This is a genomic window from Comamonas terrae, assembly GCF_001544075.1.
GTDB classification, from domain to species: domain Bacteria; phylum Pseudomonadota; class Gammaproteobacteria; order Burkholderiales; family Burkholderiaceae_C; genus Comamonas; species Comamonas terrae.
In genome coordinates, this window is record NZ_BCNT01000009.1 from 1 (window position 1) to 56,475 (window position 56,475).

At 66.0% G+C, this 56,475-nt stretch carries 47 protein-coding genes and 1 pseudogene (1 of these 48 only partly in view); 29 read left to right on the plus strand and 19 right to left on the minus strand.

The annotated features are described in order from the left end of the window. A pseudogene (locus Cte04_RS13890) lies at positions 1–246 on the minus strand (hypothetical protein); the annotation flags it as partial. Positions 247–915: 669 nt separating this feature from the next. Then, positions 916–1,707: an MHYT domain-containing protein gene (locus Cte04_RS13895; protein ID WP_066478835.1), complete on the minus strand. Its 792-nt coding sequence runs from the start codon at positions 1,705–1,707 to the stop codon at positions 916–918. 511 nt (positions 1,708–2,218) lie between these two features. On the opposite strand from Cte04_RS13895, the gene Cte04_RS13900 reads away from it, so the two are divergent. Continuing rightward, entirely contained in the window at positions 2,219–4,051 is a 1,833-nt protein-coding gene (locus Cte04_RS13900; protein ID WP_066478838.1) for a methyl-accepting chemotaxis protein, read from the plus strand. 76 nt (positions 4,052–4,127) lie between these two features. Here the strand turns inward: Cte04_RS13900 and Cte04_RS13905 are convergent, their stop codons facing one another. Beyond that, entirely contained in the window at positions 4,128–5,060 is a 933-nt protein-coding gene (locus Cte04_RS13905; RefSeq protein ID WP_066478841.1) for a LysR family transcriptional regulator, read from the minus strand. Between the two features lie 174 nt (positions 5,061–5,234). Here Cte04_RS13905 and Cte04_RS13910 point away from each other — a divergent pair, with 174 nt between their 5' ends. The 4 genes from Cte04_RS13910 to Cte04_RS13925 all read left to right on the plus strand — a co-directional run bounded on the left by Cte04_RS13910 (position 5,235) and on the right by Cte04_RS13925 (position 12,198). Next, positions 5,235–6,059 carry an alpha/beta hydrolase gene (locus Cte04_RS13910; protein ID WP_066478847.1) on the plus strand — a complete coding sequence of 275 codons (825 nt, stop codon included), beginning with the start codon at positions 5,235–5,237 and terminating at the stop codon, positions 6,057–6,059. A 180-nt stretch (positions 6,060–6,239) separates the two neighbouring features. Beyond that, positions 6,240–7,472 (plus strand): efflux RND transporter periplasmic adaptor subunit, encoded by a 1,233-nt coding sequence (locus Cte04_RS13915; RefSeq protein ID WP_066478850.1) that lies wholly within the window; start codon positions 6,240–6,242, stop codon positions 7,470–7,472. A gap of 21 nt (positions 7,473–7,493) precedes the next feature. Further along, positions 7,494–10,724, plus strand: a complete 3,231-nt coding sequence (locus tag Cte04_RS13920) for an efflux RND transporter permease subunit (RefSeq protein ID WP_066478852.1) — start codon at positions 7,494–7,496, stop codon at positions 10,722–10,724. A gap of 13 nt (positions 10,725–10,737) precedes the next feature. Continuing rightward, positions 10,738–12,198 carry an efflux transporter outer membrane subunit gene (locus tag Cte04_RS13925; RefSeq protein ID WP_066478860.1) on the plus strand — a complete coding sequence of 487 codons (1,461 nt, stop codon included), beginning with the start codon at positions 10,738–10,740 and terminating at the stop codon, positions 12,196–12,198. A gap of 36 nt (positions 12,199–12,234) precedes the next feature. Here Cte04_RS13925 and Cte04_RS13930 read toward each other — a convergent pair whose 3' ends face one another. Together Cte04_RS13930 and Cte04_RS13935 are read right to left on the minus strand one after the other, a co-directional pair. Beyond that, positions 12,235–15,597 (minus strand): mechanosensitive ion channel domain-containing protein, encoded by a 3,363-nt coding sequence (locus Cte04_RS13930; protein ID WP_245633378.1) that lies wholly within the window; start codon positions 15,595–15,597, stop codon positions 12,235–12,237. A 137-nt stretch (positions 15,598–15,734) separates the two neighbouring features. Next, positions 15,735–16,208, minus strand: coding sequence for an Lrp/AsnC family transcriptional regulator (locus Cte04_RS13935; RefSeq protein WP_066478862.1), 474 nt, complete (start codon positions 16,206–16,208; stop codon positions 15,735–15,737). Between the two features lie 92 nt (positions 16,209–16,300). Between Cte04_RS13935 and Cte04_RS13940 the strand changes: the two genes are divergently transcribed. From Cte04_RS13940 to Cte04_RS13955, 4 genes are all read left to right on the plus strand, one after another. Then, positions 16,301–17,218 (plus strand): EamA family transporter, encoded by a 918-nt coding sequence (locus Cte04_RS13940; protein WP_066478870.1) that lies wholly within the window; start codon positions 16,301–16,303, stop codon positions 17,216–17,218. 352 nt (positions 17,219–17,570) lie between these two features. Next, on the plus strand, positions 17,571–19,493 hold the full coding sequence (locus Cte04_RS13945; protein WP_066478876.1) for a PrkA family serine protein kinase: 1,923 nt from the start codon (positions 17,571–17,573) through the stop codon (positions 19,491–19,493). A gap of 66 nt (positions 19,494–19,559) precedes the next feature. Further along, a complete protein-coding gene (locus tag Cte04_RS13950; RefSeq protein WP_066478881.1) occupies positions 19,560–20,831 on the plus strand; it encodes a YeaH/YhbH family protein in 1,272 nt (423 codons plus the stop codon). Next, the gene (locus Cte04_RS13955) at positions 20,828–22,456 is read left to right on the plus strand and encodes a SpoVR family protein (protein WP_066478884.1); all 1,629 of its coding nucleotides are present in this window, start codon (positions 20,828–20,830) and stop codon (positions 22,454–22,456) included. Before Cte04_RS13950 ends, Cte04_RS13955 begins: the two co-directional genes overlap by 4 nt. A 128-nt stretch (positions 22,457–22,584) precedes the next feature. Here the strand turns inward: Cte04_RS13955 and Cte04_RS13960 are convergent, their stop codons facing one another. Continuing rightward, positions 22,585–23,370 (minus strand): MetQ/NlpA family ABC transporter substrate-binding protein, encoded by a 786-nt coding sequence (locus tag Cte04_RS13960; protein WP_066478886.1) that lies wholly within the window; start codon positions 23,368–23,370, stop codon positions 22,585–22,587. 198 nt (positions 23,371–23,568) lie between these two features. Between Cte04_RS13960 and Cte04_RS13965 the strand changes: the two genes are divergently transcribed. After that, positions 23,569–23,805 carry a DUF3820 family protein gene (locus tag Cte04_RS13965; protein WP_066479316.1) on the plus strand — a complete coding sequence of 79 codons (237 nt, stop codon included), beginning with the start codon at positions 23,569–23,571 and terminating at the stop codon, positions 23,803–23,805. Between the two features lie 73 nt (positions 23,806–23,878). On the opposite strand, the gene Cte04_RS13970 is transcribed toward Cte04_RS13965, so the two are convergent. The 6 genes from Cte04_RS13970 to mfd all read right to left on the minus strand — a co-directional run bounded on the left by Cte04_RS13970 (position 23,879) and on the right by mfd (position 31,968). Next, on the minus strand, positions 23,879–25,294 hold the full coding sequence (locus Cte04_RS13970) for an amidohydrolase (RefSeq protein ID WP_169798052.1): 1,416 nt from the start codon (positions 25,292–25,294) through the stop codon (positions 23,879–23,881). Between the two features lie 183 nt (positions 25,295–25,477). Beyond that, positions 25,478–25,972, minus strand: a complete 495-nt coding sequence (locus Cte04_RS13975; RefSeq protein WP_066479321.1) for an ABC transporter substrate-binding protein — start codon at positions 25,970–25,972, stop codon at positions 25,478–25,480. Positions 25,973–26,343: 371 nt separating this feature from the next. Beyond that, positions 26,344–26,901 (minus strand): NADPH-dependent FMN reductase, encoded by a 558-nt coding sequence (locus tag Cte04_RS13980; RefSeq protein WP_066478894.1) that lies wholly within the window; start codon positions 26,899–26,901, stop codon positions 26,344–26,346. A gap of 113 nt (positions 26,902–27,014) precedes the next feature. Beyond that, a complete protein-coding gene (serB, locus tag Cte04_RS13985) occupies positions 27,015–27,728 on the minus strand; it encodes a phosphoserine phosphatase SerB (protein WP_066478897.1) in 714 nt (237 codons plus the stop codon). A 66-nt stretch (positions 27,729–27,794) separates the two neighbouring features. Next, positions 27,795–28,460: a hypothetical protein gene (locus Cte04_RS13990; RefSeq protein WP_066478903.1), complete on the minus strand. Its 666-nt coding sequence runs from the start codon at positions 28,458–28,460 to the stop codon at positions 27,795–27,797. A 4-nt stretch (positions 28,461–28,464) separates the two neighbouring features. Continuing rightward, positions 28,465–31,968 (minus strand): transcription-repair coupling factor, encoded by a 3,504-nt coding sequence (gene mfd, locus Cte04_RS13995; protein ID WP_066478913.1) that lies wholly within the window; start codon positions 31,966–31,968, stop codon positions 28,465–28,467. Positions 31,969–32,082: 114 nt separating this feature from the next. Here mfd and ispD point away from each other — a divergent pair, with 114 nt between their 5' ends. After that, positions 32,083–32,892, plus strand: a complete 810-nt coding sequence (gene ispD / locus Cte04_RS14000) for a 2-C-methyl-D-erythritol 4-phosphate cytidylyltransferase (protein ID WP_066478915.1) — start codon at positions 32,083–32,085, stop codon at positions 32,890–32,892. Between the two features lie 123 nt (positions 32,893–33,015). Beyond that, the gene (gene ispF, locus Cte04_RS14005) at positions 33,016–33,495 is read left to right on the plus strand and encodes a 2-C-methyl-D-erythritol 2,4-cyclodiphosphate synthase (RefSeq protein ID WP_066478927.1); all 480 of its coding nucleotides are present in this window, start codon (positions 33,016–33,018) and stop codon (positions 33,493–33,495) included. A 304-nt stretch (positions 33,496–33,799) separates the two neighbouring features. Here ispF and Cte04_RS14010 read toward each other — a convergent pair whose 3' ends face one another. Both Cte04_RS14010 and Cte04_RS14015 read right to left on the minus strand, forming a co-directional pair. Then, positions 33,800–34,747 carry a class I SAM-dependent methyltransferase gene (locus Cte04_RS14010; RefSeq protein WP_066479323.1) on the minus strand — a complete coding sequence of 316 codons (948 nt, stop codon included), beginning with the start codon at positions 34,745–34,747 and terminating at the stop codon, positions 33,800–33,802. A 175-nt stretch (positions 34,748–34,922) separates the two neighbouring features. Beyond that, a complete protein-coding gene (locus Cte04_RS14015) occupies positions 34,923–35,228 on the minus strand; it encodes a hypothetical protein (protein ID WP_066478933.1) in 306 nt (101 codons plus the stop codon). A 206-nt stretch (positions 35,229–35,434) separates the two neighbouring features. Here Cte04_RS14015 and Cte04_RS14020 point away from each other — a divergent pair, with 206 nt between their 5' ends. The 5 genes from Cte04_RS14020 (at position 35,435) to Cte04_RS14040 (ending at position 39,876) form a co-directional block, all read left to right on the plus strand. Then, entirely contained in the window at positions 35,435–36,163 is a 729-nt protein-coding gene (locus Cte04_RS14020) for a methylated-DNA--[protein]-cysteine S-methyltransferase (RefSeq protein WP_066479326.1), read from the plus strand. 101 nt (positions 36,164–36,264) lie between these two features. Beyond that, positions 36,265–37,056, plus strand: a complete 792-nt coding sequence (locus tag Cte04_RS14025; protein WP_066478935.1) for an SDR family oxidoreductase — start codon at positions 36,265–36,267, stop codon at positions 37,054–37,056. Positions 37,057–37,189: 133 nt separating this feature from the next. After that, positions 37,190–37,621, plus strand: a complete 432-nt coding sequence (locus Cte04_RS14030) for a PaaI family thioesterase (RefSeq protein WP_066478937.1) — start codon at positions 37,190–37,192, stop codon at positions 37,619–37,621. Between the two features lie 184 nt (positions 37,622–37,805). Next, positions 37,806–38,825, plus strand: a complete 1,020-nt coding sequence (locus tag Cte04_RS14035) for an NADP-dependent oxidoreductase (protein ID WP_066478944.1) — start codon at positions 37,806–37,808, stop codon at positions 38,823–38,825. 136 nt (positions 38,826–38,961) lie between these two features. Further along, positions 38,962–39,876 carry an SDR family oxidoreductase gene (locus tag Cte04_RS14040; protein ID WP_066479341.1) on the plus strand — a complete coding sequence of 305 codons (915 nt, stop codon included), beginning with the start codon at positions 38,962–38,964 and terminating at the stop codon, positions 39,874–39,876. A gap of 149 nt (positions 39,877–40,025) precedes the next feature. On the opposite strand, the gene Cte04_RS14045 is transcribed toward Cte04_RS14040, so the two are convergent. After that, complete coding sequence (locus Cte04_RS14045; protein ID WP_157082012.1) at positions 40,026–40,688, minus strand: Lcl C-terminal domain-containing protein; 663 nt, start codon at positions 40,686–40,688, stop codon at positions 40,026–40,028. Between the two features lie 276 nt (positions 40,689–40,964). Between Cte04_RS14045 and Cte04_RS14050 the strand changes: the two genes are divergently transcribed. The 3 genes from Cte04_RS14050 (at position 40,965) to Cte04_RS14060 (ending at position 44,930) form a co-directional block, all read left to right on the plus strand. Next, a complete protein-coding gene (locus Cte04_RS14050) occupies positions 40,965–42,206 on the plus strand; it encodes a multidrug effflux MFS transporter (protein WP_066478946.1) in 1,242 nt (413 codons plus the stop codon). Beyond that, positions 42,203–43,663: an MFS transporter gene (locus Cte04_RS14055; protein WP_245633379.1), complete on the plus strand. Its 1,461-nt coding sequence runs from the start codon at positions 42,203–42,205 to the stop codon at positions 43,661–43,663. Before Cte04_RS14050 ends, Cte04_RS14055 begins: the two co-directional genes overlap by 4 nt. A 163-nt stretch (positions 43,664–43,826) precedes the next feature. Further along, the gene (locus Cte04_RS14060) at positions 43,827–44,930 is read left to right on the plus strand and encodes an enoyl-CoA hydratase/isomerase family protein (protein ID WP_066478949.1); all 1,104 of its coding nucleotides are present in this window, start codon (positions 43,827–43,829) and stop codon (positions 44,928–44,930) included. Positions 44,931–44,996: 66 nt separating this feature from the next. Here the strand turns inward: Cte04_RS14060 and Cte04_RS14065 are convergent, their stop codons facing one another. Continuing rightward, positions 44,997–45,407: a DUF4259 domain-containing protein gene (locus tag Cte04_RS14065; RefSeq protein ID WP_066478952.1), complete on the minus strand. Its 411-nt coding sequence runs from the start codon at positions 45,405–45,407 to the stop codon at positions 44,997–44,999. A 209-nt stretch (positions 45,408–45,616) separates the two neighbouring features. On the opposite strand from Cte04_RS14065, the gene Cte04_RS14070 reads away from it, so the two are divergent. Beyond that, positions 45,617–47,596, plus strand: coding sequence for an oleate hydratase (locus tag Cte04_RS14070; RefSeq protein WP_066479354.1), 1,980 nt, complete (start codon positions 45,617–45,619; stop codon positions 47,594–47,596). Between the two features lie 163 nt (positions 47,597–47,759). On the opposite strand, the gene smpB is transcribed toward Cte04_RS14070, so the two are convergent. Continuing rightward, on the minus strand, positions 47,760–48,233 hold the full coding sequence (smpB, locus tag Cte04_RS14075) for an SsrA-binding protein SmpB (protein WP_066478963.1): 474 nt from the start codon (positions 48,231–48,233) through the stop codon (positions 47,760–47,762). 159 nt (positions 48,234–48,392) lie between these two features. Here smpB and Cte04_RS14080 point away from each other — a divergent pair, with 159 nt between their 5' ends. Together Cte04_RS14080 and Cte04_RS14085 are read left to right on the plus strand one after the other, a co-directional pair. Next, on the plus strand, positions 48,393–48,845 hold the full coding sequence (locus tag Cte04_RS14080; RefSeq protein ID WP_066478965.1) for a type II toxin-antitoxin system RatA family toxin: 453 nt from the start codon (positions 48,393–48,395) through the stop codon (positions 48,843–48,845). Next, a complete protein-coding gene (locus Cte04_RS14085; RefSeq protein ID WP_066478968.1) occupies positions 48,838–49,191 on the plus strand; it encodes an RnfH family protein in 354 nt (117 codons plus the stop codon). The genes Cte04_RS14080 and Cte04_RS14085 overlap by 8 nt, the downstream gene beginning before the upstream one ends. An 80-nt stretch (positions 49,192–49,271) precedes the next feature. Here the strand turns inward: Cte04_RS14085 and Cte04_RS14090 are convergent, their stop codons facing one another. Then, complete coding sequence (locus Cte04_RS14090) at positions 49,272–49,829, minus strand: DUF4124 domain-containing protein (protein ID WP_066478974.1); 558 nt, start codon at positions 49,827–49,829, stop codon at positions 49,272–49,274. A gap of 88 nt (positions 49,830–49,917) precedes the next feature. On the opposite strand from Cte04_RS14090, the gene guaB reads away from it, so the two are divergent. The 4 genes from guaB to guaA all read left to right on the plus strand — a co-directional run bounded on the left by guaB (position 49,918) and on the right by guaA (position 53,834). After that, a complete protein-coding gene (gene guaB, locus Cte04_RS14095; protein WP_066478982.1) occupies positions 49,918–51,393 on the plus strand; it encodes an IMP dehydrogenase in 1,476 nt (491 codons plus the stop codon). Between the two features lie 94 nt (positions 51,394–51,487). Beyond that, the gene (locus Cte04_RS14100) at positions 51,488–51,748 is read left to right on the plus strand and encodes a type II toxin-antitoxin system Phd/YefM family antitoxin (protein ID WP_066478983.1); all 261 of its coding nucleotides are present in this window, start codon (positions 51,488–51,490) and stop codon (positions 51,746–51,748) included. Further along, positions 51,745–52,185, plus strand: a complete 441-nt coding sequence (locus tag Cte04_RS14105) for a type II toxin-antitoxin system VapC family toxin (protein ID WP_066478984.1) — start codon at positions 51,745–51,747, stop codon at positions 52,183–52,185. The genes Cte04_RS14100 and Cte04_RS14105 overlap by 4 nt, the downstream gene beginning before the upstream one ends. Positions 52,186–52,217: 32 nt before the next feature. Continuing rightward, positions 52,218–53,834: a glutamine-hydrolyzing GMP synthase gene (gene guaA, locus Cte04_RS14110; RefSeq protein WP_066479358.1), complete on the plus strand. Its 1,617-nt coding sequence runs from the start codon at positions 52,218–52,220 to the stop codon at positions 53,832–53,834. A gap of 86 nt (positions 53,835–53,920) precedes the next feature. Here guaA and Cte04_RS14115 read toward each other — a convergent pair whose 3' ends face one another. Beyond that, positions 53,921–54,316 (minus strand): hypothetical protein, encoded by a 396-nt coding sequence (locus tag Cte04_RS14115; protein ID WP_245633380.1) that lies wholly within the window; start codon positions 54,314–54,316, stop codon positions 53,921–53,923. Between the two features lie 678 nt (positions 54,317–54,994). Between Cte04_RS14115 and Cte04_RS14120 the strand changes: the two genes are divergently transcribed. After that, complete coding sequence (locus Cte04_RS14120; RefSeq protein ID WP_083526670.1) at positions 54,995–55,726, plus strand: PIG-L family deacetylase; 732 nt, start codon at positions 54,995–54,997, stop codon at positions 55,724–55,726. Next, positions 55,726–56,475, plus strand: partial view of a glycosyltransferase family 2 protein gene (locus tag Cte04_RS14125; protein ID WP_066478991.1) — the 5' portion only. Its footprint extends 129 nt past the window's final position; the window shows 750 of its 879 coding nt (coding positions 1–750); its start codon is at positions 55,726–55,728; its stop codon lies off the right edge, out of view. The genes Cte04_RS14120 and Cte04_RS14125 overlap by 1 nt, the downstream gene beginning before the upstream one ends.

Sequence of the window (56,475 nt, forward strand, 5' to 3'; positions counted from 1 at the left end):
GGAACCATCGGCACCGCCAACGATGCCCCCGATCAGGCCACCGCCGTCAACGCCCCCGACCACACCGCCCAGCAGGCCGCCGGCATTGATGCCGCCAACCACGCTTTTGATTACTCCATGTTCACCAGCAACGGTGTTGATGACGCCGTTGACCAAGCCTCCAATGTTGACGCCAATCTCGACACTGCCCGAGAAGGAGCCGCCTGCACCACTGGAATAACCGTTTTTTCCTTTATCTGCATTCATATGACTGTTCTTTCTGTCTTCGTTGCTACGTAGATATTGCGTATCTGCAATACGCTGCCCGTGATTCAACTGTTTCTGATCGCTGCTCCGATGAACCCTTTCTTCTTACGGAGACCGCTATGCGGTCTCCTGCTATGCATCGGCAAGGCCGTTACTGTGAACAATCGGTCGAGATCAATCCTTGTCTCTCTATAACTGAGTAGAGAAATATTTCTGCTCATTCAAAATGGCGGGTCCATGGTGAGGAGCATTAATAGAAGTAATCTATGCAGATCTGTCGTTGAAATGCTCCTTTCCGTGAGCAATGCAATGGGTAGGAACTACCCAAAAATCGGCGCGTTTTTCTTGAATGCAACAAACATGCCATGACATGCCAAGAAGCCTGGAGCTTCTAAGCTGTTGAAGTTTCAGGAGTTATGCATGCGTGCCATGTACCCGGTCGTGGAAACGTTACGGGGTACGTTACGTAACCGTGGTTCCTGTGAGGGCCGAAGTGCAGATCCGGTAAAACGATGCATCCGGCTTTTTGAAGTCAGCTCCGAAATATAAAAAGCGCTCCATGGGAGCGCTTTGTTCAGATATCCGGATACCGGTAGATCTATGGCCACTGAATAATGGCCTGAATCCTGTTCAGACCTTTGGTTTCAGGGTTATGGCATTGCGTCGCAATCAGGGCAGCTGCGATACGGCAAAGTCCTTGCGGCGCGTGCCTTGGGCATGGCTTTGGAAGGACGTCAGTGCCAAGTCCAGCAGCAGAGCCAGGGACATGCCGAGGGCCAGCGTGATCACGACCATGGGCAGGCCCAATGTGCTCACGATATCGGGGCCTGAAGGGATGGCTCGGCGATTTTCGGTGGTGCAGATGAATTCGGCGGCACTCATGCCGGTGTAATGCATGGCGCAAACAGCAATCGCCATGATGGCGGCTGCCAGCAAGCGCACGCTCAGCTGACTGGTATGGAAAGCCAGCCACAGCGCTGCCGTCGCCGCTACCAGAGCAATCAGTACCGAGAGGCCGATGCGCCCGTAATCCCATTGGAAATAACCGCCAAAGCGCATGCCATACATGCCAAGGTAATGCATGACGACTGCGCCCATGCCAAGCATCATGCCTGCGGTGAGCAGGCGCCTGATGTTGTGCGGATCGCGGGCAACGATGTGGAAGGCAAAAGCCGAAATGCAAATAGCGGCAATCAGCGAGATGCACGTCTCCCATAAGGAATAACCCAGGCCCATATCCATTCGCACTGCCAGCATGGCAATGAAATGCATGGACCACACCCCAATGCCGCCTAGCGCAATGCCTGCGCTGCCGAGATTTATCAAATAGGACTGGCGGTCTCGGGTGTCGGCAGTGAGCCGCTGAGCCGAAACCAGTGCGATGAAGGCGCCGATCATGGAGATCGCATAGGACAGCACGACAAGTTCCATGTTGTAACTGGTTTTGATCACTACATCCATTTGGCTCTCCTCCCTGGAAAACAGAAGATGAAAATGTGGCTCGGGAATTTTTAACAAGATGATTCAAAAATCACAAATATAAGTTTTGCAAAGCTGTGTTCAACCCGATAGCGCTTTCCATGCCTGGGAAACTTGCAGGTTCATGGTGTATTGGGTTGACCTGGAAAAATCTGCCAAGGCGCTTGCAATGAATTGACGGTTGATATGTAAACAATTCAGAAGCAGTGCTTTCTTGCGACAGCTATTCTTTTTTCATGATGTCCGGAAAAGGCGGTGGAACTCCTGCTTGCCATTCAGGTGGCTGCAACCGGTGACGCGGTTTGTGGGTGAGTCCGTGCTGTGAAAGGCTATGTACGGAAAGGTCAGATGAAAGCAGGAATTTGCACATTTTTGTCAACACAGTTGTTTTCAATGATGTCTACAGTTTCGCTGGGGCGTGACGAAATGCTTGCAGCAAGAGGGCCAGACGCACCTCTTTTCTTCAGCGGTTCTTTCGATCACAGGAGTTCCCATGCTTTCAACCCTCCGAGCACGCATGCTCGTGTCCTGCACCGCCATCGTGGCGGTGGCTCTGGCTCTTACAGGCGGGGCGACCTACTACATCGTTCGCGGCAGCAGTCTCGATGCGGTGGAGCAGAACCTTGCGGCCGTGGCAAATGGCCATGCGCTCGCAGTCGATGAATGGGTGGCATCGCGCTCGGCCATGGTGGAGGCGGCGGTCCAGGCGTTGGGGCAGGGCGATGCCGGCACGGTGGTGCGGCAGCTCGAGCAATCGGGAGGGTTCCGTATCGTGACTGCAGGCTGGCAGGACAGGACGGCGGTTTCCAGCAAACCCACTCCGCCGGGCTTCGATCCCACGAGCCGCCCCTGGTACAAGGAAGCCGTGGCGGCCGGCAAGCTGCTGGTAACCAAGCCATATGCCGACGCGAACACCGGCAAGGCCATGGTGTCCTTTGCCGCCCCGCTGCTCAAGGAAGGCAGGCCGGCAGGTGCCGTATCGGCTGCCGTGTTTCTGGACGGCGTGCGCGAGGTCGTGGCCGCAGTCCATCCCACGCCATCGAGCTTCGGCTTTGTGGTCGATGGCAGCGGCCAGTTGCTGGCACATCCCAATGCCGAACTGATGCGCAAGCCTGCCAGCACGTTGTCCGACCAACTGACTCCGCAGACCATGGCTGCGCTGGCCAAGGCGCAGGCATCGATCGAACTGGTGTTCGATGGGGTGCCCAAACTGCTGCGTGCCAAGCCTGTGCGTGGCACCGACTGGTCGTTGGTGGTGGCTCTGGATCGCGCGGAAGCAACCGAGGGCCTGGCCCATGTATTCCAGACCTCGGTTGCCGCCATTGTGCTGGTAGCCTTTGGCGCTGCAGTGGCGGTCGGCTTGCTGACCGCGCGTGCATTCCGGCGGCTTTCGGAGGTTCGTGATGCCATGAACGAGATCGGTTCGGGCGATGGCGATCTGAGCCGGCGCCTGCCGGTGCATGGCCAGGACGAAGTGGCACAGATCGCCGCGGCCTTCAACCGGTTTGTCGAGAAGATTGCCGCCGTCCTGCACGAGATCCGCGAAGGCAGCGAGTCGTTGCAGCAGGCCACGGTGGAAATCGAGGCGGGCAACCAGGATCTTTCGCGGCGCACCGAAGTTGCCGCAGGCCAGCTTCAGCAGACTGCCTCGGCCATGGAACAACTGGTGGGAAATGTCAGGCAGAGCGCAGAAGCCGCCCAGCAAGCCCGGCGGCTTGCCGGCGATGCTTCCGAAGTCGCTGCCCAGGGCGGTGCAGTGGTCGGCCAGGTGGTAGCGACCATGGAGGAAATCAGCAACGGCTCCCGGCAGATTGCGGAAATCACGGGCGTGATCGACAGCCTGGCTTTCCAGACCAATATCCTGGCGCTCAATGCAGCGGTCGAGGCCGCACGTGCCGGCGAACAGGGCCGGGGCTTTGCGGTGGTGGCCGGCGAGGTGCGGCAACTGGCCCAGCGCAGTGCCCAGGCGGCCAAGGACATCCGCGGCCTGATCGGCAGCAGCGTGGAAAAGGTCGAGATGGGAGCGAGCCTGGTGAACAATGCCGGCAAGACCATGAACGATATCGTCCGGCAGGTCGAACGGGTGAGCAGCCTGATCGGCGAGATCACGCGCGCCAGCACCGAGCAGCGCGAGGGCATGGTTTCGGTCGGCGAGGCCGTGCGCCAGCTGGACGATGTCACCCAGCAAAATGCTGCGCTGGTCGAGCAAAGTGCGGCTGCCGCCGAAAGCCTGCGCCAGCAGACGGGCAGGCTGGCACGTACCGTTGGCGTGTTCAAGCTTGGCGGCGGCCAGCCGCAGTCAATTCAGGCATTGGTGCAGGCATGAGGCTGGCGCAAAGGCGGGCCGCAGCCGTGCACGAGGGTGTGGCTGCCATGGCAGGCGTACCGCATGTCGCTGGCGCCTAGTGGCGCCTGGCTGCCTCGCCGCCCTGCAGCAGGGGATTCTTGGCAAACAGATCCACCACCCAGTCCACGAAGGCGCGCACCTTGGCGCTGAGGTGGGAGTTGGGCGGGTAGACCACATAGACCGGCAGCAGAGGATGCTTCCAGTCGTCCAGAATTCTCTGCAGGCGGCCGGCCTCCAGATGCTCGTGGACCTGGAAACGGCTGGCCTGCCCGATGCCCTGGCCTGCGAGAAGCGCACTGATGTAGGCATTGCCTTCGTTCACGCAGAGATGGGCGGGGCTGGCGATCTCGATCACTTCGCCATTCTTGTGGAACTCCAGCGGATAGCGCCGTGCCGAAACCGGCGAGAAATAGATCACATTGCGGTGGCCGGACTCCAGCTCGCCGGGGTGGCAGGGAACACCGTGGCGCGCCAGATAGTCGGGGGCGGCGACGGTGATGAACTCCAGATTGCCGATGCGCCGCGCCACCAGGGACTGGTCGGCCAGCTCGCCGCCGCGGATCACGCAGTCCACGTTGTCGCTGATGAGGTCCACGGTGCGGTCGCTCACGCCCAGGTCGATCTGTATCTCGGGGTAGCGCGTCTGGAACTCGGCCAGGTGGGGGATGATGAGCAGGCGCGCCACGGTGGTGCCCACGTCCACGCGCAGCCGGCCGCGCGGCGTGGTGCGGGCCTGGCTCACGCTGGCTTCCAGATCGTCGAAATCGGCCAGCAGGCGCACGGCGCGGTCATAGTAGGCCGCGCCGTCGGCGGTCACCGTGACGCGGCGCGTGGTGCGGTTGAGCAGCTTCACGCGCAGGCGCTCCTCGAGTGCCTGGATGTTCTTGGTCACACTGGCTTTGGGCATCTGCAGCGAATCGGCTGCACGTGTGAATGTTCCTGCTTCCACAACACGCGCGAAAATACGCATCGCCTGAATCTGATCCATCAGATCTCCTTGTCCTCGCGAAATCCCGGGCTCGCCGAGGATGCGGATTCTCACACACGGGTCGGGCCATCATTATTCAGAGTTTGGAAACAGTGTGGCTGCGTTTGCGGGGTTTATGCCGCCAATGCGCACCGCTACATTGCCATCACATCAACCGGTCAGTCCGGAAGCTCCATGCCGAATACCAAAGCACCTGCATCGCCGACCTTCTCCCATACCGACACCACCATCGACGTGGCGGACGGCATGCAGGCCAGCGTGCGCATGTACGGCAGCAAGAAGCGGGGCGAGGTGTCCCCGCTGGTGGTGCACTTCCATGGCGGAGCCTTCGTGGCCGGGGATCTGGACAATGGCTGCACGGTGGGCAGTGCTCTGGCTACTGCCGGCGCCTGCGTGGTGTCGGTGGCCTACCCGCTCGCGCCGGAGCATCCGTTTCCCCGTCCGCTGGAGCTGGGCTATGCAGTGCTGCAGTGGGCCTACCGGCAGCGCACTAGGCTGGCAGGCAAGGGCGCGCCGCTCTATCTGGCGGGCGAGGAGGCCGGCGCCAACCTGGCCGCCGGCGTGTGCCTGATGGCGCGCGACCAGCTGCATCCGCCGCTGGCCGGGCAGATCCTGATCTCGCCGATGCTGGACCCCTGCGCAGCCACGCCTTCGCAGCGTGCCGCGCAGGGCGAATCCGTCGAGTGCAAATGGGCTTCGGGCTGGTGCCAGTACCTGAGCAGCCCGCACGATGCCGAACATCCCTATGCCGTCCCGGCGCGCGCGCGCCGCCTGGCAGGCCTGCCGCCCACGCTGATCCTGGCAGGGCAGGAAGATCCCATGCGCGATGAAGCGCAGAACTACGCTGCACGCCTGCAAGCTGCCGGATTGACAGTCTTTCTGCATGTGTTTCCCGAAGTGGGGCAGTGGCCACAGGCGCTCATGGAGCCCCCCCCCGAGACCTGTCCCTGCGAGGGGCAGCTGCGCAAGTTTTTCGAGACGACGCGATGTCGGCTCTGACCTGACCCCATCCTGCTGAGACTGCCGACCTGATCCGGCCCCCGGGCCGGACTGGGCACAGCTGCGCCTTTTTCCTGCTTCTTCCCTTCGATTCCTGGCCCGGGTGCCGGAAGGGAGGAGGCTTGCCCGCCGCAGGAAGCGCTCTTCCTGCCTCCACCCATTGAATCTGAAGACCTTGCCATGAACGACCATTCCAAACTTTCTAACCGTTGCCGGTGGGCTGCAGCCGGCGTTGCTGCGGCCGTGATAGCCACGACTGCGGCCATGCTGGGCCTGCAGGCATCGCATGCCGAGGCGCCCGCGCAGCAGGTGGCCCCGTCGGCCGTGCCGGTCTCCGTAGCGCAGGTCATGCAGCAGGATGTGACGCTGTGGAACGAGTTCTCCGGCCGGCTGGAGGCCGTGCAGCGCGTGGATGTGCGACCGCGGGTGTCGGGTGCCGTGCAGGCGGTGCACTTCAAGGAGGGCGCGCTGGTGAAGGCCGGCGATCTGCTGTTCACCGTGGACCCTGCTCCCTATGCGGCTGAGGTCGACCGCGCCGAGGCGCAGGTCGTTGCCGCGAGGGCGCGCATGGCTTACACGCAGAGCGAGTCCGAGCGCGCTGCGCGCCTGTGGGACGAGCGCGCGATCGCGCAGAAGGAATACGACGAACGCGTGAATGCCCAGCGCGAGGCCGACGCGAACCTGCGCGCTGCCCAGGCGGCGCTGCAGACCGCCCGGCTGAACCTGGGCTACACGCAGGTGAAGGCTCCGGTCAACGGGCGCGTGGGGCGTATCGAGGTCACCGCCGGCAACCTGGTGGGCTCGGGCGCCGGTGCCCCGGTGCTGACCACCCTGGTGTCGGTGGACCCGATGTATGCCAGCTTCGACGTGGACGAGCAGGTGGTGGCCAGCGCCCTGCAGGGCACGCGCGAGGGCCGCAGTACGCGTGCGCTGATCGAGAGCATTCCCGTGCAGATGGGGGTGGGCACGGGTGACGGAACGCCCTATGCCGGCCACCTGCAGCTCATCGACAACCAGGTCGATGCGAAAAGCGGCACGGTGCGCGTGCGCGCGGTGTTCGGCAATGCCGACGGCACGCTCATGGCGGGGCAGTTCGCGCGCATCCGCATGGGCCAGCCACAGAGCACGCAGGCCGTGCTCATCAACGAGCGCGCCGTGGGCACGGACCAGAGCAAGAAGTTCGTGCTGGTGATCGGCGACGGCAACAAGGCCGAGTACCGCGAGGTGCAGCTGGGCGCGCCGGTCAACGGTCTGCGCGTGGTCACCTCGGGCCTCAAGGCGGGCGAGCGCATCGTCGTCAACGGACTGCAGCGCGTGCGCCCCGGCGTGGTGGTCGCGCCGCAGGACGTGCCCATGGACGCCAAGGCCGAGCTGGCCGATGGCCGCAGCGCCGCCAAGCAACCCGCGGCCTGAAAACCCTAACTTCGCTACGCCATGAACCTTTCCCGATTTTTCATCGACCGCCCGATCTTCGCGGGCGTGCTGTCGGTGCTCATCTTTCTCGCGGGCCTGATCGCCATGCGGGCGTTGCCGATCTCGGAATATCCCGAGGTCGCGCCGCCCTCGGTGGTGGTGCGCGCGCAGTATCCGGGCGCCAGCCCCAAGGTGATCGCCGAGACTGTGGCCACGCCGCTGGAGGAATCCATCAACGGCGTGGAAGGCATGCTCTACATGGGCAGCCAGGCCACGACCGACGGGGTGATGACGCTCACCGTCACCTTCAAGCTCGGCACCGACCCCGACAAGGCCCAGCAGCTGGTGCAGAACCGCGTCTCGCAGGCCGAGCCGCGCCTGCCCGAGGAAGTGCGCCGCCTGGGCGTGACCACGGTCAAGAGCGCGCCCGACCTGACCATGGTGGTGCACATGGTCTCGCCCAACGGCCGCTACGACATCGACTACCTGCGCAACTACGCGGTGCTCAACGTGAAGGACCGCTTGGCCCGCATCCCAGGCGTGGGGCAGGTGCAGATCTTCGGCGGCGGCGACTATTCCATGCGCGCCTGGCTCGACCCGCAGAAGGTGGCGCAGCGCGGCCTGTCGGCCAGCGACGTGGTGGCTGCCATCCGCAAGCAGAACGTGCAGGCGGCGGCCGGCGTGGTGGGCGCCTCGCCCGGGCTGCCCGGCGTGGACACGCAGATGTCGATCAACGCCCAGGGGCGGCTTTCCAGCCCCCAGGAGTTCGGCGACATCATCGTCAAGACCGGTGCGGACGGAGCCATCACCCGGCTGCGCGACATTGCCCGGCTGGAGCTGGGAGCGGCGGACTATTCGCTGCGCTCGCTGCTCAACAACGATCCGGCCGTGGGCATGGGCGTGTTCCAGGCGCCGGGCTCGAATGCACTCGAGATCTCCGAGAACGTGCGCAAGACCATGGCCGAACTGGCCCAGCTCATGCCCGAGGGCGTGGAATACCGCATTGCGTACGACCCGACGCAGTTTGTGCGCGCCTCCATCGAGTCGGTAGTCCATACGCTGCTCGAGGCCATTGCGCTGGTGGTGATCGTGGTGATCCTGTTCCTGCAGACCTGGCGCGCTTCCATCATCCCGCTGCTGGCGGTGCCCGTGTCCGTGGTGGGTACCTTCGCCGTGCTGCACCTGCTCGGCTTCTCGATCAACGCGCTGTCGCTGTTCGGCCTGGTGCTGGCCATCGGCATCGTGGTGGACGACGCCATCGTGGTGGTTGAAAACGTGGAGCGCAACATCGAGGCCGGGCTCACGCCACGCGAGGCCACCTACCGCGCCATGCGCGAGGTCTCGGGCCCCATCATCGCCATCGCGCTGGTGCTGGTGGCCGTGTTCGTGCCGCTGGCCTTCATCAGCGGCCTCACGGGGCAGTTCTACCGCCAGTTCGCGGTGACCATCGCGATCTCCACGGTGATCTCGGCCATCAATTCGCTGACCCTCTCGCCGGCGCTGAGTGCATTGCTGCTCAAGGGCCACCACGAGCCCAAGGACGCGCTCACGCGCGGCATGGACCGCGTGCTGGGCGGCTTCTTCAAGCGCTTCAACGCGGTATTCCACCGCGGCTCCGAGGCCTACAGCGGCGGTGTGCGGCGCGTGATCGGGCACAAGGCCGGCATGCTGGCCTTGTATCTGGCCCTGGTGGGCGCGACCTGGGGCCTGTTCCACCTGGTGCCGGGCGGTTTCGTGCCCATGCAGGACAAGCAGTACCTCGTCGGCTTTGCGCAACTGCCGGACGGCGCCACACTGGACCGCACCGATAACGTGATCCGCCGCATGGGCGAGATCGTCAAGCAGAATCCGAACGTGGAGGACGCCATTGCCTTCCCGGGCCTGTCGATCAACGGCTTCACCAACAGCTCCAACGCCGGCATCGTGTTCGTGACGCTCAAGCCCTTTGCCGAGCGCACGCGTGCCGACCAGAGCGGCGCGGCCGTGGCCGGTCAACTGAACCAGGCCTTCGGCCAGATCCAGGATGCCTTCATCGCCATGTTCCCGCCGCCGCCGGTGGCGGGGCTGGGCACCACGGGCGGCTTCAAGCTGCAGATCGAGGACCGGGGCTCGCTGGGCTACGCCGGCATGGATGCCGCCGTGAAGGCCTTCATGGCCAAGGCCTACCAGACGCCCGAGCTGGCCGGCCTGTTCACCAGCTGGCAGGTCAACGTGCCGCAGCTCTATGCCGATATCGACCGCACCAAGGCGCGCCAGCTCGGCGTGCCGGTGGCGGATATCTTCGAGACGCTGCAGATCTACCTGGGCAGCCTGTATGCGAACGACTTCAACGAGTTCGGCCGTACCTACAGCGTACGCGTGCAGGCCGACGCGGCCTTCCGCGCGCGGCCCGAGGACGTGGGCCAGCTCAAGGTGCGCTCGATGACCGGCGAGATGGTGCCGCTGTCCGCGCTGATGAAGCTCGACCCCAGCTACGGCCCCGAGCGCACCATGCGCTACAACGGCTTCCTCGCGGCCGACGTGAACGGCGGCCCCGCGCCGGGCTTCTCGTCGGGGCAGGCACGCGCTGCCATCGAGCGGGTGGCGGCCGAGACGCTGCCGCCGGGCATAGGCTTCGAGTGGACGGAGCTGACCTACCAGGAGATCCTCGCGGGCAATTCGGCCGTGCTGGTGTTCCCCATCGCCATCCTGCTGGTGTTCCTGGTGCTGGCGGCGCAGTATGAAAGCCTCACGCTGCCCATCGCCATCATCCTGATCGTGCCCATGGGCCTGCTGGCTGCGATGACCGGCGTGTGGCTCTCGCACGGCGACAACAACGTGTTCACGCAGATCGGGCTCATCGTGCTGGTGGGGCTGTCGGCCAAGAACGCGATCCTGATCGTCGAATTCGCCCGCGAGCTGGAGTTCGCCGGGCGCACGCCGGTGCAGGCGGCCATCGAGGCCAGCCGCCTGCGCCTGCGGCCCATCCTGATGACCTCGATGGCTTTCATCATGGGTGTGCTGCCGCTGGTGCTGTCCACCGGCGCGGGCTCGGAGATGCGCAGCGCCATGGGCGTGGCCGTGTTCAGCGGAATGATCGGCGTGACGGCCTTCGGCCTCTTCCTGACGCCGGTGTTCTACGTGGCGCTGCGCCGCCTGGCCGGCAACCGGCCGCTGCAGCAGCACGGCAGCCATGTCGCGCCGATCAGCGAGTCCGGCGGCGGCGCATCGTCCTTGCCCCTGCCTGCTGCGCCACGTGCCCATGACGAATGAACGCATTTCAAGAATGGATTCCGATATGAACGCGATGCAACGCATTCGATCCCTGGCGCTGCCCTTGAGCGCGCTGATGGCGGCCCTGGTGCTTGCGGGCTGCGCCAGCGCGCCGCCCACGGTGGCCGAGCATGCCGGCGTTGCCGTGCCCGCGCGCTTCAGCGCCGGCAAGGACGCTGCAGCCCCTGGCTGGACGACAGCCGCCCCGGCCGAGGCCCAGCCGCGCGGCACCTGGTGGCTGGCGTTTGCCGACCCCGAGCTCAGCGCTCTCGTGGAGCGCGCCGGCCAGGCCAATACCGATGTGCAGGCCGCGGCGGCCCGCCTGGCCGAGGCCCGCGCGCTGCTGCGCTCGGCCGATGCGCAGCGCCAGCCGCAGATCGGTGCCGCGGGCGGCGCCGTGCGCCAGGCCGGTGCCAACACCGCCAACGGCCTGCAGCCGGCGACCCTGGTCACGGCCGGCCTGAACTTCTCGTACGAGGCCGACCTGTTCGGCCGGCTGTCGCGCGCCAGCGAGGCCGCCCGCGAGGATGCCAACGCACGCGAGGCGCTGCTGCAGAGCACGCGCCTGATGGTGCAGGCCGACGTGGCGCAGACCTATCTGCAGCTGCGCTCGCTGCAGGCCGAGCGCCAGCTGGTGGAGCAGAGCCTGGCGGCCTACCGCGAGACACTGAAGCTGATCGAGCGGCGCTACCGGGCCGGCGATGCGGCCGAGCTGGACGTGGCGCGCATGCAGACCGAGGTCTCCGCCACCGAGGCCGAGACGCTGGCGCTGGAGCGCCAGCAGGCCGCACTCACGCATGCCCTGGCCGTGCTGGTGGGCGACGTGGCTACCAACTTCACGCTGGCCTCGTCTGCCGCCGAGGCAACGCTGCCGGTGATTCCGCAGGGCGTGCCCGCCACCGTGCTGGCGCGCCGCCCCGACGTGGCTGCGGCCCAGGCCTCGGTGCTTGCCGCCCAGGCGCGCGTGGGCGTGGCACAGGCCGCGTGGTTTCCGGCCATCACGCTCACGGGCAATGGCGGCTATGCGTCGCCGGAGCTGGGCGACCTGTTCAAGTGGTCGGCGCGGTCATGGGGCATAGGCGCTCTGCTGTCGCTGCCCGTCTTCGACGGCGGCCAGCGGGCCGCGCAGGAAGAGGGCGCCCGTGCGCGGCTGGAGGCTGCCGTGGCAGCCCAGCGCGGCCAGGTGCTGGCAGCCTTGCGCGAGGTGGAAGACCAGCTCAGCGCCCTGCGCCTGCTGGCCGGCCAGGCCCAGGTGCTGGGGCAGGCCGTGCAATCGTCCGAGCGGGCCACGCACCTGTCGGATGTGCGCTACCGCAATGGCCTGGTGAGCCAGCTCGAACTGCTGGACGCGCGCCGCAACGAGCTGCGCAACCGGCGCCAGGCCCTGCAGGTGCGCACCGCGCAGTACACCGCGACGGTGGCCCTCATCCGGGCGCTGGGCGGTGGTTGGGATGCTGCGGCCAAGGCCGGATGAACGAAGCCGGGGCAGGCCCCGGCTCTGCTGCAGTGCTCAGTCCCGCTGTTGCGGCCGATACGGCCGGGATGCAGGCTCGGTCGGCAGGTCGCGCACATGGATGTCCATCTGCGGGAAGGCAATGGCAATGCCGGCTGCCGTCAGCTGTTCGTTGATGCGCCGGTTGAGGTCGTTGCGCACCTGCAGGCGGTCGCCCACGGCGCCCACATAGGCGCGCAGCTCGAACTTCTGGCCGTTGCCCTCCAGCGCCATGAACCAGCAGTTCGGCGCCGGATCGCGCAGCACCTGCGGATGCTCGTTGGCAATGGCCAGCAGCATGTCGCGCACCCGGGCCGGATCGTTGCCATGGGCCACGGCGATGTCGATGACCAGGCGGGTCACGTCGTCGCTCAAGGTCCAGTTCGTCACCTGGCCGGTGATGAAGGTCTTGTTGGGGATGACGATTTCCTTGTTGTCGAAGTCCAGCACCGTGGTGGCACGGGTGCGGATGCGCGTGACCGTGCCGTCCAGCGTGTTGATGGTGATCACGTCGCCGACGCGGAAGGGCCGCTCCACCAGCAGGATCAGCCCCGAGACGAAGTTGGCGAAGATTTCCTGCAGCCCGAAGCCCAGGCCCACGGTCAGCGCGGCAGCCATCCACTGGAGCTGGCCCCAGCGCAGGCCCAGCAGCGAGAAGGCGCTGATGGCGCCCGCGATGGTGATGACGTAGCGGGCCAGCGTGGCCGCGGTGTAGCGTGCGGAGTTGCTGATGCGCAGCGATGTCGACAGCATCACCTCCATCAGGCCCGGCAGATTGCGCGTCAGGCTGACGGTCAGCAGCAGGATGAGTGCGCTCAGCAGCACGTCCATCAGGCTCACGGGGGCGGAGTGCGGCACGCCGTCGGCTCCGGTATTGGTGGTGTACCAGAGCACCACGCCCTCGAAGCGCAACAGGGCTGGCAGCACCTGCGACCAGGAATAGAGCAGGCTGAGCGCCACCAGCACCTGCTGCAGCAGGCCCAGCAGCCGGTGTGCCTGGGCGCTGACCGTGACCAGGGCCATCTGGCGCGCTTCATCGGGCGGCGGCGCCTTGCCGGCCTCGGAAGTGGCGGCCGGGCCCTGCATGGCCGCCTCGCGCAGGCGGCGCAGCGCCAGGCGCCGTTCGCCCAGCAGCAGCCAGCGCCGCAGCAGGGCGACCACCACTTCGGAGGCCGCCAGGAACACAAAGCTGCTCAGCAGCGCCTGGATGACTTCTGTGGCGGTGTAGACATAGCCCATGGCAATGCCGGCCACCACGACGGCCAGCAGCACCAGCAGCAGCACGGCCAGCCATTGCGACCAGCGAAATCCCTGCTGCCGGGGCAGGGCGCTGTGCCGCAGATACCGCCAGGTCATCCAGGCCAGGCCCAGCGACATCACGAGAATGGACAGCCGCCCCCAGGTGCTGATGGCGATGTCGTTGTGGCTGAAGAAGGCCAGCCCGCCCAGCAGCTCGGTGGGCACGATCAGCCAGGTGGCGCGCCGTATCAGCTGGCGCAGCGCCTGCACGCGCTCGGGTTCCCAGCCGAAGTGGGCCAGCGCCAGGCCGCCCGGGCGGAACAGCGCATTGAGCAGCGTGGCCACGAAGATGAAGTCGCTGAGCTGCCCCAGCGTGCGCCCCAGCGGCTCCAGCGCGGCGCCATGCGTCTCCGAGGCCTGCATCAGGCCGCCCAGGCCGGCGGTGGCCACGCTCCAGGGCAGCGCGTACAGCAGGCTCCAGCCCAGCGCGACCAGGCTCAGGCCGAAATGGTCCTGCGCGAAATTGCCCACGCGCTGTGCCACGGCGTGCAGCTGCCGCGAGGCCCGGCGGCGCAAACCGAGCAGCAGCACCACGATGACGGCGACGGCGCCGTAGTCCAGCGGCGCCTCGCGCATGCTGGCGCCCAGGGCATGCAGCGTGGTCCAGGGCGATGGGCGGACGGCCGAAGGCTCGCCCTGCAGCGTCGCACCCCATTCGCCCAGCCAGGTGCGGTCCATGGGCCGGTGGCTGGGGAACCACAGCAGCTCCTTGTCCATGACCTGCAGCAGCTCGCTGCTGCTGCGCAGGGCCGACTGCAGCACTTCGTCGGTCTGCTCCAGCACGGCAATGCGGCGCAGCAGCACCGGCTGCAGCTGGTCGACCAGCGTCACCTGGCGGTTCTGCAGCGTGATGCGCTGGGCCGAGGCGGTGCCGGTTTCCACGGCGCTGTTGAGCTGGGCACGCCATTCGCTGGAGTTGAACAGGGCCAGGCGCAGTTCGGCCAGGCGGCGCTGCAGGTCCTTGCGCCGCGCCTTGACGGCGGTGTCCGTGGGCAGCGCCACCCATTGCTTCCACAGCCACTGGCCTACGGCCGCGCCCGTGCCGCCCAGGCGCAGGCGGGCCTGGGTGTCGCGCAGCGCGGCGGCAAGCTGGTCGCGGCGGTATTCGTCGCCAGCCAGGGTCTGGCGCTCCTGGGCCAGCCGGTTGGTGTAGTCCAGTATCTGGGCGGCCAGCGTGGCGTTTTGCTGCGCCAGTTCGCGGTTGGCGGGATCGGTCGCGCCGATCTGGGCGGCCGTATGCGCTGCTTCCTGGGCCTGCTGCTCCAGCCGCTGGCGGCTGCGCTCGGCGATCAGCTGGTTCAGCCAGGCCACGCGGGGCGTGCGCTCGAGCAGTTCGCGGCGCTGGGATTGCTGCTGGGCGTCCAGCAGGCGCTGGCGGGTTTCGGTGGTGGACTGCTCTTCCTGGCGCAGGGCCAGCTCCAGCGTGGCGCGCCGGTGTTCGGCGTTGCGCCGCAGCTGGCGCGCCTGTGTGAGCGCCGGCGGCTCGCCGGGCTCGGCCGTCACGGGTTCCGCGCTCTGCTGCACGCGCTGGCGCAGCGTGGCCATGTCCACCTGGCTGGGCTGGGAGACCAGGTTGACCTGGTCCGCCGCGGTCTTCTCGATGCCGGTCTTGAGTGCCGCGATGGCTTCGCGCTCCTCGGCCAGCAGGCGCTCCAGCACTTCCTGGCTGGCGTTGGCGGGAACGCGCTCCTTCCAGCGCGCGAGCTGGCCGGCCAGCTCCTCGTCGTTCGGCGTCGCGGGCATGGCCGGCACCTGGGCCTGGACCTTGGCGCGCAGGCTGTCCAGCTCCTGCGCAAAGCCGTCGGCTTCCTTGTTGGCGGCATCGGCTGCATCCAGCTGGGCCTGGATGGCGGTATGGCGCTCCTCGCTGGCGCTGGAGCCGTTGCCGAGGCCGGCCTGCAGTGCCCCGAGGGTGCCGGTCTGCGGCAGGGCCGGCGCGGCGCCTGCGGCCAGCGGCAGCAGCACGCAGGCCAGCCACAGCAGCCATGCCGCCATGAAGGGGCCGCCGTGCCGGCGGCGCGCCGCAATGCCCGCAAGGCGGGGGGGCAGGGGCGGACGGACGGAGGATTCGGCTGGGCGCATGGAGGCAATATAGGGAATGTCGCAGCGACGCCGCGCGGGAAAGGGCAACTGCCGCAAGCAGGGCCGGCTATCAGAAATGATAGCGAATGGCGCTTGCTGCATCAGAATCTCTTGCCAATCCTCACAAAAGTCCTGCCTCAGGCGCGCAGCGGCACCTGCTGCCCGGCCTTGACGCGCTCCAGCGCGATCGAGGTGCTGTAGCGGCGGATGTTGTCGTCGCCTTCGAACAGGCGCCGCGTGATGGCCTGGTAGTCCTCCATGTCCGCGGCCGTGACGACCAGCACATAGTCCGTCTCGCCCGTCACGTAGTAGCACTGCTGCACCGCCGTTTCCCCGGCGATGCGCGCGCGAAAGCCGCGCGACAGGTCGGGCCGGTCGTTGACCAGCTGCACGGTGATCACGGCCGTCAGCGTCTGGCCCACCTTGGCCGGTTCGAGCACGGCCACATTGGCCGCTATCACGCCTTCCTCGTGCAGGCGCTTGATGCGCCGCTGCACGGCCGGCGCCGAAAGGTTCACGCGCTCGGCGATCAGGCGCTGGGGCGTGAGATTGTTGCGCTGCAGTTCGGTCAGGATGGCGCGGTCGAAGGCGTCGAGGTCGGCGGCGGGCATGGCGGCAGGGAAAGGGCAAGAGAGCGAAACTTGCACGGAACAGGCAAAAATCAAGCAACTTCCGCGCGGCAGATGCAATATCGTACGCCGCTATGTCGAAGAATCATTGGAATCACTGGTGGCCGCTGCTGGCCGTATTGGGCTCGGTCACCTCGCTGGGCGTGGGCACATCGCTGGCCAAGCAGCTGTTTCCGGTGGTGGGGGCCCAGGGCACTTCTGCCCTGCGCGTGGGCTTTGCGGCGCTGATCCTGGTGTGCGTGTGGCGGCCCTGGCGCTGGCCTCTGGACCGCCGGCAGGCCTGGTCGCTGCTGCGCTTCGGCGTGGCGCTGGGCGGCATGAACCTGATGTTCTACATGGCGCTGCGCAGCATTCCCTTCGGCCTGGCCGTGGCCATCGAGTTCTCGGGGCCGCTGGCCGTGGCGATCTACCATTCCCGCCGCCCCGTGGACTTCGTCTGGCTGGCGCTGGCCGTGGCCGGGCTGGCCCTGATCCTGCCCGTGGGCCTGGGCGGCGGCGCCACCCTCGTGCTTTCGCCGGTGGGGATTGCCTGCGCGGTGGGCGCAGCCATCTGCTGGGCCTTGTACATCCTGCTGGGCCAGCGCCTGGACCATGTGCCCAGCGGCCAGGCCGTGTCGCTGGGCCTGGCCTGCGCGGCCCTGTTGGTGGTGCCGTTCGGCGTGGCCGAGGCCGGCGCCAGGCTGCTGGCGCCCGGCGTCCTGCTGTTCGGACTGATGGTGGCCGCCATCTCCAGTGCCTTGCCATACACGCTGGAGATGCTGGCGCTGCGCCGCCTGCCGCCTGCAACCTTCGGCATCGCCCTGGCCACGGAGCCTGCGGTGGCGGCCTTCATGGGTATGCTGCTGCTCAATGAGCACCTGACGCCGCTGCAGTGGCTGGCCATTGCCTGCATCATGGGCGCTGCCATGGGCAGCGCGATGACGCGCCCCGGGGCCAGGAGCACCTCGCCCGATGCGGCCGCGGCTCCGGCGGGCCAAGGCATGGAGGCATGAAGGTGCTATTGAAACAGTTGCTGCCGGCGCCGGGCATGCCTTGATTTCCCTGCTTATTGACCCTGGAAATGAGAGGGATAAGGCGCCCCAAGCTCCTTTTTCTGTAGTCGCGAATCGAAAAAAAAGCGCTGCCGCCACGGATGCTGGACAGCGCTTTTTTGCTGGCCTGGCGCGGCTGCGGCGCCCGTGCCGCGCCTGATGCCGGCCGCTCGCATACTGGTTGGCGCACAGGCGTGTAGGACGTATGAGCTGTTCAATCCGCAGGCAAGGTGCTACAACGAATTCGTATGGTCGCGAATGCCTTGCAACTCAGCGGCACGATTCGCCCCCGAGTGCCGCCACGGGAGGTTCTATGGATGTCATCAGCAACTCAGCTGCACGCTACGTTCGTCTGCGCGAAGAGGAGATGTCGATCGACGAGTACCTTGCTCTGTGCCAGCGTGATCCCATGGCCTACGAGAGCGCTGCCCAGCGCATGCTGGCGGCCATCGGCGAGCCCGAGATGGTGGACACGCGCAATGATCCGCATCTGTCGCGCCTGTTCGCCAACAAGGTGATCCGCCGCTATCCGGCCTTTGCCGAGTTCTACGGCATGGAGGAATCCATCGAGCAGGTGGTGAGCTTCTTTCGCCATGCGGCCCAGGGACTGGAGGAGCGCAAGCAGATCCTGTACCTGCTGGGACCGGTGGGCGGCGGCAAGAGCTCGATCGCCGAGCGGCTGAAGTACCTGATGCAGAAGGTGCCGTTCTACGCGCTCAAGGGATCGCCGGTGAACGAGTCGCCGCTGGGGCTGTTCGACCCCATGGAGGATGGGCCGGTGCTGGAGGAGCAGTTCGGCATTCCGCGCCGCTGCCTGAACCATGTGCTCTCGCCCTGGGCCGTCAAGCGCCTGGAGGAGCTGGGCGGCGACATCCGCCAGTTCCGCGTGGTCAAGCGCTATCCGAGCATTCTCAAGCAGATCGCCATCGCCAAGACCGAGCCCGGCGACGAGAACAACCAGGACATCTCCAGCCTGGTGGGCAAGGTGGACATCCGCAAGCTGGAGAACTTCGCCCAGGACGATACCGACGCCTACAGCTACTCGGGCGGCCTGTGCCTGGCCAACCAGGGCCTGCTGGAGTTCGTGGAGATGTTCAAGGCGCCGATCAAGGTGCTGCATCCGCTGCTCACCGCCACGCAGGAGGGCAACTACAAGGGCACGGAGGGCTTCGGCGCCATTCCGTTCGACGGCCTGGTGCTGGCGCACAGCAACGAGAGCGAGTGGAAGGCCTTCCGCAACAACAAGAACAACGAGGCCTTCCTGGACCGCATCTACATCGTCAAGGTGCCGTACTGCCTGCGCGTGTCCGAGGAGGTGAAGATCTACGAGAAGCTGATCCGCGAATCCTCGCTGGCCAAGGCGGTATGCGCGCCCGGCACGCTCAAGATGATGGCGCAGTTCGCCGTGCTCACGCGGCTGAAGGAGCCCGAGAACTCCAGCATCTTCAGCAAGATGCAGGTCTACGACGGCGAAAGCCTGAAGGACACGGACCCGCGCGCCAAGAGCTACCAGGAGTACCGCGACTACGCCGGCGTGGACGAGGGCATGTCGGGCATCTCCACACGCTTCGCGTTCAAGATCCTGTCCAAGGTCTTCAACTACGACAGCACCGAAGTCGCCGCCAACCCCGTGCACCTGATGTACGTGCTGGAGCAGCAGATCGAGCGCGAGCAGTTCCCGGCCGAGCTCGAGACCAAGTACACCAGCTACATCAAGGAATACCTGTCGCCGCACTACGCCGAGTTCATCGGCAAGGAGATCCAGACCGCCTACCTGGAAAGCTACAGCGAGTACGGCCAGAACATCTTCGACCGCTACGTCACCTATGCCGACTACTGGATCCAGGACAGCGAGTACCGCGACACCGACACCGGCGAGGTGTTCGACCGCAATGCACTCAATGCCGAGCTGGAGAAGGTCGAGAAACCCGCCGGCATCGCCAATGCCAAGGACTTCCGCAACGAGATCGTCAACTTCGTGCTGCGCGCGCGCGCCAACAACCAGGGCAAGAACCCGAGCTGGACCAGCTACGAGAAGCTGCGCCTGGTGATCGAGAAGAAGATGTTCTCCAACACCGAGGAGCTGCTGCCCGTCATCAGCTTCAATGCCAAGGCCAGCGCCGAGGATGCGCGCAAGCACGAGGACTTCGTCACCCGCATGGAGGCCAAGGGCTATACGCCCAAGCAGGTGCGCCTGCTGTGCGAGTGGTACCTGCGCGTGCGCAAGAGCAGTTGAGGCAGTTGAACGGTGCGCCGGCGCTGGCCTTCAGCGCGGCGCACCGTGCCATGCATGGGAGTACAGATGGCATTGCAAATCATCGACCGCAGGCTCGCAGGCAAGAACAAATCGGTGGGCAACCGCGAGCGCTTCGTACGCCGCTACAAGCAGCAGATTGCCGAGGCGGTGCGCCGGGCCGTTTCCCAGCGCGACATCCGCCATATCGAGCAGGACGAGAATATCACCATACCGCGCAAGGACATCCGCGAGCCGATGTTCCGCCACGGCCAGGGCGGCATCCGCGACACCGTGCATCCGGGCAACACCGAGCATGTGCGCGGCGACCGCATTCCGCGGCCCCAGGGCGGCGCGGGCGGTGGCAGTGGCTCGCAGGCCAGCGACAGCGGCGAGGGGGAGGACGACTTCACCTTCACGCTGACCAAGGAAGAATTCATGGAGCTGTTCTTCGAGGACCTGGCCCTGCCGCGCCTGCTGCGCACCTATCTGGGCGACACGCTGCAGTACAAGACGCGCCGCGCCGGCTACAGCCATGACGGCACGCCGCACAACCTGGCGGTGCTGCGCACCATGCGCGGCGCCCTGGGCCGGCGCATGGCGCTGACCAAGGCGCCGTACCGCGAGCTCAAGGGCCTGGAAGCGCAGCTCGAAGCCCTGCTGGCGCAGGACGACGGCACCAGCGAGGCCGTGGCCGAGCTGCAGCGGCGCATCGATGCACTGAAGGCCAGCATAGGCAAGGTGGCGTTTCTCGACCCCATAGACCTGCGCTTTCGCAGTCGCACCAAGGTGCCCGAGCCCAGCAGCCAGGCCGTGATGTTCTGCGTGATGGACGTGTCCGGCTCCATGGACCAGGAGCGCAAGGACCTGGCCAAGCGCTTCTTCATCCTGCTGTACCTGTTCCTCACGCGCCATTACGAAAAGATCGACATCGTCTTCATCCGCCACCACACCCAGGCGGCCGAGGTGAACGAGGACGAGTTCTTCCACTCCACGGAAAGCGGCGGCACGGTGGTCAGCAGCGCGCTGGTTCTGCTCGACCAGATCATGCGCACGCGCTATCTCGCGGGCGACTGGAACATCTACGTGGCCCAGGCCAGCGACGGCGACAACTTCGGCGAGGACGGCGCCATCTGCCGCACTCTGCTGGCCGACAAGATCCTGCCGCTGGTGCGCTACTTCGCCTATGTGCAGGTGGTCGAGGAAGAGCAGAACCTGTGGGAGGAGTACAGCCAGCTGGTGCCGCTGTTCTCGCATTTCGCCATGCGCAAGGTATCGGAGCCGGCCGACATCTATCCGGTGTTTCGCGACCTGTTCAAGAAAGAGGGGGTATCGGTATGAACCTCTCTCAGTATCCGGTGCTGGCCCCGCGTCAGGGATCTCACCACGCAAGGCATTCCGCGGCGGCCGAGCGCGCCCAGCGCGGCGTTCCCTCCGTGCCGTTGCCGCCCGGCAAGCGGCCCACGCGCCCGCTGCCGGACCCCAGCGACTGGACTTTCGAACTGATCGAGCGCTACCACGCCGCCATTGCCGCGACGGCCGAGCGCTTCGGCCTCGACACCTACCCCAACCAGCTGGAGGTGATCTCGGCCGAGCAGATGATGGATGCCTACGCCAGTGCGGGCATGCCGGTGGGCTACCGCCACTGGAGCTATGGCAAGGAGTACCTGGCCACCGAGCGGCGCTACCGGCGCGGCCACATGGGCCTGGCCTACGAGATCGTCATCAATTCCAACCCCTGCATCAGCTATCTGATGGAGGAGAACACCACCGCCATGCAGGCGCTGGTGATCGCCCATGCGGCCTACGGGCACAACAGCTTCTTCAAGAACAACTACCTGTTCGGCATGTGGACCGATGCGGGCAGCATCATCGACTACCTGGTCTATGCCCGGGACTTCATCGCCCAGTGCGAGGAAAAACACGGGCTGGACACCGTGGAGCAGTGGCTCGATTCCTGCCATGCGCTGGCCAACCTCGGCGTGGACCGCTACCACCGGCCGTCCAAGAAAAGCCTGGCGCGCGAGCGCGCCGAGCGCGAGCAGCGCGAGGCCTATGCCCAGCAGCAGGTCAACGAGCTGTGGCGCACGCTGCCGGTGCGCCCCGACAAGGACAGCACCGTGCCGGAGAATCTGCGCTTTCCGAAGGAGCCCGAGGAAAACATCCTGTATTTCATCGAGAAGAACGCGCCGCTGCTCGAGCCCTGGCAGCGCGAGATCGTGCGCATCGTGCGCAAGACCGCCCAGTATTTCTATCCGCAGCGCCAGACCCAGGTGATGAACGAGGGCTGGGCCACCTTCTGGCACTACACGCTGCTCAACACCATGTACGACGAGGGCTGGTTGACCGACGGCGTGATGATCGAATGGCTGTCCTCGCACACCAACGTGATCTACCAGCCGCCCGCCGGCCACCGCGCCTACAGCGGCATCAACCCCTATGCGCTGGGCTTTGCGATGTACCGCGACATCCGGCGCATCTGCCAGGAGCCCACCGAGGAGGACCGGCGCTGGTTTCCCGACATGGCGGGCACGCCCTGGCTGCCGGCGCTGCACCATGCGATGCAGAACTACAAGGACGAGAGCTTCATCGGCCAGTTCCTGAGCCCCAAGCTGATGCGCGACATGCGCCTGTTCGCCATTCACGACGATGCCAAGGAGCGCGAGCTGCTGGTCAGCGCCATCCACAACGAGGACGGCTACCGCATGCTGCGCCAGACGCTGTCGCAGCAGTACGACCTGGGCGTGCGCGAGCCCAACATCCAGGTATGGAACGTGAACCTGCGCGGCGACCGCTGCCTCACGCTGCGCCACACCCAGTACCAGGGCCGCCCGCTGGCCGAGGATGCGCTCGAAGTGCTCAAGCACACGGCACGCCTGTGGGGCTTCGGCGTGCAGCTGGAAACCGTCAACGGCGATGGCGAGACGCCGGTGCTGCTGCATTCCGTGCCGGCGCCGCCGCCTTGACAAGATCCAGGGATTCTTGCGGTTTTGAGCCGCAAGCCTTGCGGATACGGCGCAGTGCGCTATCGAAATGAAGAGTAAAAAAAAACGCTGCCACCGGCAGCGTTTTTCTTTGAGTTGACGGCAGTCGCTCAGAACGCAGGCACCACGGCGCCCTTGTATTTTTCGAGGATGAATTTCTTCACATCGGGGGTATGCAGGGCATTCATCAGCTTGGCGATGTCGGCGCCGCCCGCGCGGTCCTTGCGGGCCACGACGATGTTGGTGTAGGGCGAGTCCGCGCCTTCGATGAACAGCGCATCCTTGGTGGGGTTGAGCTTGGCCTCGATGGCGTAGTTGGTGTTGATCAGCGCCAGATCCACGTCGGCCAGGGCGCGCGGCAGCAGAGGCGCTTCCAGTTCCTTGAACTTGAGCTTCTTGGGGTTCTTGACGACGTCCAGCGGCGTGGGGGTCAGGCTCTTGGGGTCCTTGAGCTCGATCAGGCCCTGCTTGGCCAGCAGGATCAGGGCGCGGCCGCCGTTGGAGGGGTCGTTGGGGATGGCGATGGTGGCGCCGTCCTTCAGCTCCTTGAGGTTCTTGATCTTGCTGGAGTAGGCGCCGAAGGGCTCCACATGCACCTTGCCGTCCGGCACGGCCACCAGCGAGGTCTTGCGGTCCTTGTTGAAGCTGTCCAGGTAGGGCTGGTGCTGGAAGAAGTTGGCGTCCAGCTGCTTGTCTTCCACCGCCGAGTTGGGCTGCACGTAATCGCTGAACTCCTTGACCTCCAGGTCGATGCCCTGGACCTTGAGGGCGGGCTTGATGTGGTTGAGGATTTCAGCGTGGGGAACGGCAGTGGCACCGACCTTGAGCACTTCGCCGGCCTGGGCCGTCAAGGCCAGCGTGGCAATAGCGATGGCAGAAAGAGCTTGCTTGAACATGGATCTTCCAGACTTTCTTCAGCAGGTTGCAATGAATTTCCAGGGCCGTGAGGAGTGAGGCAACGCCTCGGGCACCGGTGTAACAAGACGCATAGTCTAGTGCGATTGGTGCGGGTGTACAGGACATTTTTCTTATTTGGTTATAAGAATGTCGCTTTTTATTCTTCATTGGCGGTCACCGACCTCTACCATGGCTGCATGAATCCTGAAATGCTGCAGCGCCTGGTGCAGGTGCAAATGCCCTATGGCAAATACAAGGGGCGCCTGATCGCCGACCTGCCCGGCAACTACCTGAACTGGTTCGCCCGCGAGGGCTTCCCCAAGGGCGAACTCGGGCAGCTGCTGGCCCTGATGCAGGAGCTGGACCACAACGGCCTGGCGCATCTGCTGGCGCCGCTGCGCGGGGCCGCCGGCCTGCCGCTGCCCGGGGGCTAGGGATACTCTGCACGCCTCGTCGCGCCCTCTACCGCGCGAGCCGTGCAGCGCACCTTTGGCGGCAGCCCGAAGTTCAGGAGCGCTGCGAAGCCAGCATGTAGTCCACGGCCATGTTCGACAATGCGCGCACGCCGTAGATCAGCGCCGACTCGTCCGCGTAGAACAGCGGCGAGTGGTTGTTGGGCGCGGTGTTCGGGTCCTTGTCCTTGGGCGTCACGCCCAGGTAGAAAAACATGCCGGGCGCTTCCTGCTGGTAGAACGAGAAGTCTTCCGAGGCCGAGGACTTGGGCTGCACGCCGAAGTTGCCCGGACCGGCCACGCGCTCCAGCGTGGGGCCCATCTTCGCGACCAGGTCGGGCGGGTTGACCACGGCGTTGTACAGCTCCACCACCTTGACCCTGGCCTTGGCGCCCGAGCTCTCGGCGATGTGCTCGGCCGTGGTGGCCAGGCGCTTGTGGATGTCCTTCTTCATGCCCTCGTCGTAGGTGCGGATGGTGCCGATCATCGAGACCTTGTCGGGGATGATGTTCATGCGGTTGCCGCCGTTGATGGCGCCCACCGTCACCACCGCGGGCTCCAGCGCGATATTGGACTGGCGGCTGATGATGCTCTGGATGCCGGTGATGATCTGGGCGCTGGCCACGATGGGATCGATGCCCGACCAGGGGCGCGCGCCGTGCGTCTGCTTGCCGGTCACGTCGATCCAGAACTGGTCGGCGGACGACATGGCCGGGCCCGGGCGCCAGGCGATCCAGCCCGCGGGATAGCTGCTGGACACATGCAGGCCGAAGACGGCATCGACCTTGGGGTTGGCCATCACGCCTTCCTTGACCATCTGCCTGGCGCCCCAGATCTTCTCGCCGTCGGGCTCGAAGTTGGCGGGCGACTCCTCGGCCGGCTGGAAGATGAACTTCACGCTGCCGGGCAGCTGGTCCTTCATGCCGGCCAGCACCTCGGCCGTGGCCATCAGCATGGCGGTGTGGGTGTCGTGGCCGCAGGCGTGCATCACGTCCACTTCCTTGCCCAGGTACATGCCCTTGGCCTTGGAGGCGAAGGGCAGGTCCACCTGCTCCTTGACCGGCAGGGCGTCCATGTCGGCGCGCAGCGCCACCACCGGACCGCTCTTGCCGCCCTTGAGCAGGCCGACCACCCCGGTCACGGCCACGCCGGTCTTGACCTCCATGCCCAGCTTGCGCAGGTGATCGGCCACCAGCGCGGCGGTGCGCGTCTCGAGGTTGCCCAGCTCGGGGTGCTGGTGGATGTCGCGGCGCCAGGCGATGAGCTTTTGCTCTATGGCCTTGGCGCGCTCGTCGATCTGGGCATGCAGGGCCTGGGCCTGTGGCGAGGAAGTGGCGGCGGGCGCAGCTGCGGCAGACGGCACGGCCTGCGCGTGCACGGCCATGCTGGCGGCCGACAGCGCGGCAGCCATGGCGCCGGCAAGCGCCAGCTTCCTGAAGCCAGGGCGGGAAAGAAGGGGCAAAGTCTGCATGCGGGTCTCCTTGTTCTGTATGAAAGCCAAGGATGCTAGCAAGCGCGTCGGCCTCGCCATGCCGCATCGGGGACTGGTTTCAAGGGGCAGGCCATGCCGAAACAGAACAGCCCCATGCGCGCGAGCGCGATGGGGCTGGTGAGCAGGGCGGCCGAGGCGGGCTGCCGCATGCAGGCGGGACGTTTACTTGGCTGCGGCGCGGGCGGCTTCCGCCTTGGCCTTGGCGGCATCGGCCTTGCGCTGCAGTTCGGCAGCTTCGGCCTCGGCGGCCTTGGCTTCGGCTTCCTTCTTGGCGGCAGCCTCCTTTTCCGAAGGCGTCATGGCACCCGCAATCGCACTGCCTGCCATGGTGCCCGCCACGGCACCCACGGCTGCCGCACCCATGGTGCCCATCATGCCGGGGCCCCTGGCCGCGGGTGCTGCAGCGGCGGCGGGGGCCGCAGCGGCTGCCGGTGCCGCAGTGGCTGGGACTGCGGGCTTGGCCGCGGCGGGGGCCACGGGAGCGGCCGGCTGGGCAGGCGCCTTGCCGATGGCTGCCGGACGCACGGACTTGCCGCCGCCCAGACGCTTGGCCTGGGCCAGCGAAGGCACGGTCAGCGAGGCGATCGCCAGGGCGATGACGGAGGCAGTGGCACGGTACGAAGTCTTCACTCGATTTTTTCCAATCATGGTTGTCATATGCAGGTCCGCATGGCTGGCCGGCACGGCCAGGGGAATGCGGCGACAGCCGGGCTGCGCGAGCATGCCCTTGTGATGCATATGGGGTGGGAAGGGTGGTTTCCAAGACGCCGGGCGAAGGCTGCCTGCTGGCAGGGCCCGGGCTGGCGAAGCCGCTTGTTGTGGTGCGTTTTGTCGGCTGCAGCGCCATTGTAGAAAACGCAGCCGCAGCATTGCCCGGGATTCCCGTGTGCGCGGACTGTTTTTTGCCGGCGTGGCAAGGCCGCCGGCGCCCGGGCATGAAAAATCCCGCAGCCGGGGCGGGTGCGGGATCGGGTAGCGCGTGAGCAACGGCGGACCGTACGCGCAGGCCGCCGGGTCCCGGAGACGGATCAGTGTTTCTGGTGCAGCTGCACCCAGGCCAGGAACTTGCTCATGTACTTGGCCAGGAACTCCTTGCTGGCCGGGCCGATGTTGCCCTCGGCATCGATCAGGCCGTCCTTCCACTGCACAAAGCCTTCGGGCTGCTGCATGGTGGGCATGTCCGCAAAGACGAAGATGTTGCGCAGGTGCTGCTGGGCCATGGAGGTGGCGGGACCGCCCGGCGAGGTGCCGATGATGGCCGCGGGAATGCCGGCCCAGGCCGAGTCCCCATAGGGGCGGCTGCCGCCGTCGATGGCGTTCTTGAGCACCGCGGGCACGGAGCGGTTGTGCTCGGGCGTGACGAACAGCAGGCCGTTGCAGCTGCGGATCTTCTGCTTGAAGTCCTGGAAGGGCTTGGAGGCGGGCGTTCCGTCGAAGTCGCGGTTGTAAAGGGGCAGGTGGGAGATGTCGAGGAACTCGAAATCCGCCTGGTCCTGTGCCAGCTTGACCAGACCTTGCGCCAGCTGGCGGTTGATCGATTGCTGGCTGTTGCTGCCGACGATGACGCCAATCTTCAACTTGCTCATTTCAGACACCTTTGCATGCATGGGAGTGGGTAAAAGCCAGGACCAGTGTATTGCAGCCGGGCGGCACAGACGTGACAGTTTGCACGACATCGTGCCGTGCTGCAGGCGGCTGCTTAGCGCAGGACTTCCAGCAGGCGGTCCAGCCCCCCTTCGTTGATGGAGACCTTGGCCTCGTTGCGCACGCGCGGCTTGGCGTGGTAGGCCACGGACAGGCCGGCGGCCTGCATCATGGGGATGTCGTTGCTGCCGTCCCCCACGGCAATGCACTGCGAGGGCGAGATGCCGATCAGCGAGGCGACTTCCAGCAGCGTGCGGCGCTTTTCGGCGCCGTCGCAGATGTCGCCCCAGGCCTGCTCGACCAGACCGCCGGTCAGCGCGCCATCCTTGACTTCGAGCACGTTGGCGCGCACGAAATCGATGCCCAGCATGCCGCGCACATGCTCGGCGAAATAGGTGAAGCCGCCCGAGACCAGCAGCACCTTCAGGCCCGCGGCCTGGGTCGCCTTGACAAGGGTTTCGGCGCCCGGCGAAAGCTTGAGGCGTTCGGCGCGCACGCGCTCCATGTCGGCCTCGGTCACGCCGACGAGCTTGCCCACGCGCTGGCGCAGGCTGTCCTTGAAGTCGGTGATCTCGCCGCGCATGGTGGCTTCGGTGATGGCGGCCACTTCCGCCTTCTTGCCCGTGGCGTCGGCGATCTCGTCGATGCACTCGATGGTGATCAGCGTCGAGTCCATGTCGAAGGCGATGAGCTTGTAGTCGGACAGTTTCTGCGGGGCGGTGATGCCGCGGATCATCAGTCCGGGGGCGAATTCGGTAGCGTCGGTCATGAAAGGCTCATCAAGAGGAAAGATCGGTTCGCATCATAGCCAGCGCGGGCGGCCTGCCAGGCAAATTCAGGCCTGCGGGGGCTGGCGCAGGTAGATGGCATCGGACCAGGTGGCCATCCACTGCGGCCGGAAGACCACGAAGACCGCCGTCAGCATGCCCGTGGTCACGCCGTCGCCCCAGGCCATGAGCCAGCGCGCCAGCCGCGAGAGGTCTTCGTTCACGCCGGGCAGCGCATGGCCGGCGGCCTGGCCCAGCAGCGTGGCGGCAAAGACGCTGAGCACCGTGCCCAGGAAGCCGCGCGCCAGGATGAAGACAAAGATGTTGTGCCAGCACCAGCGCCTGAGCATCGCCCCCCACAGCAGGGCCAGCGTGGCCGGCACCACGCCCTGCCAGACGGCCAGGCCCAGCGCGTCATCCCAGCCCAGGGCCGGAGAGAGCATATGCGCGAGGGCCGCCACCAGCAGCAGGGCGGGAATGGCCAGCGGCCAGCCCAGCATCAGCAGCACCAGCGGCGCTGCCGACCATTGCAGCTGCAGCGGCATGCGGTGCAGCGTGGGCAGGGCCCAGACCCAGGGCAGCAGGACCAGCACGCCCAGCAGCGGCGTGATCAGCGGCGAGGCGACGGGATCGTCCTTGCCGCCGGGCCCGGGCCGGCTGCCCAGCATGCGCCAGGGGCGCAGCCACAGGGCTGTGGCCAGGGCGATGCAGGCGATGGCCGCTTCCGGGAACATGGCTTCAGCTGTGGGCCGGCGCGTCGGCCGAAGTCGAAGCCTTGAGCGGCTGGCCCAGGCTGCGCAGCACGTCGCGCACCATCTGCGCGCGGGCCTTGGGGTCTTCCAGGGCTTTTTCTATGCGCAGCTTCTCGTTGCCGGCCAGCTTGATGTGCCTGTTCTTCTGGATCAGCTGGATGATGTTCATCGGGTCGATGGGCGGCTGGGGCTTGAAGGTGATGTTGATCACGCCGGGCGCGGCATCCACCTTGACCACGCCATAGGGCTGGGACAGCACGCGCAGGCGGTGCACGTCGATCAGCGTCTGGGCCTGGGGCGGCAGCTTGCCGAAGCGGTCCACGATTTCCTCCAGCAGCGTGTCGATCTGGTCCGCCGTCCTGGCCGTGGCCAGCTTCTTGTAGAAGGACAGGCGCAGGTGCACGTCGCCGCAGTAGTCGTTGGGCAGCAGGGCCGGGGCGTGCAGATTGATGTCGGTGGAGGCGGACAGCGGCGCCAGCAGGTCGGGCTCCTTGCCGGCCTTGAGGCTGCGCACGGCCTCGGACAGCATCTCGTTGTAGAGCTGGAAGCCCACCTCCATCATGTTGCCGCTCTGGTTCTCGCCCAGCACCTCGCCGGCGCCGCGGATCTCCAGGTCGTGCATGGCCAGGTAAAAGCCCGAGCCCAGTTCCTCCATCTGCTGGATGGCTTCCAGCCGCTGCTGGGCCTGCTTGGTCAGGCCGTCCAGGTCGGGCACCATCAGATAGGCATAGGCCTGGTGGTGGCTGCGGCCCACGCGTCCGCGCAGCTGGTGCAGCTGGGCCAGGCCGAACTTGTCGGCACGGCTGATGAGGATGGTGTTGGCGCTGGGCACGTCGATGCCGGTCTCGATGATGGTCGAGCACAGCAGGATGTTGTAGCGCTGGGCCACGAAGTCGCGCATCACCTTTTCCAGCTCGCGCTCGGGCATCTGGCCGTGGGCCACGGCGATGCGGGCCTCGGGCAGGATTTCCTCGAGCTTTTGCTTGCGGTTCTCTATGGTCTCGACCTCGTTGTGCAGGAAGTAGACCTGGCCGCCGCGCTTGAGCTCGCGCAGCACGGCCTCGCGGATCACGCCCGTGCCTTCGTTGCGCACAAAGGTCTTGATGGCCAGGCGGCGCTGCGGCGCCGTGGCGATGACGGACAGGTCGCGCAGGCCTTCGAGCGCCATGCCCATGGTGCGCGGGATCGGCGTGGCCGTGAGCGTGAGCACGTCCACCTCGGCGCGCATGGCCTTCATGGCCTCCTTGTGGCGCACGCCGAAGCGGTGCTCCTCGTCGATGATGAGCAGGCCCAGGTTCTTGAACTGGGTGGACTCGGACAGCAGCTTGTGCGTGCCCACCACGATGTCCACCGTGCCTTCGGCAATGCCCTTGACGGCGGCCGAAATCTCCTTGCCCGAACGGAAGCGCGAGACCTCGGCCACCTTGATCGGCCATTTGGAGAAACGGTCCACCAGGGTCTGGTAGTGCTGCTCGGCCAGCAGCGTGGTCGGAGCCAGGAAGGCCACCTGCTTGCCGCCCATGGCCGCCACGAAGGCCGCGCGCAGCGCGACCTCGGTCTTGCCGAAGCCCACGTCGCCGCAGACCAGCCGGTCCATGGGCCGGGGGCTGATCATGTCCTGCACCACGGCATGGATGGCCGCGCGCTGGTCGGCGGTCTCCTCGAAGCCGAAGTCGGCCACGAACTGCTCGTAGTCGGCTGCGGGAAAGCGGAAGGCATGGCCCTGGCGCGCGGCGCGGCGCGCGTAGATGTTGAGCAGCTCGGCGGCCGAGTCGCGCACCTGCTCGGCGGCCTTGCGCTTGGCCTTTTCCCACTGCGAGCCGCCCAGCTTGTGCAGCGGCGCATCCTCGGGCGAGACGCCGGTGTAGCGGCTGATGAGCTGCAGCTGGCTCACGGGCACGTAGAGCACGGCGTCGCTTGCGTACTCCAGGTGCAGGAACTCCTGCAGCGCGGGCGTGCCATCGGGGTTCTTCTGGCCCATGTCCATGTTGACGAGGCCGCGGTAGCGGCCTATGCCGTGGTCGGCATGGACCACGGGGTCGCCCACCTTCAGCTCGGACAGGTCCTTGATCAGCGCCTCCACGTCGCTGACCTGTTCCTGGCGGCGCCGGCGGCGGCCCGTGGGCGCGGTGGCGAACAGCTCGGTCTCGGTGACGAAGTCCAGGCCTTCCTCGACCCAGGCGAAGCCGTTCATCAGGCTGGAGGTGGCGATGCCGACCTTCTCCTGCGTATCGGCCTGGAACTCGGCCAGCGAGTCGAAGACCGGCGGATTCACGCCCGAGGCGCGGAAGAAGTCCAGCAGGCTTTCGCGCCGGCCGTCGGATTCGGCCAGGAGCAAGACCCGGTGCGCGCTGGATGCTATATGTTTCTGCAGCCTGGCCAGCGGGTCCTCGGCGCCGCGCATGACCGACAGGTCCTCGAGTTTCTGGAAGAGGGCGCTGTCCTGCACGTCCTCGGCGCCCGGGCGCAGGGCGAGCTGGGCATGCTCCCTGGAGCGGGTGTAGAACTGCTCGGCCGTGAGGAACAGCGCCTCGGGCGGCAGGGCCGGGTGGTCGGGGTCGCCCTGCACCAGGCGGTAGCGGTCCCTGGTATCCTGCCAGAAGCGCTGGAAGGCCGGTTCCAGCTCGCCGTGCAGCACCACGGTGGCGTCATCGCCCAGGTAGTCGAATACGGTGGCGGTCTCGTCGAAGAACAGCGGCAGGTAGTACTCGATGCCGGCCGTGGCAATGCCCTGGCCCATGTCCTTGTAGATGCGGCTGCGCGTGGGATCGCCCTCGAGCAGCTCGCGCCAGCGGCTGCGGAACTTGGCGCGCGCCTCCTCGTCCATGGGGAATTCGCGCCCCGGCAGCAGGCGCACCTCGGGCACGGGGTAGAGGCTGCGCTGGGTGTCGGGATCGAAGGTGCGGATGGAGTCGATCTCGTCGTCGAACAGGTCCACGCGGTAGGGCTGGGGCGAGCCCATGGGGAACAGGTCGATCAGGCCGCCGCGCACCGCGTATTCGCCGTGGCTCACGACCTGGGACACATGCTGGTAGCCGGCCAGCGTGAGCTGGGCGCGCAGCCGGGCCTCGTCGAGCTTCTGGCCGGTCTTGAACTCGAAGGTGTAGCCCGCCAGGAAGGAGGGCGGCGCCAGCCGGTACAGCGCCGTGGTGGCGGGCACGACGACCACGTCGGCGCCGTGCTCGCGGTCGCGCTGGTTGATGCGCCACAGCGTGGCCAGGCGTTCGCTGATCAGGTCCTGGTGCGGCGAGAAGCTGTCGTAGGGCAGGGTTTCCCAGTCGGGAAACAGCGCGCAGCGCAGCCCGGGCGCGAAAAAAGCCATCTCGTCGATCAGCCGCTGGGCATCCGCGGCGTCGGCCGTCACGATGGCCGTGACCCGCCCGGCGGCTTTCTCGCGTTCGCCCAGGCGGGCCAGCAGCAGGGCGTCGGCGCTGCCGGTGGGGCGGGGCAGGGTGAAGCGTTTACCGGGAGTGAGCTTGGGCAGTTGCATGTTCGGATGAAGGCGCGGCAAGGTAACGACAAAACCCCTCGGCGCAGGCAGAGGGGATGCGCCACATTCTACGCAGCCGTCTTTTGCGCATGGCAGACCCTAGAATTCGCTCCTATGACAGAGATGCAAGCGACAGCCCCGCGCCCGGTACGTTTATGGGCCCTGATTCCCTGCGCCGGCACGGGCACGCGGGCCGTGGCGGCCGGCGCGCTGGCGCCGGAGCTGCCCAAGCAGTACCAGCCGGTGGCCGGCCAGCCCATGGTCATGCACACGCTGGCGGCCTTTGCCGCGGTCGCGCGTATCCATCACACCCTGCTGGTGATTGCTCCGGGCGACGGCTTCTGGAACGGCCGCGCGCCGGCTGCCCGCTGTTCGGTGGCGGCGTGCGGCGGCGCAAGCCGCGCGCAGACCGTGGGCAACGGCCTGCAGGCTCTGCTCGGGCGGGGCGCGAGCCCGCAGGACTGGGTGCTGGTGCACGATGCGGCGCGCTGCCTGGTGACGCCGCAGCTCATCGACGCACTGATCGATGCCTGCGAGCACGATGCCGTGGGCGGGCTGCTGGCCCACAAGCTGCCCGACACCCTCAAGACCGCGACCGTCGGGCCCGGCGGCGTGCGCGTGGCCGAGACCGTGGACCGCAGCGACAAATGGCTGGCGCAGACGCCGCAGATGTTCCGCATCGGCCCGCTGCAGCAGGCCCTGCACCAGGCCGGCGCCGAAGTGACCGACGAGGCCAGCGCCATGGAGGCTGCGGGCCTGCATCCGCGCCTGGTGCCGGGCGGGGCGCAGAATTTCAAGGTCACCTATCCCGACGATTTCGCGCTCGCCGCGGCCGTGCTGTCCCAGCGCCAGAACCAGGCCACTCTGGCGCGCTACAAGGGGCTGCGCGACCAGCCCCAGCCCCAGGGCAATCCATTTTTCTGATCGAAAAAGGAGCTGCCGGCGCTTGCGGTGCGTGGTTTTCAGATGGAAAACCATCTGAAAGCATTGAATAGCAGGCGCTGACAGCTACTTTGATTGATGGTCAACACGTTCCAAGGATTTGAGATGAATTTTCGTATTGGTGAAGGCTGGGATGTGCACGCGCTGGTGCCGGGCCGCAAGCTGATCCTGGGCGGCATCGAGGTGCCGCATACCCTGGGCCTGCTCGGCCATTCGGATGCCGACGTGCTGCTGCACGCCATCACCGACGCCTTGCTGGGCGCCGCGGCGCTGGGCGACATCGGCCGCCATTTCCCCGATACCGATGCGCAGTTCAAGGGCGCCGATTCCGTGGCGCTGCTGGCCGAGGCCGCCCGCCGCGTGCGCGCCACGGGGCTGGAGATCGGCAATATCGACAGCACCATCGTGGCCCAGGCGCCCAAGCTGGCGCCGCATATCGACGCCATGCGCACTCGCATCGCCCAGGCCCTGGGGCTGGACGCGGGCCAGGTCAACGTCAAGGCCAAGACGGCCGAGAAAATGGGCCCGGTGGGCCAGCAGCAGGCCATGGAAGCGCGTGCCGTAGCCCTGCTGTACAAGGCCTGAAAAGCTTTCACGACGCGTTTCCGATCTCCGCGCGCCCCGACAGCGGCTTTGCGGGAGGGGCGCCCAGGCGCAGCACCGCAGCAACAGCCACGCTATCGCGAGCATTGGCGCGGCCGGCTAGGCAACGCCGCAGGCCGCCCATCATCCGGGCGGCCGCCAAGCCACCGCCCCGCAGGGCTGGAGCGCCATCGGGCGATGTCTTCGCACTGTCTCTTGCCTGCCCCCGGTGCAAGCTGCGAACCGTTGCTTTGAATTCATCCCGATGGCGCACCAGCGCAGCTGCGTAGAGACCGCAAACACGTTCTCAGGCCTGGGATAGCGCAGGCGCGCGGTAGACCAGCACCTTGAGGCTGCGCTCCTCGTCCACATCGGCAAACACGGGCGGATTGGCCACGCGCTCCACCCATTGCAGCTCGGGTGCGAACTCCTGCATCTGGGCTGTGAGAAACCGGGTATCGAGTTCGGGCGCGTTCAGGCACAGCAGCACCTGGCCTTCGGGCAGCAGTAGGTCGGGCAGGCGGCGCATCAGGCGGGCGTAGTCCTTGGTCGCCACGAAGCTGCCCTTCTGGTAGCTCGGAGGGTCCACGATGATGAGGTCGTAGGGGCCGCCGCGCGTGATCTTGCCCCAGCTGCTGAAGATGTCGTGGGCCGCAAAGCTGGCGCCGTTCTTGACGCCGTTGAGCTGGTGGTTCTGCTGGCCGATGGCCAGGGCGCCCTTGCTCATGTCCATGTTGAGCACCTGGCCCGCGCCCGCCAGCCGGGCCACGACGGAAAAGGCGCAGGTATAGGCAAAGAGGTTGAGCACCTTCATGCGCGCGGGGCGCGGATGGGCCTGCACCTGCCGGCGCACCCATTCGCGGCCGGCCGCCATGTCCAGGAACAGGCCGTGGTTCTGCCCGCGTGCCAGATGCACCAGATAGCGGGCGCCGTTTTCCGTGACCACATGGGGTTCGGGCACGGCGCCGGCCATGATGCGGATGTCGAACTTGCCGCCCACTTCGCGCGTCTGCAGCAGCCAGTTCAGCGGCTGGGCATCGGAGGCGATCCGGGCCCAGCGCGCGCGCAGGGCCTGGTCGACGGTGGCGACCGCCTGCTCGGCCAGCGGCTCGAAGCTGGTGAGCACGATGACCGGCGGGTAGGCATCCAGCGATAGCTGCTCGCAGCCCGGATGCCGGCCGCCACGCCCATGGAAGATGCGCCGGGCATCCGTGGGGTAGGGCATGGCGGCGATGGCATCGAGCAGGGGCTGCAGTGCTTGCATGGAAATACGGCTCTGGCGGTTCTGGTGAAAGCCGCCAAGTGTATGTCCGTGCAATGCCCTCCAAACGGGCGCGGTCCGGACCGCAGGCATCAGGCTGGGACCTGGACGGGCCGCGCCGCCGCGCAGCGCGGAGGTCGTCCCCCTTGGGAGAAGGGCGCGAAGCGCCTCAGGGCGCCACCTTCCTCACTTCGAAGAAGCAGGACTCGGTGCCGCCGATTCCCTGCAGCCCGGCTTCGGCTGCGGCGCGGGCAGCCTTCATCCAGCGCGTGAAGACCTGCTTGGCTTCCTCGGTGATTTCCTCCGGCGGCGTGTCCTCCAGCCTTTGCACGAGAGACAGGGCTTGTGTCACTTCGGCCTCGCCACCGAACTGGCGGGCCAGCACGCGGGCATAGCGGGCTTCGGCCTGCTGGCGCTGCGGCTCGGGCAGCTCGGGGTAGTCGCAAAGCGTGACGGTGAAAATGGCTTCTTGCATGTCCTTGGGTTCACTGTGTTGAGACTGTGTAAATATACAGCAAACAACTGTTGTTGCATCCAGTGTTTTTGCCGTGGCATGCTTTCCACCTCCACCTCCACCTCCACCTCCACCTCCACCTCCACCTCCACCTCCACCTCCACCTCCACCTCCACCTCCACCTCCACCTCCACCTCCACCTCCACCTCCACCTGCTGTTGCTGCCCATGTCCGAGCCCTCGCTTTTTCCCGTCTGCGGCCATGCCGTGTTTGCCACGCGCATCGGCCTGTGCGCGCTGGCCTGGCGCGATGCGCGCATTGCGGCCGTGCAGTTGCCCGAGGGCGCGGCCGAGCCGACGCGCGCCCGCCTGCTGCGGGGCTTGCGCCAGCGCTGGCCCGGCGTGGCGGACGGGCAATGGACGGCGGTGGATGATGCTGGCGCCTTGCCGTCCGTGGCCCTGCAAGCGGTGGCCGGCGTCCAGGTCCTGATGGCGGGCCATGGGGCGTTCCATGCACAGGAGCACGAGGCGGACGGCGTGCTGCCCGATCTGCGCTCTGCCTTCCAGCCTGCAGGTGCCGTGGGAGGTGGCGTGCCGGGCGTCGATACGCCGGGTGCCGGTGCGCTGCCCCTCCTGGGCGAAATCGAGCTGGACTGGCATGGCGTCTCCGACTTTCACCGCCAGGTCTATGAATGGGCGCGTGGCATTGCGCCCGGGCGCACCGCCACCTATGGCGAGGTGGCCAGGGCGCTGGGCGATGCCGCCCTGGCGCGCGCCGTGGGCCAGGCACTGGGCGCCAATCCGTTCGCGCCCATCGTGCCCTGCCACCGGGTGCTGGCCGCCGGGGGGCGGCCGGGCGGTTTTTCGGGCGGCCAGGGGCCGTTGACCAAGCTGCGCATGCTGGAGCTGGAAGGGGCCGCCTGGGGCGGTTCGCGCTCGCTGTTCGAAGGCCTCTGAAGAGAGGGCGCCCGGCTCGACACGCAGGTGACAACGCGGCGCATGCGCCGCCTGCAAAATGGCCGGCAGATTTTTTGCATGGAATCCAAGGAGACAAGCGCATGACACGCAAGGTGCAGCAACTTTTTGATCTGACGGGCAAGACCGCCTTGGTGACCGGCGGCTCGCGCGGCCTGGGCCTGCAGATGGCCCATGCCCTGGGCGAGGTCGGGGCCCGCATTCTGCTGACGTCGCGCAAGGCGGCCGATCTGCAGGAGGCGGCGGCCGAGCTCAAGGCCGCGGGCATCGAGGCCGACTGGATCGCGGCCGACTGCGCCGACGAGGCCGACATCGCGCGCCTGGCCAAGGAGGCCGTGCAGCGCCTGGGCCATGTGGACATCCTGGTCAACAACGCGGGCGCCAGCTGGGGCGCGCCGGCCGAAGACCATCCGACGGCGGCCTGGGACAAGGTGATGAACCTCAATGTGCGCGGCTACTTCCTGCTGAGCCAGCAGATCGCGCGGCTGAGCATGATCCCGCGCGGCAGCGGCCGCATCATCAATCTGGCCTCCATCGCGGCGCTGGGCGGCAATCCCGTCGGCATGAAGACCATTGCCTACAACACCTCCAAGGGGGCCGTGCTCAACTTCACGCGGGCGCTGGCCGGCGAGTGGGGCGTGCACGGCATCACCGTCAACGCGATCTGCCCGGGCTTCTTCAAGACCAAGATGGCGGCCGTGCTGATCGAGACCCTGGGCGAGGACGAGATGAAGTCGCATGCGCCGCTGCGCCGCCTGGGCGACGACGAGGATCTCAAGGGCATCACGCTGCTGTACGCCAGCGACGCGGGCAAGCACATCACGGGCCAGTGGATGGCCGTCGACGGCGGCGTGAGCGCCCTGGTCGGCGGCTGAGCGCGGCAGCAAACCACCACGGCTTACGCAGATCAGTTCCGGGCGCGGGCCTTGCCTCGGGAAAAACATTCAGGCGCCTCCTGGCTTGCGTAAGTCCTCACAATATTCATCCATCACCCTGGAAAGGTCGCACGTGCCGTCTTTTGGAGCAGAAATTCCCTTTGTGCATGAGTTGGGCTTCATGCTCCGGAAAATGGAAGGCGGCCAGTCCGAGCTGCACTACATGGCCCGGCCGGAGCACCTGAATTCCTTTGGCGTGACCCATGGCGGCGCATCCATGACGCTGCTGGACGTGACCATGGCCGTGGCCGCGCGCAGCGTGCAGGCGGACATGGGCGTGGTGACGGTGGAGATGAAGACCTCGTTCATGCAGCCTGCCCGCGGCGCCCTGGTCGCCCGGGGCCGGCTGCTGCACCGCACGAGCCAGATGGCCTTCACCGAAGGCCATATCTACGATGCCGAAGGCAGGCTGTGCGCCCATGCCACGGGCACCTTCAAGTACATGCGCCGCAAGAGCGCGCCGGATGCCGGCGGCGCGGGCGAAACGGTCCTGGTGACCGATTGACTCTTTAGAAACGGTAGCGGCCAGCGCACGAAATGCCTTGCTTTCAAGGCGATGGAGCATTGAAAGCTCCGAACAGCGAGCGCTGGCCGCTATCGAAAAATCAGCCTGCGGCGATGAGGCATGGTCATCTCCGCAGCCCTTGCAAGGCGCTGCACTGCGCTGCCAATACTCCAGGAGATATGCCATGACCGCGAACCAGCAGATTATTTTGGACAACCGCCCCCAGGGCGAAGCCGTGGAGAGCAATTTCAAGCTGGTGCAGGGCACGGTGCCCGCACTGCAGGACGGGCAGGTGCTGGTGCGCCACCACTACCTGAGCCTGGACCCCTACATGCGCGGCCGCATGAACGATGCCAAGAGCTATGCGGCACCCCAGCCCCTGGGCGAAGTCATGCAGGGCGGCACCGTGGGCGAGGTGGTGGACAGCCGCCACCCCAAGTACCAGGCCGGCGACAAGGTGGTCGGCATGGGCGGCTGGCAGGAGTATTCGGTGGTCGACGGCAACGCGCCGGGCGCGCTGCGCAAGGTCGATACCACGCACGTGCCGCTGTCCTACTACCTGGGCGCCGTGGGCATGCCCGGCGTGACCGCCTGGTACGGCCTGGTGAAGATCATCAACCCCAAGGCCGGCGAGACCGTGGTGGTCAGTGCCGCCACGGGGGCCGTGGGCAGCGCGTTTGCGGCGCTGGCCAAGGCGCGCGGCTGCCGCGTGGTGGGCATCGCGGGTGGCCCCGACAAGTGCCGCTACGCGACCGAGGAGCTGGGCTTCGACGCCTGCATCGACTACCGCGAGCATCCCGACCTCAAGAGCATGGCCAGGGCCTTGAAGGAGGCCTGCCCCGACGGCATCGACGGCTATTTCGAGAACGTGGGCGGCTACATCTTCGACGCCGTGCTGCTGCGCACCAACGCCTTTGCGCGCGTGGCCCTGTGCGGCATGATCGCCGGCTACGACGGCCAGCCGCTGCCGCTGGCCAATCCCGCGCTGATCCTGGTCAACCGGCTCAAGATCGAAGGCTTCATTGTCAGCGAGCACATGGAGGTCTGGGGCGAGGCGCTGGCCGAGCTGGCCGGCCTGGTCGCCGCCGGCAAACTGCGTCCGCGCGAAACCATCTCCGAAGGCCTGGCCTCGGCACCCTCGGCCTTCCTGGGGCTGCTCAAGGGCAAGAACTTCGGCAAGCAACTTGTGAAACTCACCCCCTGAGGCGCTGCGCGCCTTCCCCCTCTCTCGCTGCGCGGGAGGGGGACGATGCCTTCGCCGCGAGGCGGCTCTTGCTCGGCATCTCTGGTCTGGACTGTGCCTGCTTCAAGTGCAGGGCTTCAAAAATACGGAGACATGGATGATCACAAATTTCAAGGGAAAGACGGCGGTGCTGACCGGCGCGGGCTCGGGCTTCGGGCTGGAGTGCGCGCGCATAGGCGCGGCGCGGGGCATGAACCTGGTGCTCGTCGATGTGCAGCAGGAGGCGCTGGACAAGGCCGAGGCCGAGATGAAGGCCGCGGGCGCCAAGGTGCTGGCGCGGCGGGTCGACGTTTCGGACGCCGCGCAGATGGAGGCCCTGGCCGCCGAGGTCAAGGCCACCTTCGGTGCGCCGCACTTCGTGTTCAACAACGCCGGCGTGGGCGCGGGCGGCCTGGTCTGGGAAAACTCCGTGGCCGACTGGCAATGGGTGCTGGGCGTCAACCTCTGGGGCGTGATCCATGGCGTGCGCCTGTTCACGCCCATGATGCTGGAGGCCGCCAAGGCCGACCCGTCATTCGAGGGCCATATCGTCAACACGGCCAGCATGGCGGGCCTGCTCACGCCGCCCAACATGGGCATCTACAACGTGAGCAAGCACGCGGTGGTGAGCCTGACCGAGACGCTGTACCAGGACCTGGCCCTGGTGTCCGACCAGATCAGCGCCAGCGTGCTGTGCCCGTTCTTCGTGGCCACGGGCATCAGCCACAGCGAGCGCAACCGCCCGGCCCACCTCGCGGCCCAGCCGCTGACGGCCAGCCAGAAGATCGGCCAGGCCATGACCGACAAGGCCGTGGGCTCGGGCAAGGTGACGGCGCCCGATGTGGCGCAGAAGGTGTTCGACGCCATTGCCGCCAACCAGTTCTACATCTACAGCCACCCGCATGCGCTGGGCTCGGTGCAGGTGCGGCTGGAGGACGTGGTGCAGGGCCGCAACCCCACCGATCCGTTCGCCCACAAGCCCGAACTGGGCGCCAGCCTCAAGGCCTCGTTGAGAGGAGCCGCCGCCTCCTGAAGCGCTGCGCGCCTTCATCCTGGAAGGGGGCGGCATCGCCTCTGCGAGGCGGTGCGGCCGGCCCGGGCCCTTGTTCCATGTCCATGCTTCGGCACATGCCGGCTTGGCGGCACCTGGGCGGCGCGGGCGCCACCCGCAGCGGAGGCCGGTCAGGGCCGGGGCAGGTCCGCGTCCTGCATGGGACGCACCAGCCGCACCATGAGCTGGTTGCCGCGGCCCATGTCCGGGGCGGTTTCCAGCGTGTCCAGGTTGATGGCCCAGGCCTGCTGCGCGGCCAGCTGGGAGATCGGGCTCTGGCCCGAGATCTGGCTGTAGTTGTACGGGTTGGAAGGGCGCGCGTTGACGGCTGCCGAGCCCGTCCAGTGCCAGCCGCGCGGCGCATCCGGGAACAGGACGGGATGCAGTCCCTGGGGGCGCACGCTGCGGTCTATCAGGCGGCGCATCTCGTTCACGCGCGGCATGCGCCAGCGCACATCGCCAGTGCGGCTTTGTTCCTGGGCCCGGGCCTGGGCCTGCTTGTAGGTCAGCAGGTCGGGCAGCCCCTGGCAATGCTGCCCGTCCCATTGCATGCCTTCCACGCAGCGCGGCCAGGCCAGGCGCGCGCGCATGTCCAGCACGAAGCGGCCATCCTGGGAGAGCTGGAATGCGGGCGGGGCGGTTTCCGCCTGGCTCGTCGCTGCCGCTGCGGGTTCTTGGGTGTCGGCGGCGGGGCTGGCACATACCGGCATGGCCTGAAGACTGGCCAGGGCCAGCAGGACGGCGGCTTGGCGAAAAGGGCGGGGCAGTGAGGAGGCAAGGCTTGTGACGGGCATGGCAGGCATGACAGAGGCGGCGAAGCGAAGTGAAGGGCGGCGTTCGCAAAAGCCATGGCAAAAGCGATGGCGAATGGTGGCCGCATTGAACGATTGTGTGGGACTTTTGCACAGGACATGGCTGTGATCAGCAAGGCGATTGCCCTGCAATTGGACGCTTGGGCCGCGCAGATGCCGGTTTGCCTGCGCTTCCATCGCCATATGTGCAGGCCGGATGGCCGCTCAAAGCCAGCGCCGCAAGCGTGCAACGGCACAAGCCGCGACAATGCAGGCTCTATGCAAGCGACTGTTTCTCTGCGCCTGGTGTTGATCCTCGGGCTTTTGTCGGCCATCGGGCCTTTTGCCATCGATATGTATCTGCCTGCCTTGCCCCAGATCGGCGCAAGCCTGGGCGCGCAGGTGGGGGCCGTTCAGGCCAGCCTCACGGCGTTCTTTCTTTCCGTGGGCGTGGGCCAGCTGCTCTACGGGCCGGTTTCGGACATGCTGGGGCGCAAGCTGCCGCTGTACTTCGGCCTGCTGGTGTTCGCGCTGGCCAGCGTCGGCTGTGCGCTGGCCACCAGCATCGACACGCTGATCGTGCTGCGCTTCATCCAGGGCTTGGGCGCCGCGGCCTGCATGGTCGTGCCGCGCGCCGTGGTGCGGGATCTGCACACCGGCCACGCGGCGGCGCGCATGATGTCGCTTCTGATGCTGGTGTTCAGCGTGTCTCCCATCCTGGCGCCGCTGGCCGGCAGCGGAGTGATTGCCGTCAGCAGCTGGCGCGGCGTGTTCTGGGTCGTCATGGCCGCGGCCGTGCTGGGCCTGCTGCTGGTGTGGCGCGGCGTGGAGGAAACCCGCGGCGCCGAGGCCCGGCTGGACAGCAGCCTGTCAGGCGCCATCAAGGCCTACGGCGTGCTGATGCGCGACTGGCATTACCTGGGACTGGTGTTCGTAGGCGGTTGCGCCATGGCGGGCTTTTTCGTCTACCTGGCCGGCTCGCCCTTTGTGCTCATCAACCACTACGGCCTGTCGTCCACCCAGTACAGCATGGCGTTTGCGCTCAACGCCATTGCCTTCATCGGAGCGGCCCAGTTCACGGGCCGGCTGGGCCAGCGCTTCGGCCTGGTGCCGGTGGTCAAGGTGGCGGCCACGGCCTCGGGCGTGGTCATGGCGTCGCTGCTGGCCTATTACCTGCTGGGGGGAGAGCGGCTGGCGGTGCTGGTCGGCCTGTATTTCGTGGCCAGCGCGCTGATGGGGCTGGTGATTCCCACGACCTCGGTGCTGGCGCTGGAGGAGCATGGCGCCATTGCCGGCACGGCCTCGGCCTTGCTGGGCACGCTGCAGATGCTCACGGGCGCTGCGGCCATGCAGATCGTGGGCCATTTCTCCAACGGCAAGCCGCTGCCCATGGTGGTGGGCATGGCCGCGGGCGCCCTGCTTGGCGTGGCGCTGACCTGGCTCACGCTGGGCGGCGCGCAGGCGCGGTATGCCCATGCCACGGCCGGCCATGGGGCCGATCCGAAAGGACCGCAGCAATGACGGCCGCCATGCAGGCCCCGGACGGGCGCGACATGGGCGGCGCAGCGGTGGCCGACGGCATGCCTGCGGGTCCGCGCGGCAAGGCCATGTTGGTCATCGTGCTGGGCCTGATCCTGGCGGTGCTGGACAGCAGCATCGTCAATCTGGCCCTGCCGGCCATCGCGCGGGAGCTGCAGGCCAGCTCGGCCCACACGCTGTGGGTGGTGAATGCCTACCAGCTGGCCAGCCTGGTGCTGCTGCTGCCGCTGGCGGCCCTGGGCGAGCGGCTGGGCTACCGCCGTGTGTATCTGGTGGGCATGGCCGTGTTCGTCGTGGCCTCGCTGGGCGCCATGCTGGCCGATTCGCTGGCCACGCTGATCGCGGCGCGCACCTTCCAGGGCGTGGGCGCGGCCGGCATCATGAGCGTGAATGCCGCCATGGTGCGCCTGATCTATCCGCGCGCCATGCTGGGCCGCGGCATGGCCATCAATTCCCTGGTCGTGGCCACGTCCTCGCTGGCCGGACCTTCGGTGGCGGCGGCCATTCTGTCGGTGGCCCACTGGCACTGGCTGTTCGCCATCAATCTGCCGCTGGGCCTGTTCACCTGGTGGCTGGGGCGCACGGCCCTGCCCGTGAATCCGGTGCGCAACACCGCGCACGAGGCGATTGCGCCGCTGGATGTGTTGCTCAACATCCTGATGTTTGCACTGCTGTTCCTGGGTGGAGAACAGCTGGGCGCGCGTGCCGGCGGCGGCGTCCATGCCGCAGCTTCGGCCCTGCCTTCGGGCTGGTGGCTGCTGGGCGCGGGCCTGGTGGTGGCCGTGTTCTACATCCGCCGGCAACTGGGCAAGACCGCGCCGCTGTTTCCGGTGGACCTGCTGCGCATTCCCGTGTTCGCGCTGTCCATGTGCGGCTCGGTCAGCGCGTTCTGCGCCCAGATGCTGGCCTATCTGGCGTTGCCGTTCCTGCTGCTTGAATCGCGCGGCCTGTCGCCCATGGAGGCCGGCCTGCTGATCACGGCCTGGCCGCTGGCCACCATGATCACGGCGCCGGTTGCCGGCCGCCTGATCGGCAGGTATCCCGATGGCCTGCTGGGCGGCATAGGCATGGCCATGTTTGCCTGCGGGCTCTGGCTGCTGGCCGCCATGCCAGAGGCCACGGCCGGCTGGGACATGGTCTGGCGCATGGCCCTGGCGGGCTCGGGCTTTGCGCTGTACCAGTCGCCCAACAACCACACCATCGTGACTTCGGCGCCGCTGGCGCGCAGCGGGGCGGCCAGCGGCATGCTGGGCTCGGCGCGGCTGACGGGGCAGACCCTGGGCGCCGTGGTGCTGGGCACCATTTTCACGGTCACAGGCGGCCATGGCGGGCATGCGGAAACGCTGGCCCTGGCCGTTGCGGGCTTTTTTGCCGCGCTGGCCGGCGTGTTCAGCACCTTGCGCGTGAGCCGCGCGGCCTCCGCGGGGCATGGCGGCTGAGCGCATTCTAGAAGGGGGCGGCTTCGCTACGCCGGCAGGTGCCGGGCAATATTTGTCACTCAATTGTCCGTTTGGAACGGCGGCTGCCACGGATAATTTCCCGTTGCGCGGCAGGCTCGCCTGCCGCAAGCGGCATACCCACAATCCAAAGGAGCGACAAGCCATGGCAGAGACCCTGCTCAATCCCCAGTCCGATGTGATCGCCGAGGTGCGCGGCCGGCTGGGCATGATCACGCTGAACCGGGCCAAGGCGCTCAATGCGCTGTCCCTGGGCATGGTGCGCGATCTGCTGGCCGCCTTGCTCGCATGGCAGAACGACGACAAGGTCATGGCCGTGGCCATCCGCGGCATGGGCAAGGAGGGCGCATTCGGCGCCTTCTGCGCGGGCGGCGACATCCGCTTTCTGCATGCGGCAGGCAGCACCGGCAACCCGCAGCTGGAGGATTTCTTCACCGAGGAATACACGCTCAACCACCTGATCCACCACTACGGCAAGCCCTATATCGCCTTCATGGACGGCATCGTCATGGGCGGCGGCATGGGCATCAGCCAGGGCGGCTCGCTGCGCATCGTGACCGAGCGCACCAAGATGGCCATGCCCGAGACGGCGATCGGCCTGTTTCCCGATGTGGGCGGCGGCTACTTTCTCTCGCGCTGCCCCGGCCATGTGGGCGAGTGGCTGGCCCTGACCGGCGAGACCATCGCTGCGGGCGATGCGGTGGCCTTCGGACTTGCGGACGGCTGCATTCCGTCCGACCAGCAGGCCGTTCTCTGGGAGACGCTGGCGACCACCGACTTTGCCAATGTCCAGGCACTGGATGCCGTGGTGCGGGCCCGCTTTGTCGAGATGCCGGCCAGGAACGCGGCCCGTCGCGAGGAGATCGACGCCTGCTTTGCCAGGCCCTCGGTGCTGGAGATCGAGCAGTCGCTGCGGGCGGGCAGCGACTGGGCGCAGACGCAGGCGGATGTCCTGCGCAAGCGCTCTCCGCTGATGCTGCATGTGGTGCTGGAGCAGATCCGCCGGGCGCGCGGCATGACGCTGGCCGAGGACCTGCGCATGGAGCGCGACATGGTGCGCCACTGCTTCTACCTGCGCCCCGGCCAGAGCGAGACCGTGGAAGGCATTCGCGCACTGGCGGTGGACAAGGACCACCAGCCGCGCTGGAACCCCGCGCGCATCGAGGATGTGCAGGAGGCGCAGTGGCAGGCCTTCTTCGACAGCCCCTGGCCGGCATTTGCCCATCCGCTGCGCTATCTGCGCCACTGATCCTGCCCCGGCGGGCAGGGGCGACGGGCGCCGCCTTTTTCACAGGGTGGCGGACGGGAGCGCAGGTCAATCGCCGCCGACTTCGCGTTCTTCTTCCCACTCCCCGCTTTCATCGGCCTGCGCCGCAGCCAGGGCCAGCATGCGGTCGAATGTGGCCTCCAGCGTGAGCCTACGGTTGTGCCTGTAGTCGGCATCGGGCTCCAGGGCGTCGATGCTGGCATCCCAGGCAGCCAGAAAGGTTTCTTTCCACCGGGCCAGCGTTGCGCTGGCGGGCCACTGGGGCTCCATGCCGTTTTCGGCCATCACGCACAGCAGTTCGATCCGGCAGGGCACCAGGTCGGCGTCCGGCTCGTCGGCCCCCTGCGATTGCGGCGAGGCCATGGCTTCGGCAATCTCATCAAGCAGCTGGCCCGTGATGTCGTCCAGCCAGTCCAGTGCGGTGTCGTTGTCGAAGTTCCCGTGCGACCAAGTGCCCATATGACCTCCTGTTGCTGCTTGGCTTGGACAGGAGCCCACCTTAGGTCGCGCCGATGTCAAAGCCGTGTCAGAGAACATCGGCAGGCAGGGGCGGTGCGCAGCCGTGGACTGCGGTGTTCTGGCTTTCTTGCTGCAGATCAATCGGGGTCCGGGTTTCACCTGATATATGTAGGGTGTCACCATCAATGGCATCCGAGAAAGGCAAGACCATGAATCGTGCAGACTTCAACACCCCCAGCCAACCCAGGGCTTCTGTTCGTGTCGAGGCGAATGTCGGGGAGGGCTTCTGGCGCAAGAGCGCGAAAGACACCCTGCCCCCGCCGGACATGGTGGGCCCGTACATGCGCAATCGTCCGGTACCCGCAGCGCCGGTGCCGGGGCGCAAGGCATGGATCATCGGCAGCGGCATCGCCGGGCTGGCAGCGGCTTTCTACCTGATCCGCGACGGCGGCATGAAGGGGGAGGACATCACCATCCTCGACACCCAGCGCGTGGCCGGCGGCTCTCTCGATGGCGCGGGCAATGCCGAGGACGGCTACATCGTGCGCGGCGGCCGTGAAATGAACTGGAACTATGACAACTTCTGGGATCTGTTCCAGGATGTGCCGGCACTGGAGTTGCCCGCAGGCTTCAGCGTGCTCGACGAGTACCGCTGGGTCAACGACAACGACCCCAACTGGTCCAAGGCGCGGCTGATGCACAAGCAGGGCCAGATCCGCGATTTCTCGACACTGGGCCTGAGCAAGTCGCACCAGTGGGAGATCGTCAAGCTGCTGCTCAAGCGCAAGGAGGACCTGGACGACATCACGATCGAGCAGTATTTCAGCAAGAGCTTCCTCGAGACCAATTTCTGGTACCTGTGGCGTTCGATGTTCGCCTTCGAGAACTGGCAAAGCCTGCTGGAGATGAAGCTGTACATGCACCGCTTCCTCGACGCCATCGACGGCCTGACCGACATGTCGGCCCTGGTGTTCCCCAAGTACAACCAGTACGACAGCTTTGTCGTGCCGCTGACCCGCATGCTGCGGGAGCAGGGCGTGCGGGTGCAGTTCGATACCCGGGCCCATGACCTGGACCTGCGCGAGGAGGGTGGCAGCCGCACCGTGACCGCGATCCGCTGCAAGGTGGCGGGCCGCGAGGAGACCATTGAAGTCGACGCCAACGACGTGGTGTTCGCGCTCACGGGATCGATGACCGAGGGCACGGCCTATGGCGACATGGATACGGTGCCGGTGCTGGCGCGCGCCAACGAAGAGCCGGGCGAGGACAGCGACTGGATGCTGTGGAAGAACCTGGCGAAGAAATCGCCGGTCTTCGGCAGGCCCGAGAAGTTCTGCGGCGATGTCTCTCGTTCGATGTGGGAGTCGGCCACGCTGACCTGCAGGCCTTCGCCGCTCATCGACAAGCTCAAGGAGCTGGCCGTCAACGATCCGTATTCGGGCAAAACCGTCACCGGCGGCATCATCACCTTCACCGACTCCAACTGGGTGATGAGCTTTACCTGCAACCGCCAGCCGCACTTTCCCGACCAGCCGGACGACGTGCTGGTGCTGTGGGTCTATGCGCTGCTGATGGACAAGGACGGCAACCATGTCAAGAAGCCCATGCCGGCCTGCACCGGGCGCGAGATCCTGGCCGAGCTGTGCCATCACCTGGGCATCGCCGACCAGCTCGACGCGGTGGCCGCCAACACCAAGGTGCGCCTGGCGCTGATGCCCTACATCACCGCGCAGTTCATGCCGCGCGCGGCGGGCGACCGGCCCCGTGTGGTGCCGCAAGGCTGCACCAACCTGGCCTTGCTGGGCCAGTTCGTGGAGACCAGCAACGACGTCATCTTCACGATGGAGAGCTCGGTACGCACCGCGCGCATCGGCGTCTACACGCTGCTGGGCTTGCCCAAGCAGGTGCCCGACATCAGCCCCACACAGTACGACATCCGCAACATCCTCAAGGGCGCGCGGGCGCTGAACAACAACGAGCCTTTCCCGGGCGAGCGCCTGCTGCACCGGGTGCTGGGCAATAGCTATTACGCCCATGTGCTGCCGCCGCTGCCCGAAGGCGAGGAGACGCTGCGCGAGCGCGCCGAGGCGGAGCTGTCCACGCTGCTGGGCAAGGGCAGCCAGGCGCTGGCGGCAGCCTCGGGCTGGCTGGAGCGCTGGCGTAGCGGCCTGCGCGACAAAGCCAAATAACGGCGGTCAGCCGGTGTCTGTGGGGCCGGGGAGCCGCAGTCTCCATGCTCCCCAGAGGCCTTGAGACCTGGGGCTGGTCTGCTGCCCTTGAGGCGAGGGCGTAATGCACAGGGCAGCTGCGTAAGCATCCAGGTATGCCAGCCCTGGGGGTGCGTCGTGCAGGTTAGCGGCTGCGGTTCTTCATGGCGCGTTCGACCTCCCGCTTGCCTTCGCGGTCCTTGATCACGTCGCGCTTGTCGTGCTCGGCCTTGCCCTTGGCCAGCGCGATATCGCATTTCACGAAGCCGTTCTTCCAGTGCAGGTTGACGGGCACCAGGGTGTAGCCCTTTTGCTCGACCTTGCCGATCAGGCGGCGGATGTCGTCCTTCTTCATCAGGAGCTTCTTGATGCGCGCTGCATCAGGATTGACATGGGTGGAGGCGGTCTTGAGCGGGTTGATCTGGCAGCCCAGCAGAAACAGCTCGCCGTCCTTGATGATCACATAGCCATCCGTGAGCTGGACCTTGCCGCTGCGCAAGGCCTTGACTTCCCAGCCGTGCAGCACGATGCCTGCCTCGTGGCGTTCCTCGAAGAAATAGTTGAATGCAGCTTTTTTGTTGTCGGCAATGCGCGACGAAGTTTCTGGTTTCTTGGCCATGGAGTATTAAGTGCGGCGCGAACCCGGAGATAAAAGCTCTCCCTACAATACTGGATTGCCGTCTCGCCTCTGGGTGGGATTTTAGTTTCGCATGGCGGCTTTGGGGGCAAAGGCCTGCACGATGCCCTGGAACCGCGGCCATGCTGATTGCTCTTGTCCATGAAAAACGTCAACAAGTCCGTCCTGATCTGGTACAGCCCCGAAGAAATGTTTGCCCTCGTGACGGACGTGGCCCACTATGCCGACTTCCTGCCCTGGTGCGACCAGGCCCGGGTGCTGGAGCAGGACGAGACGGGCATGACGGCCGAAGTGGGCATCGCCTTCGGCGGCCTGCGCAAGTCGTTCGTGACGCGCAACACGCACAGCGATCTGGAAGGGGGCGGCAAGCAGGTACGCATCCGGCTGGTCAAGGGGCCTTTCTCGCGCCTGGAAGGCGATTGGCGTTTCCGCCCGGTGGGCGACGGCAAGCAGCGCGCGTGCCGGGTGGAACTGCAGCTGGACTATGGCTTTGAAAGCGGCGCCCTTGCCGCAGTGATCGGTCCGGTGTTCGATCGCATTGCCGGCTCCATGGTCGATGCCTTCATCAAGCGCGCCGAACAGGTCTATGGCTGAAGCCGCGGTGCTGAAGATCACGCTGGCCTACAGCCCATGCGCGGGCAGCGTGCATGAACGGCTTCTGGAGCTGGCGCCTGGGGCAAAGGTCGAGGACGCAATAGCCGCAGCCGGCGGATGGGCGGCGCTGGGTCTTGCGGGAGTGAGGGAGGGCGCTTCCATGGTAGGCATCTGGGGGAAGCGCGTGCGGCCAGAGCAGCTTCTGGCCGATGGCGACCGCGTGGAATGCTACCGGCCCTTGAGCGTGGATCCCAAGGTCGCACGCCGTGAGCGTTTTGCCCGGCAAGGCGTGCGCGGTGCGGGCCTTTTCAAGCGGCAGCGCCCGGGCGCCAAGGCCGGCTACTAGCATCGCACAGCTGCTGCAAAGCGCCGGCCCACCAAAAAGCGCCCTTGAACGGGCGCTTTTGCTTGCAGGGCAGGTCGGGCTTATTGCGCTGCTTGCGGTGCCGGTCCGCAGTCGGAGGCGATCACGGCATCGGCGCGCTTGACCTCGGCTTCCCGGGTCGCATCGTCCATGAAGCCGCGCTCGCCCTTGGCATTGACATGGGCGAGCAGCTGGCCGGAAGTCAGCGCCGTCCTGGACTGCCTGGCGCGTGCGCAGTTGTCCTGGCGTTGCTTCTCGCGCTGCAGCTGCTCGGCCCTGGCCTTGGCAGCCTCCTGTTCTTCCTGCTTGCGCTTTTGCTCTTCCAGCCCTTTGTCCACGCCTTTGTCCGTGCTCTTGTCTTCGGGCCGGGCGGCGGATTTCTCGGGCGCTGCTGCGGTGGCAACGGTGGCGGAAGTTGCCGCACCGCTGGCGGGGATGCCGGCTTGCCGGGTGGCTGCCGAGCCGGGCTGGCGCAGGATGTTCTTGCTCGGAATGTCGGGTGGCGGCGCGCGGTCGCTGAACACCTTGTGGCCCTGGCCGTCTATCCATTGCCACTGCGCCATGGCAGGGACGGCGCAGCAGACGACGGCGGCAATCAAAGCGAGCTTGATGGAATGCATGGGGGTAGTGAATCCTGTGGGGCCTCTGAAGGCAGAGCATACATTGTGGGCCAAGACGCGGGTACAATCCTTCTTTTGGAGCCTTCACATGCGCCTTCTCGGAAAAGCACTGACCTTTGACGACGTCCTGCTCGTTCCCGCCTACTCCGAAGTCCTGCCCAAGGACGTTTCCCTCGCCACCCAATTCACCCGCAATATCCGCCTGAACCTGCCCCTGGTGTCTGCCGCCATGGACACGGTGACGGAAGCGCGCCTGGCCATTGCCATTGCGCAAGAGGGCGGTATCGGCGTGATCCACAAGAACATGACGGCCGAGCAGCAAGCGGCCGAAGTGTCCAAGGTCAAGCGCCATGAATCCGGCGTCGTGCACGACCCCGTGGTCATCACGCCCGAGCATACGGTGCTGCAGGTGCTGCAGCTGTCCGAAGAGCGCGGGATATCGGGCTTCCCCGTCTGCGACGGAGGCAAGGTGGTCGGCATCGTGACCAGCCGCGATGTGCGCTTCGAAACCCGCTATGACGTCAAGGTCCGCGAGATCATGACGCCGCGCGAGAAGCTCATCACCGTCAATGAAAAGGACGGCACCACGCCCGCCCAGGCCAAGGCCCTGCTCAACAAGCACAAGCTCGAGCGCCTGCTGGTCGTCAACGACGCTTTCGAGCTCAAGGGCCTGATCACGGTCAAGGACATCAACAAGCAGACCACCTTTCCCAATGCGGCGCGCGATGCCGCAGGCCGCCTGCGCGTGGCCGCGGCCGTCGGCGTCGGTGCCGGCACCGAAGAGCGTGTGGAGCTGCTGGTCAAGGCCGGCGTGGATGCCCTGGTCGTGGATACGGCCCATGGCCATTCCAAGGGCGTGATCGAGCGCGTGCGCTGGGTCAAGCAGAACTATCCGCAAGTGGATGTGATCGGCGGCAACATTGCCACCGGTGCAGCCGCGCTGGCCCTGGTGGAAGCCGGTGCCGATGCGGTCAAGGTCGGTATCGGCCCCGGCTCCATTTGCACGACCCGCATCGTGGCAGGCGTGGGCGTGCCCCAGATCATGGCCATCGACAACGTGGCCCAGGCGCTCAAGGGTACCGGCGTACCCCTGATCGCCGACGGCGGCATCCGCTTCTCGGGCGATATTTCCAAGGCCCTGGCCGCCGGCGCTTCCACCATCATGATGGGCGGCATGTTCGCGGGTACAGAAGAGGCTCCCGGCGAAGTCATCCTCTACCAGGGCCGCTCGTACAAGAGCTACCGCGGCATGGGCTCCATCGGTGCCATGCAGCAGGGCTCGGCCGACCGCTACTTCCAGGAATCGACCACCGGCAACCCCAATGCCGACAAGCTGGTTCCCGAAGGCATCGAAGGCCGCGTCCCCTACAAGGGCTCCATGGTTTCCATCGTCTACCAGATGGCGGGCGGCGTGCGCGCCTCCATGGGTTACTGCGGCTGCGCCACCATCGTCGAGATGAACGAGAAAGCCGAGTTCGTGGAGATCACCGCGGCCGGTATTCGCGAATCTCACGTGCACGACGTGCAGATCACCAAGGAAGCGCCCAACTATCGCGCTGACTAAGTGCGGTGACTCTGACCAGATTGCGATGATCTGGTCAGAATGCTAAAATCTGGCCTGAATCTAAATTCAGGCCAGATTTTTTGTTTTCCAGCCCATGCAATCTGTCGGTATCTACGAAGCCAAGACCCGTTTCTCCGCCTTGATCGAACTGGTGGAGCAGGGCGAGGAGGTGCGCATCACGCGCCACGGCAAGGAGGTCGTGCGCATGCTGCCGGTGCGCCGCAAGCCCGTGATCACCGACGAGCAGATTGCCCGGGAGCTGAAGCAGATCCAGGCGCTGCAGCAAACCATTCAAGCACCGAAAGCTACGGATTCCGTAGCAGTTCTGCGCCGGACAGGCCGGAGCGACGCATGAGCGCCGCGGCTTTCGTCCTCGATGCCTCGGTCACCGCAGCATGGCTGCTGCCCGATAGCGCCAGCGAACACACCCAGCGCCTGTACGCCCGCATCCGCCGCGATGAGGTCGACCCCCAGGCACCCAACCTGTGGCAGTGGGAATGCGGAAATCTGATCGCCTCGGGCGTGAATAACGGCCGTATCCCGCATGCCAGTGTCGAAGGCCTGTGGAGCGTGCTGGAGGCCATTCGCCATCGCGTGGAGCTGCACGATCTGGCCCCCGCCCAGCACAAGGCCGTGCTCGATGTGGCGCTCGATACCGGCCTGCCTGCTTACGATGCCGCCTACCTGTGGCTGGCGCAGTCCTTGCGCCTGCCGCTGGCCACTTTTGACGAAGCCCAGATGGCGGCTGCCAGGAAACGAGGCATTGCACTGCTGGCCCCTGAAGATTTCTAGAACCTTTCTTCCCTCTCTTGCCCTTGAACACCATGCAACACGACAAGATTCTCATTCTGGACTTTGGCTCCCAGGTCACGCAGCTGATTGCACGCCGCGTGCGCGAGGCCCATGTGTACTGCGAAGTCCATCCCTGCGACGTGAGCAGCGACTGGGTGCGCGAATTTGCCGCCGACGGCAAGCTCAAGGGCATCATCCTGTCCGGCAGCCATGCCAGCGTTTACGAAGTGGACGACCGAGCCCCCGACGCCGTGTTCGAGCTGGGCCTGCCCGTTTTGGGCATCTGCTACGGCATGCAGACCATGGCGACCCAGCTGGGCGGCAAGGTCGAGGGCTCCAACAGCCGCGAATTCGGCTATGCCGAAGTCCGCGCGCACGGCCACACCGAACTGCTCAAGGGCATCGAGGACTTCGTCACGCCCGAAGGCCACGGCATGCTCAAGGTCTGGATGAGCCATGGCGACAAGGTCACCGAACTGCCTCCGGGCTTCAAGGTCATGGCTTCCACGCCGTCCTGCCCCATCGCCGGCATGGCCGACGAGGCGCGCCGCTACTATGCGGTGCAATTCCACCCCGAAGTCACCCACACCGTGCAGGGCCAGGCGTTGCTCAATCGCTTCGTGCTGGACATCTGCGCAACCAGGGCAGACTGGATCATGGGCGACTACATCGAGGAAGCCGTGGCCAGGATTCGCGAGCAGGTTGGCGACGAGGAAGTGATCCTGGGCCTGTCCGGCGGCGTGGACTCCTCCGTGGCCGCGGCGCTGATCCACCGCGCCATCGGCGACCAGCTGACCTGCGTGTTCGTGGACCACGGCCTGCTGCGCCTGAACGAAGGCGACATGGTCATGGACATGTTCGAAGGCAAGCTGCATGCCAAGGTGGTGCGCGTCGATGCTTCCGAGCTGTTCCTGGGCGAACTGGCCGGCGTTTCGGATCCCGAGCAGAAGCGCAAGATCATCGGCCGCCTGTTCGTGGACGTGTTCAAGGCCGAAGCGGCCAAGCTCAAGGCCGCCACGGCCGGCAGCAAGGGCGCGACGTTCCTGGCCCAGGGCACGATCTATCCCGACGTGATCGAATCGGGCGGCGCCAAGAGCAAGAAGGCCGTGACCATCAAGAGCCACCACAACGTGGGCGGCCTGCCCGAGCAGCTGGGCCTGAAGCTGCTGGAGCCGCTGCGCGACCTGTTCAAGGACGAAGTGCGCGAACTCGGCGTGGCCCTGGGCCTGCCCCGCGGCATGGTGTATCGCCATCCCTTCCCCGGCCCCGGCCTGGGCGTGCGCATCCTGGGCGAAGTGAAGAAGGAATATGCCGACCTGCTGCGCCGTGCCGACGCCATCTTTATCGAAGAGCTGAACAACTGGATCGACGAAAAGACCGGCAAGAGCTGGTACGACCTGACCAGCCAGGCCTTCACCGTCTTCCTGCCCGTCAAGAGCGTGGGCGTGATGGGCGATGGCCGCACCTACGACTACGTCGTGGCCCTGCGCGCCGTGCAGACCAGCGACTTCATGACCGCCGACTGGGCCGAGCTGCCCTATGGCCTGCTGAAAAAGGTCTCCGGCCGCATCATCAACGAAGTGCGCGGCATCAACCGCGTGACCTACGACGTCTCGACCAAGCCGCCGGCAACCATCGAGTGGGAGTGATCTTGAAGCCGGCATAGCCCGCGGCAAGAACAATCAAGCACTTTTTCAGCGCTGATTGAGATTAAGGAGAGAAGGAAATACTGGCGTCACTGCACGGGACGCGCTTCGGAAGAATCTGTCTGTATGGGCTTGTCATACAGCTTGCTGCAGGACATGCTGATCAGGGACGTTGCAAGATTGCTTCGAGTCTCCTTGCCTTTTGCCACCAGGCATTCGAAACCCGTGCCGTATGAGGAAGGAGTCCGGCCCGATCCTTGGGGCACGGCCTGCATGCCGCCAGGATATTCTTTGGCACAGCCCAGCCGTACCAGCTGAGCCGCAGCGTCATCCGTTGCATGAGGGGCTTTGTCAAGCAGGCAAGTGGCGTAGTTCGCCGCGATCGCCTGGTTCGCCAAAACACTCAGTACAAAAAAATCCACACAGGTTTTTGTGGTGACCTGCCGACAAGCTTGGCGCATTGCGGCATAGGCAAAGTCGTGCATGGCAGCTCCCTTGGCTGTATTAAATGCAAAAATCTATCGACATTCAATGTCAATAGTATTTAGATTTAAAAGCCAAAGGATCAAGGCATCAAGTCGGATTTCAAAGGCATCGCGATGCAGTGGGTATTGGCGGCGCGGCTGCATACCTGCGCTGCCTGGGAATGCCTGTGGAAAAGTACGCAGGCAGAGGCTCTTCCCTTCAATCACCAGCAGGGTGCCGTGACCTCGTGGGAAAGCCCAGTGCTGAAAACGTGGCGGTGGGCACCAAGGCGAGGCCTGTTTTGCTGGCTGCTGCGGAATTCGCTTCATCTTCCCTACCTCGCTAAGGTTCTTGTATTTGATGGTAGAAGCGACGGGTAGCCTGGAATGGCTGCTGCAGTTTCACTGCACCGAACGGGCGCTTCGCTTGTGATGTGACGAGGACCATGCCGCAGAACTTTACGGCTTCATTCCTCATTTCACTTTCCGACTCCGGTCTGCATTGCAGAGGAAGGCAAAAAGCGAGCGTGCTGTGCGCGCAGCTTATACGCGCCGGGCCGGTCAAGCGGCCGATGGAGCGTGGAGTGGCGGCGCAGAACGTGCTTGCCAAAAAGCCGACAAGCGGGCCTGCCGCGCCCGCAGCCAGGGTAACAAGCGGGGTATTGCGGCTCCGTGCCGCTTTGACTACGGGAGCATGGCGTGGCCAATTTGCAGGAAAAAAGCGGAAAGAACATTTCCAGTCTGTTGCTGGTTTTTTCCCCTCATCTTGACGATGCGGTATTTTCATGTGGTGAACTGATGGCCCGGTGTCCCGGTGCTTCGGTGGCCACGGTATTTGCTGCCGCACCATCCGGCTTTCCATCGCTGACAGGATGGGATAAGGCTTGTGGTTTCAAAAATGCACAGGAAGCGGTTTTTTTCCGCAGGGAGGAAGACCTTCGTGCGCTGGCCGTACTGAAGGCCAGGCCGTCCTGGATGGATTTCTGCGATGACCAATACCAGGCTTCCCCATCATTTGCAGAGCTGTCTCACGCGGTGGATGAGATATTGCGCATCCATGCAACTTACGCTGTCCTACTGCCGGCCGGGCTTTTCCATGCCGATCATTTGCAGTTGCACGACGCATTGCTGTCGTTGCACGCCCGATATTCGGAAAGGACATGGATCATGTACGAAGATGCGCTTTACCGCCGCATCCCCGGACTGCTGCAGCGTCGGCTTGCCACCTTGCATTCAGCCGGGTTTTGCGCCACGCCGCTTTCCATGCCGCAGGATATGGACGCACGAGAGCTCAAGCGGGAGGCTGTCTGCTGCTATGCCAGCCAGTTGCGTGCCCTGGACAAGGCGGCCAACGGCCATGCCGACGCCTGCGCACCGGAAGGCTATTGGTTGCTGGAGACCGGTCTTGCGAGTGAAGAGGGAGCGGGGTGATGGACAGGCAACAGCATGTGGAACTCATGCGGCGTATTGCCGTGGTCGTTCTTACCTATAACCGCGCTGGCGAACTGCGCCGCACGCTGGATAAACTGCTGGCGCTGCCGGTGCCTCCGGCTATTGTCGTCGTTGACAACGGTTCGACCGACGGCACAGCGCAAATGATGCACTCATGCTTTGCGACGGTCCGCTACATCCGGCAGGCGCGGAATCTCGGAGCGGCAGCGCGCAATGCCGGTGTTCTGGCCGTAGAGACGCCTTACGTGGCTTTTTGCGATGACGATACCTGGTGGGCACCGGGGGCGCTCGAACGTGCAGTCGCGCTGATGGATGCCTATCCACATGTCTCAGTCCTTTGTGCACGCGTGCTGGTCGGGATCAAGGAGCGCGAGGATCCCACTTGCACGGCCATGGCAAAAAGCCCTTTACCATGCGAGCAGTTGCCAGGGCCGGCCCTGTTGGGCTTTCTGGCAGGGGCGTCGGTGATGCGCCGCCATGCCTTTCTGGAAGCGGGCGGCTATGAGCCACGGCTTTTCATCGGTGGTGAAGAGGGATTGCTTGCATTGGACATGGCCGCCGGAGGGTGGAAGATGGCCTATGTCCCTGAGCTCATCGTTCATCACCATCCTTCTTCGCTGCGTGACAGCAGCACGCGCAACAAGCACCTTGCGCGCAATGCCTTATGGGTTTGCTGGATGAGATTGCCCTATGGTGCGGCGTTGCGCCAGTCCTGGCGCATTCTGCGC

Bases quoted from the DNA above. Each gene is read 5' to 3' on its own strand.
- Cte04_RS13895 (WP_066478835.1), bottom strand. From the start codon at position 1,707: ATGGATGTAGTGATCAAAACCAGTTACAACATGGAACTTGTCGTGCTG.
- Cte04_RS13900 (WP_066478838.1), top strand. From the start codon at position 2,219: ATGCTTTCAACCCTCCGAGCACGCATGCTCGTGTCCTGCACCGCCATC.
- Cte04_RS13905 (WP_066478841.1), bottom strand. From the start codon at position 5,060: ATGGATCAGATTCAGGCGATGCGTATTTTCGCGCGTGTTGTGGAAGCA.
- Cte04_RS13910 (WP_066478847.1), top strand. From the start codon at position 5,235: ATGCCGAATACCAAAGCACCTGCATCGCCGACCTTCTCCCATACCGAC.
- Cte04_RS13915 (WP_066478850.1), top strand. From the start codon at position 6,240: ATGAACGACCATTCCAAACTTTCTAACCGTTGCCGGTGGGCTGCAGCC.
- Cte04_RS13920 (WP_066478852.1), top strand. From the start codon at position 7,494: ATGAACCTTTCCCGATTTTTCATCGACCGCCCGATCTTCGCGGGCGTG.
- Cte04_RS13925 (WP_066478860.1), top strand. From the start codon at position 10,738: ATGGATTCCGATATGAACGCGATGCAACGCATTCGATCCCTGGCGCTG.
- Cte04_RS13930 (WP_245633378.1), bottom strand. From the start codon at position 15,597: ATGCGCCCAGCCGAATCCTCCGTCCGTCCGCCCCTGCCCCCCCGCCTT.
- Cte04_RS13935 (WP_066478862.1), bottom strand. From the start codon at position 16,208: ATGCCCGCCGCCGACCTCGACGCCTTCGACCGCGCCATCCTGACCGAA.
- Cte04_RS13940 (WP_066478870.1), top strand. From the start codon at position 16,301: ATGTCGAAGAATCATTGGAATCACTGGTGGCCGCTGCTGGCCGTATTG.
- Cte04_RS13945 (WP_066478876.1), top strand. From the start codon at position 17,571: ATGGATGTCATCAGCAACTCAGCTGCACGCTACGTTCGTCTGCGCGAA.
- Cte04_RS13950 (WP_066478881.1), top strand. From the start codon at position 19,560: ATGGCATTGCAAATCATCGACCGCAGGCTCGCAGGCAAGAACAAATCG.
- Cte04_RS13955 (WP_066478884.1), top strand. From the start codon at position 20,828: ATGAACCTCTCTCAGTATCCGGTGCTGGCCCCGCGTCAGGGATCTCAC.
- Cte04_RS13960 (WP_066478886.1), bottom strand. From the start codon at position 23,370: ATGTTCAAGCAAGCTCTTTCTGCCATCGCTATTGCCACGCTGGCCTTG.
- Cte04_RS13965 (WP_066479316.1), top strand. From the start codon at position 23,569: ATGAATCCTGAAATGCTGCAGCGCCTGGTGCAGGTGCAAATGCCCTAT.
- Cte04_RS13970 (WP_169798052.1), bottom strand. From the start codon at position 25,294: ATGCAGACTTTGCCCCTTCTTTCCCGCCCTGGCTTCAGGAAGCTGGCG.
- Cte04_RS13975 (WP_066479321.1), bottom strand. From the start codon at position 25,972: ATGACAACCATGATTGGAAAAAATCGAGTGAAGACTTCGTACCGTGCC.
- Cte04_RS13980 (WP_066478894.1), bottom strand. From the start codon at position 26,901: ATGAGCAAGTTGAAGATTGGCGTCATCGTCGGCAGCAACAGCCAGCAA.
- serB (WP_066478897.1), bottom strand. From the start codon at position 27,728: ATGACCGACGCTACCGAATTCGCCCCCGGACTGATGATCCGCGGCATC.
- Cte04_RS13990 (WP_066478903.1), bottom strand. From the start codon at position 28,460: ATGTTCCCGGAAGCGGCCATCGCCTGCATCGCCCTGGCCACAGCCCTG.
- mfd (WP_066478913.1), bottom strand. From the start codon at position 31,968: ATGCAACTGCCCAAGCTCACTCCCGGTAAACGCTTCACCCTGCCCCGC.
- ispD (WP_066478915.1), top strand. From the start codon at position 32,083: ATGACAGAGATGCAAGCGACAGCCCCGCGCCCGGTACGTTTATGGGCC.
- ispF (WP_066478927.1), top strand. From the start codon at position 33,016: ATGAATTTTCGTATTGGTGAAGGCTGGGATGTGCACGCGCTGGTGCCG.
- Cte04_RS14015 (WP_066478933.1), bottom strand. From the start codon at position 35,228: ATGCAAGAAGCCATTTTCACCGTCACGCTTTGCGACTACCCCGAGCTG.
- Cte04_RS14020 (WP_066479326.1), top strand. From the start codon at position 35,435: ATGTCCGAGCCCTCGCTTTTTCCCGTCTGCGGCCATGCCGTGTTTGCC.
- Cte04_RS14025 (WP_066478935.1), top strand. From the start codon at position 36,265: ATGACACGCAAGGTGCAGCAACTTTTTGATCTGACGGGCAAGACCGCC.
- Cte04_RS14035 (WP_066478944.1), top strand. From the start codon at position 37,806: ATGACCGCGAACCAGCAGATTATTTTGGACAACCGCCCCCAGGGCGAA.
- Cte04_RS14040 (WP_066479341.1), top strand. From the start codon at position 38,962: ATGATCACAAATTTCAAGGGAAAGACGGCGGTGCTGACCGGCGCGGGC.
- Cte04_RS14045 (WP_157082012.1), bottom strand. From the start codon at position 40,688: ATGCCCGTCACAAGCCTTGCCTCCTCACTGCCCCGCCCTTTTCGCCAA.
- Cte04_RS14050 (WP_066478946.1), top strand. From the start codon at position 40,965: ATGCAAGCGACTGTTTCTCTGCGCCTGGTGTTGATCCTCGGGCTTTTG.
- Cte04_RS14055 (WP_245633379.1), top strand. From the start codon at position 42,203: ATGACGGCCGCCATGCAGGCCCCGGACGGGCGCGACATGGGCGGCGCA.
- Cte04_RS14060 (WP_066478949.1), top strand. From the start codon at position 43,827: ATGGCAGAGACCCTGCTCAATCCCCAGTCCGATGTGATCGCCGAGGTG.
- Cte04_RS14065 (WP_066478952.1), bottom strand. From the start codon at position 45,407: ATGGGCACTTGGTCGCACGGGAACTTCGACAACGACACCGCACTGGAC.
- Cte04_RS14070 (WP_066479354.1), top strand. From the start codon at position 45,617: ATGAATCGTGCAGACTTCAACACCCCCAGCCAACCCAGGGCTTCTGTT.
- smpB (WP_066478963.1), bottom strand. From the start codon at position 48,233: ATGGCCAAGAAACCAGAAACTTCGTCGCGCATTGCCGACAACAAAAAA.
- Cte04_RS14080 (WP_066478965.1), top strand. From the start codon at position 48,393: ATGAAAAACGTCAACAAGTCCGTCCTGATCTGGTACAGCCCCGAAGAA.
- Cte04_RS14085 (WP_066478968.1), top strand. From the start codon at position 48,838: ATGGCTGAAGCCGCGGTGCTGAAGATCACGCTGGCCTACAGCCCATGC.
- Cte04_RS14090 (WP_066478974.1), bottom strand. From the start codon at position 49,829: ATGCATTCCATCAAGCTCGCTTTGATTGCCGCCGTCGTCTGCTGCGCC.
- guaB (WP_066478982.1), top strand. From the start codon at position 49,918: ATGCGCCTTCTCGGAAAAGCACTGACCTTTGACGACGTCCTGCTCGTT.
- Cte04_RS14100 (WP_066478983.1), top strand. From the start codon at position 51,488: ATGCAATCTGTCGGTATCTACGAAGCCAAGACCCGTTTCTCCGCCTTG.
- Cte04_RS14105 (WP_066478984.1), top strand. From the start codon at position 51,745: ATGAGCGCCGCGGCTTTCGTCCTCGATGCCTCGGTCACCGCAGCATGG.
- guaA (WP_066479358.1), top strand. From the start codon at position 52,218: ATGCAACACGACAAGATTCTCATTCTGGACTTTGGCTCCCAGGTCACG.
- Cte04_RS14115 (WP_245633380.1), bottom strand. From the start codon at position 54,316: ATGCACGACTTTGCCTATGCCGCAATGCGCCAAGCTTGTCGGCAGGTC.